We start from the raw sequence: 54,772 nt of genomic DNA, 5'->3' as shown, positions 1-54,772 counted from the left end.
AACGCATGCGCAGGGAACGACAGCGGAAAGCCCATCGTCCTCGAAGGGTTCGCCGACCTCGGGGCCCGCGGCGCGTACGCCGTGCATCCCGCCGAGGGCAGGCCGAGCACCGCCGTCTTCGAGGAGTGGGACCTGTCGAAGCTGCCCAGGGACACCGACGACGACACCGTGGAGTCCGGGGAGACGGCCGAGCCCGACGCGCCGAGCGGGCGCGGCAAACCCGACAGGTCCCGGCCCGCCGTCATCGACGTACTCCTCCTGTTCACGCCCAAGGAGGCGGCCAAGGCCCGCGGCGACCGCTCCTTCCGGAGTCTGCAGGCGACGGCGTCCTCCATCGAGACCCGGATGAACCGCGCCCTGTCGGACAGCGGGGTCATGGCGAGCATCGACGTCGTGCACGTCCAGGAGGTCACCGGCTTCAAGAACGCCCGCGCCGAGTCCGACGCGGGCGCCATGCTCGACCTCGTCTCCGACCCCGCGGACAAGAACATCGGCGCCACGGCGGCCGCCCTGCGCACACGCCACGCCGCGGACACCGTCCTCGTCCTCGCCGACAACGGAGGCAGCGGCATCGCCCACCGCCCCGACGCGCCGGGCCCCGGCACGGCGGACCAGGCCTTCGCCGTCGAGGGCCTGGAGGCCATCTTCACCGACGGCGTCAGCCACGAGATCGGCCACAACCTCGGGCTCGACCACGACCGTTGGACGCTCCGTCACGACAAGTACGGCCGGGGCGAGCCGAGTTCGACGTACCCGTACAACACCGGCTGGATCACGCCCGACCAGAAGTACTCCACGGTGATGGCGTACGAATGGAACTGCGCGGCGGGCAAGAAGTGGTGCGACCAGATCAACCAGTACGCCAACCGCGGCAACCGCTACGCGGGCCAGCCGCTCGGCGACAAGGACAACGACCAGACCCGGGTGCTCAAGCAGACCGCCTACCTGGTCGGCGACTACCGCACCCCGGCCACGCCCCGCCCCCGCCACACCCTGACCCTCGCCGCGTCCCCGACGGCAGGCGGCACCACGCGCGCCTTCGTCTGGGGCCCCTACAAGAGCGGTACGCGCGTCGTCGTACGGGCCTACCCCGCCGCCGGATACACCTTCGAGGGCTGGACCCTGGACGGCAAGCCGCACTCCAACAAGGGGCGGGACATGTCGCTCGCCATGAACGCCGGGCACCGTCTCGTCGCCCGGTTCAAGGCAGGCTGCGCGAAGCTGCCGACCGGCGGGTTCCTCAAGAAATGGACCCAACTGGGCGGCGTCAAGGGCCGGTTGAAGTGCCCCACCGGCGACCGCCGCGCCCTGCCGAACGGCGGCGGCTTCCAGCACTTCCAGGGCGGATCCCTCTACTACTCGCCGAAAACCGGCATGCACCCCGTCTGGGGCGCCTTCCGCGCCGCCTGGCAGAAGACCGGCTGGGAACGCGGCAGGCTCGGCTACCCGAGGTCGGGCGAGAAAAGGATCAACCCGGCCGGTGACGTACGCCAGTGGTTCCAGGGCGGCTCACTGACGTGGAACGCGAAGAGCAAGAAGGTCACGACCTGGTACGCGAAGTGAGGCGAGGGGCGCCCCTGCTCGGGGCGCCCCGTAACGCTCAGCAGTTCCCCCGCACCGACTTCCCCGCGAAGCGATCCGCCAGCCACTCCGCCGCGAACGGCGACTGCGTGATCACCCCACTCACATGCTCACCCACCGGTACGGTGTGCCACTCCACATTCGCCCCCTTCGCGCACCAGTCCGCACGGACCTCCTTGCCCACGCCGTACGGAATGAGCTCGTCGGCGAGCGCGTGGTAGAGGTAGACCGGCGCGTCGGGCTTGTGCGTGCCGACCCGGGACTCCCGCAGGCGCTGCTGCCAGTCGGGCTGGTCCAGGGGGTTCTTCGTGGTCATCGACGCGATCGTCTTGAAGGAGCCGAGCACCGCGCCGTCCGCCACGCAGGTGTTCTTCATGGCGCCGACGAGCGTCCTGCCCACCGGGTTCAGGTAGGAGTCGAGCTTCAGCTCGGGGAACGCCGCGTTCTGCCCGATGGCCGCCATGAAGATCAGGCCCGAGCCGTACGAACCGTCGTTGAAGGCGGCGACCTTCTCCAGGTCGCCGGGGACACCGCCGGTCGCCGTGCCCTTGACATCGAGGTCGGGGGCGTACGAGTCGTGGAGTTCGGCCGCCCACGAGGAGGCCTGGCCGCCCTGCGAGTAGCCCATGATGCCGACCGGGGTGTCCTCGCCGAGGCCCGCGTCCGGCAGCCGGATCGCGGCGCGGGCGACGTCCAGCATGGCCTGGCCCTCGGCGCGGCCCACCGTGTAGGTGTGGTCGCCGGGCGTGCCGAGCCCCTCGTAGTCGGTGACGGCCACCGCCCAGCCGCGCAGGGTGAGTTGCTGGATGAGGTTGGCCTCCATGGTGGTGCCCTTGGGGAAGCCCGCGCTGGGCGCGCAGTGGTCGCCGACGCCGACGGTCCCCACGGCGTACGTGATGAGGGGGCGCGGCCCCTTCCTGCCGTCCTGCGGCACGATGACCGTGCCGGAGACGGTGTTCGGCTCGCCCTTCGCCGTGGTCGAGCGGTAGTCGACCTTCCACGCCTTGGTGTTCGTCGGCTGGCCCGGCAGGGGGTGGAAGCTGCTCGGCTCGGAGCTCACTATGTCGCCGGGGGACAGGTTCTCGCCGGTCCCCGCGGCGGCGCCCGTGCCCGGGTCGGCGTGTGCCGCGGCGAGCGGGGTGATGGCCGAAAGGCCGAGCGCGACGGCCACGGCCAGTGCTCTGCAGCCGGTGCGGGTGTGCATGCGGCTCTCCCAACTGTCGTATGGGGCAGTGCGTTTCGCCGACGACCGTAGTGACCCATGAGTAAGTCAGGGGCTGACCGGGACGCTCACCTTCGTTGACCCCTGCTCGCAGGTATCCAGGCGGGCCACCCGGCGCTACGTTCACTGAGGGGGAGCCGCGGGCTCTGGAGCGAGTGGGGGTGTGGCGATGCTCGACGACGCCATGACAGCGCTGGCGGCAGCGGGGGGAACAGCCGTCGTGCAGGCCGCGGGCACGGATGCCTGGGCGGGCGTCCGGGCGGCCGTCGCCCGGTGGTTCGGGCGCGGCGACGCGGCGCGCGAACGGGCCGAACTGGCCCGCCTCGACCGTACGGACGCGACCCTAACGGGCGCGGACGGCGAGCTCGGCAGGCGGCTGCGGGACGACGAACGGATCTCCTGGCGCACCCGCTTCGAGATCGCCCTCGACGACCTGGACGACACCGTGCGCCAGGAACTGGGCGACGAACTGCGCCATCTGGTCGGGGAGTTGCGGCAGATCATCGCCAAGGACGCGCCCCATGTCGTCCAGGCGTCCGCGACCGGGCCCGGCGCGCAGGCCGCCGAGTACGTCGTGAACTACGGCAGCCCGGTCAACATCGACAAGATGTACGGAAACCTGGGCCTAGACCGCCCTTCGGCGCCGGATCCGACCGAGGGCTGAGCGGACCGGCGGGCCCCAGGCCGCTCACGCGGCGCAGCCCGCACATCGTCGGAGTGCTGCCCCAGGAGGCGCACTGCTTCCAGGACAGGGGCGAGGGCCGGCGCCTCGCCCGCGAGATGGCCGGCGGCGGCACCGCCGTGCTCGGCCAGGTGCTCGCGGGCACCGGCGGCGTCGGCAAGACCCAGCTCGCCGCCCGGTACGCCCGCGACCTGCTGCACCACCAGGAGATCGACCTGCTGCTGTGGATCACCGCGGTGAAGCGCAAGGCCGTCGTCGACGCGTACGCGCAGGCCGCCGAGGAGGTCCTCGGCATCGTGCACGCCGACTCCGAGCAGGCCGCCGCCCAGTTCCTCGCCTGGCTGCAGCCGCGCGGACCCGGCGCCGACGGGGAGCGGGGGCCCGGCTGGATGGTGGTGCTCGACGACCTGGCCGACCCCGTCGACCTGCTCGCCGACCCGGCCGTGCCGCACATCGGCCTGTGGCCGCCCGCCGGGCCGCACGGCAGGACCCTGGTGACCACGCGGCGCCGCGACGCCGTGCTGACCGGGCACGGGCACAACTGCATCGACGTCGGCCTGTTCGCCAGGGAGGAGTCCGTCGCATACCTCACGCAGGTGCTCGCGGGGGCGCGCCGCGGACCCGGCTGCGCGGCGCCGCGCGAGGACGACCATGACGCGTGCGTCGCCCTCCTCGCGGGGGACCTCGGGGATCTCCCGCTGGCCCTCTCGCAGGCCGCCGCCTACCTCCTGGAGACCGACTTGAGCTGCGCCGAGTACCGCGCGCTGCTCTCCGGCCGCACCCGGGCGCTCGACCGTCTCGTGCCCGACCGCGGCATGCTGCCCGACACACAGAGCGTCAGCGTGGCCGCGACCTGGTCGCTGTCCCTGGACCGCGCCGACCGGATGCGGCCGCGGGGCCTCGCGTCGCCCATGTTCGAACTCATCGCCCTGCTCGATCCCAGCGGCATCCCCGCGGCGGTCCTCACCGGAGAGGCCGCACGCTCCTATCTCGCCGGGCACCGCAGGCTCCTCGACGAGGAGCCGGGGACGGCCGGGGCCGCCGCGGCCGGCTCCGTGCACAGCCCTGTGGACGGCCGCGGCTCCGCGGTCGGCTCCGTGGTCGGCCCCGCGGATGGCTCCGTGGGCGACTCCGTGGACGAGGAGGACGCCGTCGACGCCCTGCGCGCCCTGCACCGCATGCACCTGATCGACTACACGCCCGGCGTCCCCCACCAGGCCGTCCGCGTCCACCAGCTCGTCCAGCGCAGCATCCGCGAGTCCCTCAAGCGCGACCGCCTCGAAGAGGCCGCCGACCTGGCCGCCGACGCCCTCGTGCTCGCCTGGCCCGAGGTGGAACGCGACACCGCGCTGAGCGGTGCCCTGCGCGCCAACGCCGACGCCCTGCGCCGCGTCGCCGAGCCCGTCCTGTGGGGCGAGCGGGCCCACAACGTGCTCTTCGTGACCGGCAGCAGCCTGACGGCGGCAGGCCGGTACGGCGACGCCAAGGACCACTTCCAGGCCCTCGCCGAACAGGCCGCCGAGCGTCTGGGGCCCGACCACCGCGACACCCTGGAGGCCCGGCTGCACCTGGCCGACCTGTGGGCGATGACGGGGCACCCGGGGGAGTCGCTCGTGGGGCTGCTCGCGGTGCTCGACGACTACGAACGGACCTGCGGGCCCGACGACATCGCCACGCTGCGGGCCCGCCACGAGGTCGCCCACTCGCGCGGGCTCATCGGGAACGTGTCCGGTGCCCTCGCGGACTTCGAGCGGCTCCTCGTCGACCTGCAGCGCGAGGTGGGCGACGACCAGCCGGAGACGCTCAGCGCCCGCGGCTTCCTCGCGCTGTGGTGGGGCGAGGCGGGCGACACGGCGGGAGCCATCGCCGCCCTCGAACAGCTCGTCGCCGACCGTGAGCGCGTCCTCGGCCGCGACCACCCCGAGCCGTTCCGGGCCCGCCACAACCTGGCCCGCTACCGGGGGCAGGCGGGCGACGCGCCGGGCGCCGTGGCCGCGTACGAGGAACTCCTCGCCGACCGCGAACGGGTGCTCGGGCCCGACCACACGGAGACGCTCGGCACCCGCGGCGAACTCGCCTACTGGCTGCGGGAGTCGGGCGACGGGCGGGCCTCGCTCCTGACCCTCGAAACGCTCATGGTCGACGTGGACCGGGTGCTCGGACCCGACCACATCGAGGCCCTCGCGATGCGCAGGAACCTCGCGTACGGCTGGCAGTACGTCGGCGACGAGGCGGGTGCCGTCCTCGCCTACCGGCAGCAGTACGACGACCTGCGACGCCTGTTCGGCCCGCACCACACCGAGACGGCGTCCGGTGCTGCCTATCTGGCGGCCGCACTGATCAGGCGGGGCCGGCAGTTCCTGCACGAGAGCAGGGAGCGGGCGCGCGAAGACGGAGCACGGAGCGACCACCGAAGGCCCCCGACACCCGACGCCGAACGGAGAACCGCCATGCCGGACGAGACAAGCCAGCCGCGACCCGCCTGGTTCGAGCAGGCGCTCGCCTGCTTCCACGAGGCCCGCGACCTGACCAACCCCGAGGATTCGCCGGGCGTCTACGGCGTCATCCTGCACGACATCGCGGACACCTACCGCGACGCCCGCGACCTCAAGGAGGCCGTCGAGCACTTCCGGCAGGCCGTCTCGTACAAGCGGCGCGCCGACAACCCGAGCGACCTCGCCACCACGATGACCGCGCTGGCCAACACCCTGGTCTCGATGGGCGAACCGGTCGAGGCGCGGGACGTCCTCGAACGGCTCGTCGCGCTGGCCTCCAGCATCACGGACGTGGAGCGGCGGGGCGCCGTCCTGCACAACGTGGGCCTCACCTACGAGGAGTTGGGCAACCTCGGCATCGAGGGCGCGTACGAGGAGAGCGTCGCCGCCTATCGGACCGTGCTCACCCTGATCGACGGCGAGGCCGACCCCGGCTGGTACGCCACCGTCCTCAAGGACATCGGCGACGCCTACGAGGCACAGGACCTCCTGGAGGAGGCGCACAGCTCGTACGAGGACGCCGTGCGGTACACCCGGCGCATCGAGGGCACGCCCACCTCGCTGATCACCGTGCTGATCGCGCTCGGCCGCATCAGCAGGCGGCTCGGCAAGCTGGAGGGCGAGTCGCTGGTGAACGGCGGCGCGGGCGTGGTCAACGGCGTGCGGATCGAGGACGCGAGGGCCGGAACACCCCCGGCGGACGCGGACGCACCCGTGGACTCGGTCCCGCCGTCGGCCCCGCAGGACGGCCGGGCTCAGCCGGACGCGCCATCGGACGGAATCCCACCACTGCCGGACACACCGCCGCGCGGCGAGGAGTCGTAGGGCCCCTCGGTCCGGTACGCGCCGGGGGTCGTGCCCGTCCAGCGTCGGAACGCCCGGTGGAAGGCCGTGTCCTCGGAGAAACCGAGCCGTGCCGCGAGCACGGCGATCGGCTCCCGGCCCTCCACCAGGCCCGCGATGGCCGCGTCACGCCGCACCACGTCCTTCAACTGCTGGTACGACGTGGCCTCCTGGGCCAGGCGGCGGCGCAGCGTCGCCGGGCTCACGGCGAGCCGCGCCGCGATCTCGCCGAGCGAGGGGAGGCGGGGCGAGACTCGCAGGGCACCGGCGAGCAGCCGCCCCACCTGCTCGGCGACGGTCGTGCCGTACTCGCGCCGGGTGAGCAGTTCGAAGGGCGCGCGGCGCAGCATCTCGTCGAGCGCCGCCTCGTCCCTGATCAGCGGCGCGTCCAGCCAGTGCGGCTCGAACCCGGCGCCGGTCCGCTCGGCGCCGAACCGCACCGGGCAGCCGAAGAGCAGCTCGTACTCGTCCTTGTGCGGGGGCGGCGGATGCCCGAACTCCGCCCAGCGCAGCGGGATGCGGCGGCCGATCAGCCAGCTGCACAGGCGGTGCCAGATGATGACGAGGCACTCGGCGAGGAAGTAGTCCCGTTCGAGGTCGTTGCGGACGCCGAACACCGCCTCGTCGGCGCCGCGTTCCAGGACGAGGTCGGGGCCGCCGGGGAACAGGCCGTAGAAGGTGACGCCGCGGCGCACCGCGGCATCGAGGTCACGGCAGCCGAGGGACGCCTGGCACATCATCGCGAAGGTCCCCGGCCTGCTGACCGCGGAGCCGAGGCCGAGGAACTCGTCCTGCGTCGCCCGGTACAACTCCCGGAAGAGCCGGGTGAATTGCGGGGCCGTGACCCGGGCCCTGTCGTCGCCGAGGAGCAGCGGCGGGATCTCCGCGCCCCGCAGCAGCGGCACGGTGTCCACGCCGCGCCGCTCGGCGCCGCGCAGCACGGCCCGCACATGGTGCACGGTGATCGTCCGCCTGGCCATGTCACGACGTTAGCTGAGCGCCCCGGTCAGCGGTGCTGACGTTTCCCGTCATCCCGGCGGCCCGGCGCGCTCCCTAGCGTCGTACGCATGCAGGAGACGCCCATGGGCGGCCCGCAGGGGCCGCCGCAGCCGCCCGAACTGCCCCCGAACCTCGCCCTGTTGGCGCAGTGGGCGGCCGCCCGGCACGGCGGGCTGCCCGCGCTGCGGTTCCGCGGCGGGGGGAGGCGAGAGGCGGGCGGCGGCGACGCGGCGTGGTCCGAACTCTCGTACACCGGACTGCGGGACGCCGCGCACCGCGTGGGCCGCGCCCTGATCGCGCTCGGCGTCCGCCCGGACGACCGTGTGGCGATCCTCGCCGAGACCCGCCCGGAATGGACCCGCACGCACTTCGGCATCCTCGCGGCGGGCGCGGTCGTGGTCCCCGTCTATCCGACGGCGGGCGACGAGGAGGTCGCGTGGGTCCTGTCGGACTCCGGCGCGTCGGTGGTGATCTGCGAGGACACCGCGCAGGCGGCGAAGGTCGAGCGGCTGCGGGGGCGGCTGCCGGGGGTGCGGCAGGTGGTCCTCATGGACTTCGCGGGCTCCGGGGACGTCAGGGGGGAGGGGCGGGCCGAACTCGGCCCTGAAGAAGACCTGTTGGCGCGGGCCGAACTCGGCTCCGAGGAAGACCTGTTGGCGCGGGCTGAACTCCCCTCCGAAGAAGACCTGTTGGCGCGGGCCGCAGCGCGTCGCCCCGGCGACCTGGCCACCATCATCTACACCTCCGGCACCACCGGCCTCCCCAAGGGCTGTCTGCTCACCCACGGGAATCTGCTCGCCGTGCAGCGCGCCACTCTGCCGCTCATCGACGGCGGGCCCGGCGACTCGACGTATCTCTATCTGCCGCTCGCCCATCTCCTCGCCCAGCTCATCGAGTTCACGGCGCTCATCGAGGGCGGTGTGCTCACGTTCTACGGCGGGCGCGTCGAGGACGTCGTCGCCGAACTCGCCGAGGCGCGGCCCACCCATCTGCCGTCCGTGCCCCGGCTTTTCGAGAAGGTGCGGTCCGTCGTGCTGTCCCTCGCCGAGGCGCAGGAGGGCGGCAGGGAACGGTTCGACGAGGCCGTCCGGATCGGGGTGCTGGCCGCCGACGGTGTGCTGCCGCCCGAGCTCCAGGACGCGTACGAGGCCGCCGACAAGGCCCTCTACGGCCTGGTCAGGCAGGCGCTCGGCGGCCGCGTCCGGTGGGCGCTGACCGGCGGCGCGCCCATCGCCCCCGACACCGTGGACTTCCTGCGGGCCTGCGGCATCGCGGTCTTCGAGGGGTACGGGATGACGGAGTCGGCCGGGGTCCTCACCCTCAACCACCCCGGGGCCGTGCGGTACGGCACGGTCGGCCGGCCCATCGACGGCGTCGAGCTGCGGATCGCGGACGACGGGGAGGTGCTCGCCCGGGGCGCCATGGTCTTCCCCGGCTACCACAACAACCCCGCGGCCACCCGCGACACCGTCGACGCCGACGGCTGGCTGCACACCGGCGACCTGGGGGCGCTCGACGAGGACGGCTTCCTCTCGATCACCGGCCGCAAGAAGGACCTCATCATCACGTCGGCGGGCAAGAACCTGACGCCGTCGCTGAGCGAACTCGCCCTGCAGAACTCGCGGTTCGTGTCCCGCGCGGTGCTGGTCGGGGACCGGCGCCCCTACCCGGTGGCGCTCATCACGCTGGACGACGAGGAGGTCACGGGATGGGCCGCGCGGGAGGGCGTGCCCCTGACGGCCGGGCCGCCGTCCCGCGATCCGCGTGTGCGGGCCCTGGTCCAGGAGGCCGTGGACGCCGTCAACGCCACCGTCTCGCGCCCCGCGAGGATCCGTGAATTCGCGGTGCTCGACGAGGACTTCACGGTGGCGGACGGGCTGCTCACGCCGAGCCTGAAGGTGCGCAGGAAGGCGGTGACGGAGCGGTACGCGGACGTGGTGGAGGCCCTCTACGCGCAGGGCCCCGACCCGGCTACCCGACCCCCGCGAGACGCAGCAGCGCCGTAGCCGCCGCCGCGCCCACCACGACCACCGCGAACGGCGCCCTGCGCCAGGCCAGCACCCCGCCGACGAGCACCCCGGCGGGCCTGGCCCATCCGGCGAACCCCTGCCCCTCGGTGAGCGCCCCCGTGGCGAGCAGCGCGACGAGCAGGACGGTGGCGCCCACGGTCAGCAACTCCTGGACCCGGACGGGAAGTTCGACGCGCCCGTGCAGCACGGGCCCGGCCAGACGGAAGGCATAGGTGCCCGCGGCGAGGGCGAGGACACAGGCGAGCGTGGCGTTCATGCGGCACTCCCGGAGGCGGCGGTACGGCGGGGTCGGCGGGGCCCGCGGCGCGCCACGAGCAGACCGAGCAGGGCGAGCAGCACGGGAACGCCCGCGGGCAGCAGCGGCGCCGCCACGACCGCGATCACCGCACCGGCCGCCGAGGCCCGCCGTGCCGCGCTGTCGGCGCGCAGCGCGGGAAGCACCAGGGCGAGCAGCACCGCGGGGAACGCCGCGTCGAGGCCGAACCGGTCCGTGTCGCCCAGCGCGGACCCGGCGAGCGCGCCCGCGAGCACGCTGAGGTTCCACGCCGCGAACAGGCCGATCCCGGATATCCAGAAGGCGGCCCTGCGCTGCCTGCGCCCGTTCTGGGCGAGCACGAACGCGGCCGTCTCGTCCGTGATGAGGTGCGCGCCGATCAGCCGCGCCGCCCAGGAGCGGCCGAGGTCGTCGGCGAGGGCCAGACTGAACGCCGCCGTACGGGAGTTGAGCAGCAGACCGGTCGCGGCTGCGGCCACCGGGCCGCCGCCCGCGGTGAGGATGCCGACCGCGCTGAACTGGGCGGAGCCCGCGTACACGAGCAGCGACATGAGCACGGGAACCCACAGGGGGAGCCCGCCCGCGACGGCGATCGCGCCGAAGGAGACGCCGACGACGGCGTCGGCGAGCCAGACGAGGGCGATGTCGCGCAGCACGCCGGGTGGCAGGTGGGCGATGCGGACGAGACCGGGTTCCGGCTCCCCGTCCGTTCGGCAGGATGGGCTGTCTGTTCGGTGTGGCGAACGCATGCGTCGTAGGATGGGTGGAGCGGGGCGCGTTCGTCAAGCCGAACGATCGGTCCCCTATGGCGAACGCACGGGGAGAGCTAGGAGCGAACGACGTGACGACTGACGGGCCCCGCATGCCCCGCGAGTGGGTCGCGGCGGCACTGCGCCGCGAGCGGACCAAGGCCGGGATCTCCCTCTCCGAGCTGGCCAAACGCGCCGGCATCGCGAAGTCCACGCTGTCCCAGCTGGAGGCGGCCACCGGCAACCCCGGCATCGAGACGCTGTGGTCCCTCGCCGTCGCCCTAGGCGTGCCGTTCAGCGTCCTCGTGGAATCACCCGCCCCCGCGGTGACCGTGATCCGCGCGGGCGAGGGCCCGACCATGCACGCCGAGAACTCCTCCTACGCGGGCACCCTGCTCTCCGCGGGCCCGACCGGCGTACGCCGCGACATCTACCACGGCGCGATGGACCCCGGCCCCGCCCGCGAGTCCGACCCGCACATCCCCGGCTCCGTGGAGCACCTGATCATCAGTACGGGGCGACTGCTCGCGGGCCCGCGGGGGGAGGCGGTGGAGCTGTCCCCCGGCGACTACATGTCCTACCGCGGAGACGTCCCCCACTCCTACGAGGCCCTGGAGCCGGGCACGACGTTCGTGATGGTCATGCAGCACGTCTGAGCCCGCGCCCCGTAAGGGGCGCGGGGAACTGCGCGACCAGCCCCCACTTGCCCGCAGGGACGAACCTCCCGAGCTCACCCCTTCCGAGGCCGTGAGGCCAGCAACTGCTCCCGCAACGCGGTCAGTTGATGCGAAGCGTCAACGGCCCGCGCCTCGTCCAGCGCGGTCAGCGCCAGCAGCACCGCGTCGGCGACGACCAACGCGGTGAGCGCCTCGGTCGTGATCCCGGTCGGCGTGTGCGGCGCGGTCAGCACCGCGTCCACCTGCCCCCCGTACAGCTCGGCGAGCTCGTCCGTGACGAGCACGACCCGCGCCCCCACGGAGCGCGCCCGGTCGATGAGTACGGACAGCTCGCTCAGTGCGCGCCCCGGCTGGAAGATGACCACCGCGTCGCCCTGGCGGATGCCGAGCAGCGCGTCGGCGAGCGCGAAGCCGGTCGCGCCGGCGTACCGGGCGCGGCGGCCGATCCTGCCGAGTGCCAACGCCAGGTGCCGGGCGGCGAGTTCGGAGGCGGCCACGCCGTAGCAGTGGATCTCGGCGGCCTCCGCGAGCGCCTCGACGGCCGTGCGCAGCGCGTCGTCGGGGGTGAGCCTGCGGGCGTGCTCGATGCGTTCCTGCGCCTCGTCGAAGACCTCGTCCCAGATGCCGCCGAGGTCGCGTCCGACATGCGCGATGCGCTGCTGGAGGCGGACCTCGGGCGCCACCGCGGAGGTGAATCCCGACGCCAACTCCCGCTTGAGCGCGGGCAGTCCGGCGTATCCGAGGCGCTGCAGGGCGCGCACGACCGTGGCGTTGCTGGTGCCGCTCGCCGAGCCGAGTTCCTGCGCGCTGGCGAACAGCAGGGACTCGGGCGGCGCGCTCGCCAGGTACTGGGCGACCGCCCGCTCCGACGCGGACAGGGTGTCCCACTGGTCGCGCACGGCGGAGCGCAGCCGCTCCAGGCCCTCTGTAATTTCCATTACGGCTATTGACTCTCGTGTGACGGCGGTTACTCTCCTGGGCAAAGCATTTCAAGAGGAGAGAATCTCGTAACCGACGTTACAGCACCCCTGTCGGCGCGGGACCTCTTCGCAGCTAGGAGAACCATGGCACCCCGCACCCTCCCCGTGATCGAGATCTCCGGTACGCCCGTCGACCGCGGCCGCCAGTACGGCGAGGCCGTCCGCCCCCAACTGCACGCCGCGCTCGGCTACTACGAGGAGGCGTTCGGCCGGTCCGCGGGCCTGACCTGGGACAGCGTCACCGCACGGGCCGCCCGCTGGCTCGACCCGGTCCGCGACCACGCGCCCGACCTCGTCGACGAGATGCGGGGCATAGCCGACGGCGCGGGCGTGACCCTGCTCGACGTCCTCGCGCTCAACGCCCGCGGCGAGGTCATCTACGACAAGTCGTTCGCCGAGATGGCGGCGGAATCCGGCACGGTGCCGGAAGAAGAACCCGCCGAGGGCTGCACCTCCTTCGCCGCCTACGGAGAGGCCAGCGGCGACGGCCACGTCTGGGCCGGACAGAACTGGGACTGGCGCGCCGGGGTCGCCGACACCGTCGTGATGCTGCGGATCGTGCAGCCGCCGAAACCCACCCTGATCATGCAGGTCGAGGCGGGACAGATCGGCCGCCAGGGCGCCAACTCCGCCGGGATCGCCCTCAACGCGAACGGCCTCGGCGGCCGCTTCAGCGACGCGGTCGGCCTGCCGCAGACCGTCGTACGCCGCAGTGTCCTCGATCAGCACACCATCACCGACGCCCTCGACGTGCTGTGCCGCACCCGCGCCCACATCGCCAGCAACGCCCTGCTGACCTGCCGCGAGGGCTTCGCCATCGACCTGGAGACGACACCCGCGGGGCACGGCTGGATGTACCCCACGGACGGCCTCCTCGTGCACGGCAACCACTACCAGGCGGGCATCCCCGCCGCGCTCGCCGGTACCTACCGCCCCATGTCGTCCGACTCCCTCGTCCGTGTCCCGCGCGCCGAACAGGGGCTGCGGGCCCTGCGCGACGCCACCGGACCCGATGCGTCGCGCAAGGTCATCAAGGAGGCGATGTCCGACCACCTGGGCCTGCCCGAGTCGCTGTGCACGCACCCCGACCCGCGCCGCCCCGCCGTCCGGCACTGGGCCACGCTCGTCTCCTCCTGCGTGGACCTGACCAGCGGCGACTACCACGTGACCGCGGGCACCCCGTGCGACCGCGACTACCAGCACCTGCCCTGGAACCTCTACGAAGGACCGTACGGAGACCACTCATGACCACCTCCCGGCGCGGACGGCGCGCGGTCCTGGCGGGCCTCGCCGCCACCACCCTGCTCGGCACGGCCTCGTGCAGCGGCGCCGACACGGCCGCCACCGGCGGCGCCCCCGCCGACGCCGCGAAGCTGAGGCTGACCGCCGCGACCCCGGCCGCCAAGGGGCACCAGGACAAGGCCGACTGGCTCCTCGAGGACGAGCCCGACTCGCTCGACCTCGACACCCAGGGCTCCAGCGCGGGCCGCGTCGTCCTGACCAACGTCTGCGAGCGGCTCTACCAGCTGCGGCCCGACATGACGGTGCGGCCCTTCCTCGCCGAGAAGGCCCGCACGCCCGACGACAGGACCCTCGTCCTGACCGTGCGCGACGGCGTCACCTTCCACGACGGCTCGAAGCTCACCGCCGACGACGTCCTGTGGAGCCTGCGGCGGCACGCCGACCCCGACATGGAACAGGCCGACGAGTTCGGCAACGTCCGCTCCATGAAGAAGACGGGCGCCCGCGAGATCACCATCCGCTTCAAGGCGCCCGACGCCCTGTTCACCAAGGCGCTCGCGGGCGACGCGGGCATCGTCTGGAACAAGGAGCAAGTCGTCGCGGCGGGCAAGGAGTTCGGCACCCCGGGCCAGGACGACGCCTGCTCGGGACCGTACGCCCTGCAGAGCTGGAAGTCCGGCGACTCCCTCACCATCAAGGCGTACGACACGTACTGGGGCACCAAGCCGCTCACCGACCGCGTCACCTTCCGCTGGGCCTCCGACAGCGCCCTGGTCAACGCGCTCAGGACCGGCGCGGCCGACGGCGCCTACGCCGAATCCCCCAACACCGCGTCCGCCCTGCGCGGCGCCAAGGGCCTCGACCAGTACTACGGCCCCTCCACGGCCTCCCTCGTCCTCATCCCCACCGCGCGCGGCGGCCTCGCGGAACCGCAGATCCGCCGCGCCCTCTCCCTCGCCGTGGACCGCACGGGCATCGCCAGGTCCGGCTACGGCGGCCTCGTCCAGCCCTGGGCCACACCCGTCGGATCCGGCGCGTGGGGCTACGAGAAGGGCCGATTCGCCGCCGCACAAAGGAAGTTGGACGCCGCCGCCCCTGCGTCCCCCACCGCCGACGACCTCGCCGAGGCCAAGCAGCTGGTGAAGTCCGCGGGCGCCCCGACCGACCCGATCGTCATCGGCACCGACAGCAGCCAGGGCCGCACCGTCGTCGCCAACGCCGTGCGCGCCGCCCTCCAGCGCATCGGCCTCAAGGGACAGATCAAGACCGTCCCCACCACCCAGTTCGAGGAGTTCTACAGCGACCCGCAGGCCCGCGCCGACATCGACGTCCTGGTCGGCGACTGGTACATCTCCAAGGCCGACCCCATGGGCTTCTACGACAACGGCCTCTCCGACTCCTCCAACAACTGGGTCGGCTTCAAGGACGCCACGTACGACAAGCTGGTCCGCGAGGCGCTCGGCACCCTCGACGACGCGAAGCGCGCCGCCCTCGCCGTCGACGTGCAGCGCCGCTTCTCGGACGCGGCCGTGTGGATCCCGCTCGCCCAGGTGCCCTCCGCGCTCGTCCTGAACGACCGCATGACGGGCCCGCCCGCGTCGCAGTCCTACCTCTACTACCCGTGGGCCGCCCGACTCGGCCTGAAGAAGGGCTAGGTGAGCGCCATGACGTCACTCGTCTCCCGGGTGTCCCGCCGCCTGCTCGGCCTGTTCGCCACGCTCTTCGCCGCGTCGTTCGTCATCTTCGCCGCCGTGTACGCGGCGCCCGGCGACCCCGCCGTGTTCCTCGCCGGAGGCCGCGACAAGCTGACCCCGGAACGGCTCGCCACCGTCCGCGCCCAGTACCACCTGGACGAGCCGCTGTTCGTCCAGTACGGGCGATGGCTGTGGGACTGCGTCCACCTCGACCTCGGCCGCTCCTTCAAATACAGCGACCAGGTTGCCGACCTGGTCGCGGCCCGCCTCCCGACCACGCTCCAACTCGTCGCGTACGCCACCGTGTTGTTCGTCGTCCTCGGCGTCGGCGCGGGCATCCTCGCCGCCGTGCAGCGGTCCACCTGGGTCGACTCGCTCGTCGTCGGCGGCACGACGCTCGCCGCGTCCGTGCCGTCCTTCGTCGCCGCCATCGCGCTCGTCTCGCTCTTCGGCGTCCAGCTCGGCTGGTTCCCGGTCACCGGCAGCGGCGAGGGCTTCACCGGAACGCTGCGCCATCTCACCCTGCCCGCCCTGTCGTTGGCGCTCGGCGCCCTCGCGATCATCAGCCGCGTCACCCGCCAGGCCATGGCGGACGCGGCGGCATCCGACCACGTGGAGGCCGCCCGCGCCTCCGGCGTCCCCGAGCGCGACATCATCCGCAGACACGTGCTGCGCAACGCCCTCGGACCGATCGTCACCATGTGCGGCCTGGTCATGGCGGGCATGCTCGCGGGCACCGTCGTCGTCGAGACCGCCTTCGGCATCAGCGGCATCGGCTCACTGCTCGTCGGCGCCATCAACACCCATGACTTCCCCGTCGCCCAGGCCGTCCTGCTCCTCATGGTCACCGGCTACATCGTGGTGACGACGCTGGTCGACGTGGTGCACCCGCTGCTCGACCCGCGCGTGAAGGAGGCCACCTCATGACGACGCCCGCGCTCGCCCTCGCGCCTTCGGCCGTACGCCGCCGACGCCCCGTCGGCGTCATGACCGCCGGAGGTCTCCTCGCCCTGGTGGTCATCGCCGCCGTGTGCGCCCCCCTCCTCGCGCCCTACGCCCCCGACGCCATCGACCTGTCGGCATCCCTGGTCGGCACCGGCGGCGACCACCTCCTCGGCACCGACTCCTCGGGCCAGGACCTCCTGTCCCGCGCCCTGTACGGGGCCCGCACCAGCCTGATCGCCCCGGTCCTGCTGCTCGCGGTGGCGGCGGTCCTCGGCGTCACGCTCGGCGTCCTCGCCGCCTGGCGCGGCGGCTGGGTCGACGCCCTGGTCGCACGCCTGACGGACGTGATGTACGCCTTCCCCGGCCTGCTGTTCACCGTCCTGATCATCGCCGTGTTCGGCGCGGGCATGACGACGTCCGTCCTCGCGCTCGGCCTCGCCTTCACCCCCACGATCGCCAAGTACACGCGCTCCCTGGCCCTTTCGGAGGCCCGCAAGCCGTACGTCGACGCCTACCGCGTACTCGGCATGGGCGGCGCCCGCATCTGCGCGGCCCACGTCGTACCGAACCTGGCCCGCGCCGTCCTCGGCTATCTGGTCGTCCTCTTCGGCGAGGCCCTGATGTCCCTGGCCACGCTCTCCTACCTCGGCTTCGGCGCCCAACCACCGTCCTCCGACTGGGGATTGATGGTGCAGGAGGGCCAGGCCGCCGTCGTCCAGGGCGCCCTGCTGCCCGCGATGGTCCCCGGCACGGCCATCGCCCTCGTCGTCGTGTCCTTCAACGTGGTCGGGGTCTGGGCCGCCGACCGGCTAGGGAGGCAGTGAACCCATGACGCTCCTCGACATCCAGGACCTCACCGTCCGCATCCCCGGCGCCGCGCGCCCCGTCCTCGACTCGGTCTCGCTGCACGTCGCCCCCGGCGAAGTCGTCGGCCTGGTCGGCGAATCGGGCTCCGGCAAGTCGACCACGGCCAAAGCCGCGATCGGCCTGCTCCCGCCGGGCGCGACGGCGACCGGCTCGGTCCGCTTCGCCTCCGACACCGACGTGCTCGCCCTCACCGGCGAACGCCTCCGCGCCCACCGCGCGGGCCCCGTCGCCATGGTCCACCAGGACCCGCGCGCCGCCCTCAACCCGGTCCGCCGCATCGGCGACTTCCTCAAGGAACGCGGCGCGACCCGCACCCGCGCGGCCGAACTCCTGGCAGCGGTGGGCCTGTCCTCTCCCGAACGCCGCCTGCGCCAGCGCCCGCACGAACTCTCCGGCGGCATGCTCCAACGCGTCGTCATCGCGGGCGCCCTGGCCGCCGAACCGCGCCTGCTCCTCGCCGACGAGGCCACGAGCGCCCTGGACGTCACCACCCAGGCGGAGATCCTCGCCCTCCTGCGCACCCTGCGCGCCACCCGCGACCTCGGCCTCCTCCTCATCACCCACGACCTGCACCTGGCAGCCGCGTACTGCGACCGCGTGTACGTCATGTACGCGGGCCGAGTGGTCGAATCCCGCACAGCCAGCGCCCTGTTCACGACCCCCGCCCACCCCTACACCCGCGGCCTCCTCTCCTGCTCCCCCACCCTCGGCACCTCCCGCCCCCTCCTCCCCATCCCGGGCCGCCCCCCGTCCCTGGCGGACACCTTCACGGGCTGCCCGTTCGTATCGAGGTGCGGGGAGGCGGAGGGGGCCTGCAAGACATGGACGCCGCAACGCTCGCTGCTGGAGGACGCGGGGACAGCGGAGTGCGCCGTTGTGGGCAGGCGTTCCGCACGGCCGAGTACCGCTAACGACAAGGCGAGCCACGCATGACCACAGACCTGCTGTCGGCAGAAGACCTCACCAAGACGTACCCCCTCCCCGGAGGAACCCGCCACACCGCCGCGGAGGCGGTCACCTTCACCGTCCCCCGGGGCGGAGCCCTGGGAATCGTCGGCGAATCCGGCTCGGGCAAAACCACCGTGGCAAGAATGCTCGTGGGCCTGGTCCGCCCCGACAGGGGCGAGATCCACATCGCGGGCCGCCGACGCGAAGCCCGTACGCCCAGAGGAAAGGCCGCCCGCCTGGCCCGAGCCAGGGAGATCCAGATGGTCTTCCAGGACCCGTACATCTCCCTGGACCCGAGGCTCACGGCCAGCCAGTGCGTACGCACGGCCCTGCGCCTGCACGGCAGGGAGGAGAGCCGGGCCGAGGCGCTCCTGGACCAGGTGGGCCTCGGCGCCAGGGAGGCGGGCGCCCGCCCGAGGGAACTCTCCGGCGGCCAGCGCCAACGCCTCGCGATAGCGAGATCACTCGCGGTGGACCCGCAGGTCCTCGTCCTGGACGAGGCCGTCGCCGCACTGGACGTGTCGATCCAGGCGCAGATCCTGAGGCTGCTCGACGAGATCCGCGGGGAGACCGGCGTGGCCCTGGTCTTCGTCAGCCACGACCTGGCGGTGGTGCAGCACGTCACGGACGAGGTCCTGGTGATGCGCAACGGCAGGGTGGTGGAGCAGGGCCCTACGGACGGCGTCCTGAGCGCACCGCAGGACCCGTACACGAAGCTGCTCCTCGCGTCGGTCCCCGGCGAAGGCTGGGACCCGTCAGCCGCGGCCCGGGCCCGCGCAGCGCTGACGCACTAGGCCCAGGGGCCGGAAAAGGCAGGAGCCCCGCTTCCCCCGCTCACGCGGAGGAGCAGGGCTCCTTGGGTACTGCATCCATGTCCGGATCAAGTCACCGGAGGAATCACACGCCCCACTCACGTGGGGCGTCCGATTACATCGGGGTGACGTTCTCCGCCTGCGGGCCCTTCGGACCCTGCGTCACGTCGAAGGAAACGGCCTGGTTCTCCTCAAGGGAGCGGAAGCCGTTCGCGTTGATCGCGGAGTAGTGGACGAAGACGTCCGGGCCGCCGCCTTCCTGGGCAATGAAGCCAAAGCCCTTTTCAGCGTTGAACCACTTCACGGTTCCGGTAGCCATAAGCCCTCCTTGGGCCAAAGGGTTGCCCTGCTCCAGAACCAGCGATTGTTTAAACAACTGCATAAGTCTGAAAACGACGAGAGCCCGCGGGGTCACATGCTCCGCAGGCTCTGTACTGCAAGGGAAACCAAACTGCAACTTGCGGCGAGCTTAGCACGCAGGCAGCCGAATGCAATAGGGGGCAAGATCACGTCACCCGGAGGTTTGACGAGGCTCCCGGCAGGGTTGACAGGATACTCCCGACAGGGTTGACACAGGCCTCACAGTGGGTCCTGCGGAGCGCACGAGGGCCCCGGCGCCCGCACCGTACCGCATGGGGGCTAGCCTCCCCGATGTGGACAATTCTCCCCTGGACGCCTTCGCGGGGGCAGGCGCCGAACAGCTGCCCAGTCCCCGTCGCACTTCTCGGCCGCGCGTCGGTCACATCCAGTTCCTGAACTGCCTGCCCCTGTACTGGGGCCTCGCGCGGACCGGGACGCTCCTCGACTTCGAGCTGACGAAGGACACCCCTGAGAAGCTCAGCGAGCAGCTGGTGCGGGGCGAGCTCGACATCGCGCCCGTCACGCTGGTCGAGTTCCTCAAGAACGCCGACGACCTCGTCGCCTTCCCCGATCTCGCGGTCGGCTGCGACGGGCCCGTGATGTCCTGCGTGATCGTCTCGCAGGTGCCGCTGGACCGGCTCGACGGCGCCAGGGTCGCGCTCGGCTCGACCTCCCGTACATCCGTGCGGCTCGCGCAGCTGCTGCTCGCCGAGCGGCACGGCGTACGGCCGGACTACTACACGTGCCCGCCCGACCTCGGCCTGATGATGCGCGAGGCGGACGCCGCCGTGCTGATCGGGGACGCGGCGCTGCGCGCGAACCTGATCGACGCGCCCAGGCTCGGCCTGGACGTGTACGACCTGGGCGAGATGTGGAAGGAGTGGACGGGCCTGCCGTTCGTCTTCGCCGTCTGGGCGGCCCGGCGCGACTACGTGGCGCGCGAGCCGGACGTGGTGCGCGAGGTGCACAAGGCGTTCCTGTCCTCCCGCGACCTCTCCCTGGAGGAGGTCACCAAGGTCGCCGAGCAGGCCGCGCGCTGGGAGTCCTTCGACGCCGGCGTCCTGGAGCGGTACTTCACGACGCTCGACTTCCGCTTCGGCGGCGCGCAGCTGGAGGGCGTCACCGAGTTCGCCCGCAGGGTCGGCCCGACGACGGGCTTCCCCGCGGACGTACGGGTGGAGCTGCTGGGGTCGTAGCCCTCAGTTGCTCGGGATCGGCGCCTGCATGTGCTTGCTGATCCACTGGATGGGGCCATCGGCCATGGCGGGGACGTAGCTGCGCGCGTTGTGGCCGCCGCCCTGGATGACGTTGAGTTGCGTCTTCACGGGGCCCTTGCCGTACTTCTTCATGAAGGAGCGCAGGTTCGCCTGGCCGGACTCCTCCGTGCCGATCTGGAAGGCGATGTCGACCTCGGGTCCCCTGCGGTTGATGAGGTGCCGGGCCAGCTTCTCCGGGTTGTTGGCCTGGCGCTCCTTCTCGTGTCCCGCCCAGAGCGGGGAGTCGGGGACGGTGTCGGGGCCGCTCGCGATCACCGCGCGGAACTTCTCCGGGTGCTTCAGGACCGACTTCAGGCCGACGAAGCCGCCGGACGACGAACCCATGAAGGCCCAGCCGTCACGGGACTTGAACGTACGGAAATTGGCCTTGACGAAATCGGGGACGTCGTCCGTCATCCACGTGCCCATTTTCGGCTGGCCCGGAATATCGCTGCCGTCGTAATAGTTCTTTGCGTCCGGATTGAGTACGGGCATCACCACGATGAACGGCAGGCTCTTGCCTTCCTTCGACCACTTGGTGATGGAGCTCTGCAGCTTGAGGTCGGTGCCCATCCAGTAATTGTTCGGGTAGCCGTTGCCGCCGGGCAGGGCTATCAGCACGGGGAAGCCGCTGTGGGCGTACTTCGGGTCGAAGTACTGCTTGGGGGCCCAGACCCACACCTTGCCGGTGAATCCGGACTTCTTCCCCTTGAGCGTCGTCACGCCGATCTTGGTGCCGTCGTCGAGGGTGTTTTCCGTGGTGAACTCCGACCGCGGGCCCGTGGGCAGCCGCGTCTTGTCGGCCACGGCGCCCTTCGCCTGCCGGGCGCCGTCCGACGTCTTCGGGTTGTCGAAGGTGACCGGTTCGCCCTTGTCGGAGGAGCAGGCCGAAAGGAGCAGCGCCGAGGTCAGGGCGGCGGCTGTCGCGGCGAGGACGGTGGCGGACGGGCGGCGGCGGTTCATGGGGACCTCGGAGCGGGGACGTAGAAGGGCAATGCGGTCATTTACTCCCGTGTAGAGGGGAATGCGGGCCCGGCCGTTCCCTCGACGGCCGGAAGTGCCCCCTCCTTTCCTCATTCATTGCCCGGGCCCCCACTACGCTGATCGGCAGTGGTATGGCGCGCGAGGTGTCGGACGGCGCGCCTGGGGGAGGCCAACGTCATGCATCCGCTCGAAGCCGACGAACCCACCGTGATCGGGCCCTACCGGCTGCTCGGCCGGCTCGGTTCGGGCGGGATGGGCCGGGTCTATCTGGGGCGCAGCGAGGGCGGCCGCACCGTCGCCGTCAAGGTCGTCCATCCGCACTTCGCGCTCGACGAGGAGTTCCGCGCCCGCTTCCGCCGCGAGGTCGACGCGGCCAGGCGGGTCGGCGGCGACTGGACCGCGCCGGTGCTCGACGCGGACCCGGACGCGTCCGTGCCCTGGGTGGCCACGGGGTACGCGGCCGGGCCCTCGCTCACGGAGGCGGTGCGCGATGCCGCGCCGCTGCCCGAGCACTCCGTACGCGTCCTGGGGGCGGGCCTCGCCGAGGCGCTGGCGCACGTCCACGGCCTGGGGCTCGTGCACCGCGACGTGAAGCCGTCGAACGTCCTGCTCACCCTCGACGGGCCCCGACTGATCGACTTCGGCATCGCCCGGGCCACGGACGGCACCGCCTCGCTCACCTCCACCGGCGTTTCCATCGGCTCGCCCGGCTATATGTCGCCCGAGCAGATCCTCGGCAAGGGCGTCACGGGCGCGGCGGACGTCTTCTCGCTCGGCGCCGTCCTCGTCTACGCGGCGACCGGCGCATCGCCCTTCACCGGCGACTCGTCGGCGGCGCTGCTCTACAAGGTCGTGCACGAACAGCCCGAACTGGGCGCGCTGGGCGGCGAGATGAGAGAGGTGGCCGCGGCCTGCCTCGCCAAGGACCCGGGGGAACGGCCCACCCCGCAGGAGATCGCCCGCCGGCTCGCCCCGGAGGGCGCGGCGCCGCTGGTGGCCGCCGGGTGGCTGCCGGGGCCCGTGGTGGAGCGGGTGAGCCGCAGCGCGGTGCGGATCCTGGACATGGATACGGGGGCCGGGGCGGGGGCCGCCGCCGCGGGCGCGGAGGCGCTGCGCTCGGGGCCCGTGGCGTTCAACTCGCCTTCGGTGAACGGCGTGTTCGGTCCCGCTGACCCTTCGTACGCCGAGGTGCCGCAGCGCGAGGTGCCGCATCAGCGGGACGCTCGGCCCCCGCAGCCCGCAGGGATCGAGCAGCGGCCCGCCGATGCCAAGCCCGCCAAGCCGCCCGGCAAGCTCTCCGTCTCCGTGGCCGCGACCTCCGCGCCCGAAGGGCCGAACGGGCGCGGCCGCAAGGTGAGTTGTACCGTCGCGCTCGCCGTGGCGGGCGCGCTGGCCGCCGTCACCGTCGGCTCGGTGTTCGTGTTCGGGATGCTGCCGGACGACGACAACTCCTCGAAGGACCAGGGCGCGCGGCCCCCGGCGGCCACCGGCGGGCCCAGCAGCGGGGCGGACGACGCGGACGGCGCCGTCCCCAAGGTCTACCTCGGCAAGTGGAGCGGCGAGGCCGACGCGAACGGCGGCCAGGTCCCGCTCGGCACCTTCGAGGTCACCCTGCGCCAGGCGAAGGCGGGGGAGCGGGTCGGCACCGTCGTGCAGCACGATCCGATCGGCAACACCTGCACGGACGTACTCACCCTGAAGTCGGCCTCCAAGAAGGAGCTCGTGGCGACCGGCAAGGGGGCCCAGGGCAACGGCGGGCAGTGCGCGCAGACCGCGCACACGGTCTATCTGCGCCCGGCGGGCAAGGCCCTCCAGTACACCTCGGACGACCCGGACGCGGGCGACCCGAGGGCGCGGCTGGCCAGGCTGGAGTGAGCGCGCGGGCGGCTCAGTCCGCGCGCCGCCGCCTGACGTACCGGTGGACGAGCCAGCAGCCCACCGCCGAGCCGACCAGCGCGGCGGTGCCCGGCAGGCCCAGGTAGGGGTACTGCTCGTGCACCCAGCACGGCTCGCCGTGGCTGTAGCAGTCGAAGTCCCGGTTGCGGCGGGGCCTGAACGCCCCGAGGCAGATCAGCAGGAGCAGACAGGAGAGCGCCGCACCGGGCAGCGCGGCGGCCGCGCGGGCGAGCGAACGGGCCTTGTCCGCCTTCCAGTCGATCCCCTTCAGGGGGGCGGCGATCGCGACGACGGCGGGCGGCGCGAGCAGCCCCGTGGTCACCGAGAAGCCGTAGCCGCCGCCCGGCCAGGCCGGTGCGAGGTCTCCCCACAGCGTCTCGCCCCAGGCCATGTCGGCCAGGGCGAACACGGCGACCGTGGCGAGCACGGCGAGGAAGACGAGGACGCCGAAGAGCTTGTCGTAGAGCCTCCTGCCCCACGGCTCGCGGCGCGCCTCCGCCTGCTCCCTGGTCCGCGCCCCCGGCACATGGTCGTACCGCAGCGCGGGCCCTGCGGCGCGCCGCCGGGTCCTCCTCGTCGAACCCCCCATGCTCCGCCGCCCCTACAACGGCGTGGTCAGCGTGGCGATTTCACCGGTGCCCAGGTGCAGCATGCCCTTGCCGGGCGCGACCGGGCCGCCGACCATGCTGCGCGAGATCCGCAGACCGATGAGGTCGCCGCTGGAGCTGTCCTGCGGGGAGAGCAGGATGCCGCGGCGGCCCTTCTTCGCGTCGACCTGCCAGCCCGAGAAGCCGCTGCAGACGTCCTCCTCGTCACCGGCGAGGACCAGTGCGAGGCCCAGGTCGGCGCCGCGCTGGATGATCCGCTTGAACTGGCTCGCGGCGTCGGCGTCCTCGTAGATCTCGGCGTCGTCGATCAGGACGACGACCGGGTTCTCCGGCGAGGCGTCGGCCTCGTCGATGAGCTCCTCGAACTCGTCCTCGTCGATGTCGTCCTCCATGAACACCTTCAACACGCCCTCGGTGCCCTCCAGTTGCCGCATCGGCGACTGGCGCGGCGCCGCGATCACCAGGCGTACGCCCTGGGCGCGGAAGGACCGGGCCATGTTCAGCAGGACCGTGGAACGGCCCGACTTGGCCGGGCCCGCGATGACGAACGCGGGCACGCCCTCGGCGAGGTCGGGGCCGTGGCCCATGACCTCGTCGCCGCCGATGCCCACCAGGGCCCACAGCTTGGAGCGCGAGGCGTCCGGGTCGCGCAGCTCCCACGCCTCCTCGAAGGTGATGCGGCTCGGCAGCGTGTCGACGCGGAACGGGCGCCGGGAGCGCGGCACTTCGGCGTCCCGCGCCGTGGCCGCCTCGCCGATCGCGGCGATCGCCGCGGCCTGCCCCTGACCCGTGACGTCGGCGGAGAGCAGCGCGAACTGCGTCTCCGTGCCGCTCTCGTTCTTGAACGCGCGGCCCGGGGCGATCTCCTCGGGGACCTTGCGGGCCGGGATGCCGAGCATCGAGAAGTCGGAGCGGTCCGCGAGCCGCAGGCCGTACTTGTCCTCGGTGAGGGAGGAGATGCGGCCCACCAGGATCTGCCGGTCACCCGTCATCACCATGTGGATGCCGACGCTCGCGCCCTCGCGCATCATCGTGCTGATCTCGTCGGTCAGCGAGCCGTGGTCGACCTCGCCGAGCGTGGGCAGCCAGCCCTCCCAGCGGTCGAGCAGCACGACGAGGTGCGGCAGGCGCTGGTCCTCGGGGACGTCGGCCCGCTGCTCGCCGATGTCCGCGTAGCCCTTGTCCGCCAACAGGTCCTGGCGGCGCGAGAGTTCGCCCTTGAGGCGGTTGATGAGGCGTACCACGCGCTCGGTCTGGTTGCGGCTGACGACGGCGCCGCAGTGCGGAAGCCGGGTCAGGGCGTTGAGCGCGCCGTTGCCGCAGTCGATGCCGTACATGTGGACGTCGGCGGTCGAGTGGGTGCGGGCGAGCGAACCCGCGATGGTCCGCAGGACCTGCGAGCGTCCCGAGCGCGGGGCGCCGCCGATCATCAGATGGCCGAAGTGCGCGAAGTCCACGACGACCGGGCGGCGTGCCTGGTCGGCGGGCAGGTCCTCGACGCCGTACGCGGCGGGCGCGAGGGCACCCGGGGTCGTACGGGCCGCGGGGACGGGGATCTCGTCGAGCAGCAGGGTCTCGCCGAGTGCGGGCAGCCACGGGCTGTGCTGGGCGGGGATGCCGAGGGTCTGGTTGGCCTCGATGATCGTGTCGACGAGGACCTTCAGGTCGGTGATCTCCTCCTCCTCGCGGGCCTCGGCCTTCGGCTTGGTCGCCGCGGGACGGCCCAGGGACGTCCAGTCGAGCGCGTCGACCCAGGGCGCGAGGACCGTCGGGTCGGCGGCGCCGGGCCTGCGGCCACCGACGCGTCCCGACTGGAAGGGCACGAGGGAGGCATGGCCCAGCCTGACGTACGCCCGTCCCGGGGTGTTCTTGGAGATGTGCCCGGCGTCGGGGGCGTCGATGACGTCGGAGGACTCGCCGCCGTCGGTGACGCGCAGCGCGATGCGGAGGTTGGTGTTGGCGCGGATCTCGGGGGAGACGACACCGGAGGGCCGCTGGGTGGCGAGCAGCAGGTGGATGCCCAGCGAACGACCACGCTGGGCGATGTTCACGAGACCCGTCACGAAGTCGGGCAGGTCGCGCACCATGGAGGCGAACTCGTCGATGACGATGAGGAGTCGGGGCACCGGAGCGTGCGAAGGATCGCGCCGCACCAGGTCCTGGTAGTCCTCGATGTCCTTCGCGTCGGCGTCGGCGAGGATGTGCTCGCGCCGCTTCAGCTCGGCGCCGAGCGATTCGAGGGCGCGCTCCACGAGGTGCGCGTCGAGGTCGGTGACCATGCCGACGGTGTGCGGCAGCTTCACACAGTCCTTGAAGGCGGATCCACCCTTGTAGTCGACGAGGACGAACGTCATGTTCTCAGGGGTGTTGGCCACCGCGAGCGCGGCCACGATCGTCTGCAGGAGCTCCGACTTACCGGAACCGGTGGTACCCGCGATCAGACCGTGCGGCCCGTCCTTGCGCATGTCGAGGCCGAAAGGACCGTCGTACGACTCACCGATGACGGCCATCGTCGACTGGCCGCCCGCCTGCCAGCGCGCGGTGATCGCACCGGACGTCGGCGGCTCCAGCTGCAGCACGTCGAGGAGCCGGCTGGAGCCGGGCAGCGCCGAGTCCTCGGTCTCGCCGCTGATGTCGCGCAACGGCGAGACGGAGCGGGCGAGGCGCAGGCACCAGGCGGGGGTCACGAAGTCGGGGCGTACGTCCTTCAGGCGCTCGGCACCCGTCATCTCCACGCGGAGCCGCAGCTCCTGCGGGGCGCTGGCCTGCCGCGTCTCGGGCGCGGTGGTGTGCCACGCCTGGAAGGAGGGGAAGCCGCCGGGCGCCTGCTGCGGCTGGGCGGGCAGCTGCTGGCCGGCCGCGGCGGTCTCGTGCTCGCGGGGCTTGGGCTCGGCGACCACGAACGCCTGGCACTCGCCGGGCAGGAACCGTTCCTCGGTGTCGAGGCAGAGCGCGTACATGCGCACGGCGGGGCCCTCGCGCAGCAGCCGTACGACGCCGGGCAGCGACCGCAGGCGGCGCGAGCCGTCCCAGACGACGACGATGTCCGGCTCGCTGAAGTTGGCGCCCTGGCTCTTGTTCTCCTCCAGGATCTTCGCGCGCGCGTCGAGGACCTGGGTCAGTTCGCCGATGCGGGCGCCGACCGTCTCGGAGTCGGTGCCGATCAGTACGTTGATGTCCTGGCCGCCCGACGGCCTGGCGTGCGGCAGCCAGCGCACCCAGTCCCAGGACTCCTGCGAGGTGTTCTCGGTCAGGATGTAGAACTGGACGTCCATCGGGCTGTGCAGCGTCGCGGTCTGCGCCACCGCCCAGCGGCCCAGCGCGGTCGCCGAGTCGCCCGGGCCCGCGATGCCGATGACGCCGAGCCCCTTCAGCGGCAGCGCGACGGGCGCGTCCTCGATCTTCCAGGTGACCTGGCGCCGGTGCTCGTCCTTCTCCGGGTCGTCGAGGACGACCTCGGAGGGCAGCTGCCCGGTGCCGAACCGCAGCAGCAGATGGTCGGCGTCGGTGCGCCGCCGCTCCCACAGCCGGGTGCGGGGCCCGGTGCTCAGGGCGAGGACGGCGGCCGGGTCGGGAACGGCGTTGCGCCGGTCGAGCCGCTCGGCGACCAGCGCGTCCTGCGCGTCCTTCTCGATCCGCGCCTTGGTCTCCTTGTACTCCTTGACCTGCTTCGCATGGGACTTGCGCCCGTGCTTCTTGTCCATGAAGTAGTTGCCGAAGAGCATGATGGGACTGAGGCCCGCCATGATCAGGTAGTACCAGCGATTGAAGATCATCGCGGCGACGACGGCACCGACCAGCGGGAAGAGCGCCATCAGCCAGGGCAGCGGCCGCGCCTCGAACTCCCGCGGCGGGGAGGGCAGCCGGAAGGTGGTCTGCCGCTCGGGCGGACGCAGACGAGGGGGCCGGTTGTAGTCGAGCCCGGCACCGTCCTCGGACCACTTCAGCGCGGCGTTCGGCGGGGTGTAGCGGACGAGTTCGAGAAGGGTGTTGCCGAGGGCGATCTGGGCACCGAGGGGCCAGGCAACGGTGTCACGCGGCCCTGCCGCCCGCGCCTTGGCCCGGGCCTCCTTCCGCTCCTTCCACTCCTTCCGCGCCTGCTTCTCCCGCTGCTCCCGAGCCTTTCTGTCCTTCTTGGACTCCCCCTCGGGCACGACCTCCGTGGTCGGCTCGTCCTCTTCCTTCTCCTCGCCGAACGGGGCGCCGTCGAGGGTCACGCCCTCCTTGTCCTTGCCGCTCCCGTGGAGCGTGACCTGGCAGGTGCCGTCGGTTGCAACGGACAACGTGAGGGCGCGCGCCGCCATCTCCGGATCGTCGATACGGATGTACGAGGCGGGCCCGCTGCCGATGTCGTACCGCCCGATGCCGAGCCGGTGCACGGCCCCCGCGGCCGTCCCGCTCGCCACCCGCAGCTCGACCAGACCCGAGGGCTCCCCGGGCAGACACCCCGCAGGATCGTTCAGACTCACCACGGCGCCCTCGCGCAGCGGCGAGGTCACGACGGTCGCCGAAGGATCGACGGCATACCCGTCCACATAGATCATCGGCGCGCCCGCCGCCGGAGCCTGGTGCTGCCCGATCGGAATGACCTGGGCCCCGCTGTGCCCGACCTGCCGGGCCAGCTCCACCGCTATGTCCTGCACGGTGGACTCGGGATCGGCGTCGAGGACCACATCGGCGGTGCCCCCGCCGAACGGATCGACGACGGTCAGAGTCAGGCGCACGATCGTCCTCCCCGGAATGAACAATGGCTGAGACGATATCCGCTCCCCCCTTCCCACAGGCAACGGCCTGTGCGCCGGTACCCCGCACCACCCCGTTCTCGTTGTCCCCCGCGGTGGCCGGAAATCACGACGTGGCGGAGGGGCGCCCTGTGGGCGAGCACACGAGGATCGACGACCTGAACACGATCCGGGAAATGGGTGTCGGACTTGCCCGGATCAAGGACGCTTTCGACGGTCTCGACAAGCTGACCGGACAGTACGAGGACGCCTTCGGCGAGCACCACCTCTCCTGGCGGTTCGGGGACTTCGCCCAGAACTGGGAGAGCCGCCGCGAGGAACTCGGCGACGAGATCAAACGCCTCGCCGAGCTCGCGAAGGCCACCGCGAAGACATACGAGAGGGCCGACGGCGAACTGGCCAGAGCGCTGCGCGAGTCCGCGAGGGTGCCGCGCGAATCCGCGAGGGCGCTGCGCGAATCCGCGAGGGCGCCGCACGAGTCCGCGAGGGCGCCGCACGAATCCGGAAGGCCGAGCCGGAGGGCACATCCCTGATGCCCGCCGCCCGCACCCGGCACCGCCAGGACTGGCAGCCCCTCACCGACCACGACCCGGTCCCCGGCGACCCCGACCGCCTGGAACAACTCGGCCGCACACTCCGCAGGACGGCCGACGAACTGGAGCGACAGGTACGCCACCTCAAGGCGGCCTCCGAGGTGGACTCCTGGGACAGCGACGCGGGCAAGGAATTCCGCGACAAGGCCAAGAAATGCCGGGGCCGTCTGGAAGCCGCACACAAACGCTACGAGGCGGCGGCCGACGCGATCGGCGACCACGTCGTCGACCACGGACCCGACTACGAGTCGAACGCCACCGCCCCGCCCGGCAATTACGCCACCGAACTCCACCGGGCCCAGCGAATCGCCGAGATCGCACGACGGGAGGCGGGCTCCGCACAGGAGATGGTGGACGGCCAGAAAGAGGAGGTGGTGGACGGCCAGAAACAGGAAGACCGCGCCCAGGCCGCCCGGAATTCCCTAGAAGCAGCCAGGGAAAAGCTGCGCCGAGCCCAGCACATCCGCGACACCGCCGCCCGCACGGCATGCGAGGCCCTCGACGTGGTCATCTCCGGCGACGCCCTCAAGGACAGCCTCCGCGACGACTTCGCGGATTTCGTGGAATGGACGGCCGACCGGACCGAACCCATCGCCAAATGGGCCGGAATCGCGGCCCTCGCCGTCGGCTGGATCCCCATCGTGGGCCAGGGCCTCGCGGGCCTCCTGGGCGCCGTCTCCATAGTGGCCACGCTCGTCAACATCGCCTGCACGGCCATCCAGGTCGCCATGGGCGACAAGTCCTGGACCGCGCTCGCCACGGCGGCGGTGGGGCTGCTGCTGATGGGGGCGGGCAAGGCTGTGTCGAAGGTGAGTGGGAGGTATGCGGTGGGGGTGTTGGGGAGGATGCGGTTGGCCCGAGGGGGCCGTCAGACGGCGAGGCAGGGCAAGCGGAACAGGCACAAGTTCAACCGCGATGTCGCACACGTCAGGGGACTTCAGAAGGGCGACATCTCGGAATCGATCCGTGAGCCGGTCACCGAAATCTTCAAGGGCGCCACCTGGTCGGATGCCTTCAAGGGCGGATATCGCGAGTCGGTACGGGTATTGAGGGAACGCGGGAACGGGAGCCTGCTCAAGGGGGCGGGGAGTTCGGTGTCCCTTGCGGATGCCTCTGTTGCGTCGGACCTCAAGGAATTGAAACACCTGGGCAAGAGCCTGGGTGACGGGTACGCGGTGAACAAGTTGTCCAGTCGGGCGACGGTGCTGAATGCGGCCGGTAGCGGAATCACAGCCGGTGGCCTTCTCCTTGATGAGGTGAGCTGATGGAACGAGAGCAGAGGGAAACCGCGGGCATTTCTCCCGGCCCCGAGGACGGCTATCTCGTCGACTTCGATTTCGACGACGGCTGGCTGCCCCTGACGCTGCACGAGGGCACACGGGCAGAGGCCCGGAAGATGGCCGCAGACCTTGTGGAGCAGTTCAATCCACTGCAACTCGGCGTCAGCAAGTCCGTGTTGCGGGAGGAACTGGAGCGCCTTGCCCTGACGGCGTTCGAGTCCGGTCCGGTCCTGACGACCGTCGCGTACACGGAGGGCGGGAGCTTGCTGGCAGACCTCTCGGTCTTCGTCTACGGAGAGGACGACGTCGTGCGTCCCTCGCCGCAGGAGTATCTGTCCCGGCTGGTGAAGTGGTCCTACGCCGAGGTGAAGGGTGAGCCGCAGGTCTCCGACGTCCAGCTGCCGCTCGGGCCCGCCGTCCGCGTGCAGGCGGTGCTCGCCGAGAAGCGACGCCTCGGCTGGGGCAAGAAGCTCAGCGAAGCCCTCCGGTACGGAGTCTGGCCCAACAACCAAGAAGAAATCCTGGTCGTCGAGGCGAGATGGCTCAACTTCGAACGCACGGACGAGCTGACGCACCTCGTGGACCGCCTCATGCCCACCATGCGTCTCCTGCCCGCACCGGACCCCACCGGCGGCGAGCGCTGACGTGCCTCTCCGTGCCGAATGGGACACCGCGCCCAGCGACTACGCGATCCTCGTCCCCGCGGGCTGGTTCCAGTTGCACCTCGACCCCGAGGAACGCGACCGCGGCATCGTCGCGCTGGCCGACCGGCAGTTCGCGGGCGTCGACAACGCCCCCGTACTCAAGGAACGCCTGATGCGGGACCTGCAGAAGCAGGCGAAGGCGGCCCACCGCGAGGGTGGTGTCGAGCTGTACGTCTCGCTGCTGACCGTCGGAGGCCTGCCGCTGGCGTCGTCGCTGCTGGTGAGCCTGCTGCCGGACGGCTGGCCCGGCTGCCATACCGCACATGACCTGGCCCGCGGCCTCGCGGAGACGGGGCGGCCCGCCGAGGTGCGGAGGCTGGACGCCGCGGGTGACGCCGTGCGGACGGAGCGGACCGAAGCCCCTGACCCCGCACGGCAGTTGGGCAACACGCTGGCGACGACCACCGTGACGTACCACGTCCCTGTCCCCGCGAGCAGGCAGTGGCTGACGCTCACCTTCTCCACGCCGATGGAGGGTCTGGCAGCAAAGATGGTGGAGCTCTTCGACACGGTGGCCGGAACACTGCACTGGGAGTAGGCCCTGTCGTAGGCCCTGTCGCGACCCCCTCCCACCCTTCTTCACCTTTCTTCACCGTTTCCACAGGCAACGTCCTGTGCGTCGGCGCACGGCTGTGCTCATAGCAGAGCTGTGACTGAACCGGGGTGTGATCCCATCGGCCCCACCCGTAAGCTGCTGGCGCAAGAGCGGACGATCGCATCATCCGTTCTAACGGGAGCCACGGGGGTTGGCCCTGCGGCGAGTTGATGAGGAGGGTCAATGGCTAACAAGGACCTTGATGTCACATATCAGGACATGCGTGACGCGGCGAAGCACGTCGTCAAGGAGAAGGACAAGCTGAAGGAGAAGCTCGACGGTCTGCGGAAGTACATCGCGAACCTGGTCGAGTCCGGCTTCGTCACCAAGAGCGCCTCGAAGGCGTTCGACGAGAGCTTTGACGAGTTCGTCAAGGGCGCGAAGGACACCATCGACGGTCTCGACGGCATGGGCGACTACCTGACCAACGCCGCGGACAAGTTCGAGCAGATCGATGACGAGCTGGGCAAGGCCGCCAAGAAGTAGGGGCGGCAAGGCGCGCCCGGTGCGACTGTGTGGTGCACCGGGCGACGGTGCCCCACCGGCTCTCGCGCGTGGCTGGATCGGCCTTCGGCGGGAGGCTGGCCGGCTGCTGGCGAGTGGCTGGATCAGCCTTCGGCGAGCGGCTGGCGGAGCAGGTGCATGTGGAGACCGCTGCGGTAGGTCTCCGTCTCGACCCGCAGCCATGATCCGTCGCGGAAGCGCAGCAGGAGCAGGTCGGTCTCGAACTCGCCGTTGAACGGGTCGACGAGGGCGGCTTCGTGGGCGGGCACGCGGGCGACGATCTCCATGTGCTTCTCGCGTCCTGTCGCGACCCGTCGGGGCGGGGCCGCGAGGACGAGCTCTCCCCGGGAGATGACGGCGAGCCGCTGGTGGTGGCTGGAGTGCGTGTACCACCGCAACAGGAACTGTCCGGCGGCGCCCTGCCAGTTGCCGTCGAAGGTCCTGTCGTAGCCCTGCGCGGCGATCGCGTCGTCGCGCCGTCGTGCGTCCTCGCGCCTCCGTGCCCGCTGACTGCTGCTGCTGGACAAGAACCGGTCGAAAGCACCTTCCAGGACCGACAGGAAGCCGAACAACATGACGATTGGCATGAACGGTGCAGAAAGCACTGTGCCGAGCATGGCCAAGGGAGGCTTCGTCCCGGGGCGGAGCCGCGGTGAGCCTGCCGCCCGGAGCACCTCGGCCGGAGGCTCGGGGATCTTGCCGATCGTGCACCATTCCGAGGCGTCGACCTGGATGCCGAGGCGCTCGGACTGCGTGCCGAGGCGCTCGGCTATCGCACGTTGGTTGGCCCTGGATGTCACGTCAAGACACTCCTCGTCGGCACGGAACAGACTTGCTGCAAACGTGAGGGTATCGGGTGCCGGGCGGCACCCGGGAGGAAGAAATCGGTTGGTGAGACCGGTGTTGTCAGGTGCTTAGCCGGAATCAGCCAGAAGGGGGGTGGTCCTCGTGGGGGACCACATCAAGGCGGATCTAGCCGCCATCAAGAAGTGCTCGCGAGATCTCGGCAAGATCCACGACGAGTTCGAGCGCAACGGAAATCCCGCCGACGAGTACGGGAACGCGGTGGGGCATGGTGGCCTCAAAGATGCCTTTTCGGATTTTGGGGACACCTGGAAGAAAACCAGGAAGAAGCTCATGAAGGAACTCGAGAAGCTGGCCGAGTTCACTTCTACCGCCGCCAAGACGTACGACAAGATCGATCATGAGCTGGCCAAGGCGATCAGGGACGCCAAGTCGCAGAGCAAGGGGAAGAAATGAGCAGGACGGACAGCGACTGGCCGCCACTGTGGCATGACGACCCCACTCCGGGTGACCCGGAGGAAGTGGCCGAACTCGGTCGGAAACTGCGCAAGATGGCCGACATGATCGACGAGCAGTCCCGGGTCATCAAGGCCCTCTCCTCGGTGGAGGGCTGGGACAGCGAAGCGGGCAAGGGCTTCCACGAAATGGCGGGCGGCACCGCCGACAAGCTCAAGAAGTCGTACGAGCGTTACGACGAGGCCGCCAAGGCCGTCGGTGAGCAGGTGCGCGAGGGCAGCTCGGACGAGTTCGCCAGCGAGATGCGCAGGGCGCAGCGCAAGGCGGACAAGGCGCTCAGCGATTATCGCGAGGCCAAGGCGGACCATGACATCGCCGAACGCGAGGTCAAGAAGTTCACCGACAAGTACCCGATGAACAACATTCCCGCGAAGGACAAGGACGAGTACGACCGCTGGGTCAAGAAGGAAGCCGATTCCCTTCATCGCATCGGCGGCGCGCGGGTCCTGGTGAGCGAGGCCAGGGAGATCTACGACGACGCGGGGGACAAGGCCGCCAAGCACATCAAGAATGTCGTGCACCACGACGACGTGCGCGATCCCGGCGGATTCATGAACTTCCTCGCGGACTGGGCCGACGCGCTGTCGAACATCTCGGCTGTTCTGTCCGTGCTCGCCGTGATCTGTGCGTTCGTCCCGCCGCTGCAGTTCCTCGTGCCGATCTTCGCGACCCTGGCCGTGCTGACCAGTGCCGCCGCGCTGGCGGGCCATGCCTACGACATGGTCGCGCGCGGCGGGAAGCTCGACTTCATGAAGCTGGGCACCGACCTCCTGGGAGTGCTGCCAGGACTCGGCGCCCTGAAGGGCTTCAAGCTGGTCAAGGGCCTCAAAGGACTGTCCAAGCTGAAGGCCGTCCGGTTCAGCGGTCTGCGCGCCCTGGACGGCGTCGGGCACAACTTCCTGAACGGCATCGCGGTCAAGGGGGCCAACAAGCTTCTCGGGCGTACGGCGCGCAAGGACCTCCTCGACGGCAAGAAGCTCACGGCGGCCATCAAGGGAGGGGGCCTGGCGAGCGCCCTGAACCGCATGCTGCACGGCGAGAACGGTGAGCGCACCGGCTACCAGGAGCCCGCCAAGAAGCCGGCCCCCACTCCCACGCCGTCCCCCTCGCCCAGGCCCTCGCCGAAGCCGTTCAACGCGGCGCTGGCCGCCTGACGGGCAGGAGGAGCGACCAATGGACGACGAGCGGTTCGAGAATGAAGGTTGCCATGGCCACTGACATGGTCGAAGAGGACCAGCACAGCCTCGCCGGGGGCGAGGGCATCGAGGTCCGCTGGGTCATGCCCGAGGGATTCCTCGAGCTGCCCTTCGAAGCCGATGACCTGGACGATCTGGCCGACCAGCTCATGGAGTTCGCCGCCGCATCGCTGCCCGGCGCCGATGAGGAAGTGCAGATTCAGTGGGCCGTCATGTGCGTGCTGAACTACGACGACTTCATCGACGCGGGCGTTCAGTACGCCGGGTTCGTCACGACCGAGGTCGAAGGGGTCCGCTGCACCGCCACGGTCAACGTCAGCATGACCGACCTGGACGAGCGGGCAGGGCGCAACCCCGCCGGTTTCATCGCCACCACGATGCGGCACCTCGACATCGGCGAGGTGACCGAGGTGATGCTGCCGTGCGGCCCCGCGGTGACGTGTGTCGGCAGCCGTACGGCGATGGTGGACGCCGCCCTCACCCAGACCGGGCAGTCCGAGCCCATCACCACCTCCTTCATCCAGGTGCAGATTCCCGTGAACAACGGGACCGCCGTGGTGCTGGAGATGGGCACCCCGACCGCGGAAGGGTGGGACACCTTCTCCGCCATGTTCGCCGGAATCGTGAAGAGTGTCCGCTTCTTCGACGATCACGGAGGCCCTTTGGTGATGCCGGGGTGAGCGAGGCAACGGAGACAGTGCAGGCCCCGGAGACCCCGGAGACGGCCGTTCCGAGGGACTACCAACTGCTCGTCCCCCGCGAGTGGTTCCGCATCGATCTCACCCAGGACCGGTGGCGGAGCCAGCTCAAGACGTTCGTGGACCGGCAGGCGGAGGGCCGGGCCGTCTCCGCGGACCTCACGCGGAAGGTCTGGGTCAGCCTGCGCAACACGGCGGAGACGGGCCGGGCCCGCGGCGCCATGGAGTTCTACCTCCTGGCGACCTCGCGGGACGGCCGCATGCCCGCCTCGCTCCTGGTGTCCATGGTGCCGCTGGGCAGGACCCCGGCGGACCCGCACGAGTACGCGGCATGGCTCGAACTGAGGGAGCCGGGGGAGGGCGGCCCGCGCCGGGAGATCTCGGTGGTGGACCTCCCTGCGGGCCCCGCCGTCCGCGTCCTCGGCCCCGCGTCCCTGGACATCCACGTCCATATGCCGCGCGGCACGGGCTACTTGACGCTCTCCTTCGCGGCGCCGCTCACCGGGATGGCGGGCCCGATGGAGCGGCTGTGCGATGCGATGGCGGGGTCGCTGCGGTGGGTGGAGTGAACCCGGATCCGCGGCGACCCGGCCGCCTCATCGGTTGATCGACTGGATCTCCTTGACGGCGACGTCCTGCTCGAACGTCGACAGACCGTCGGGGAGGCCGGGCTGCTGCGGGGGCCCGTCGGGGTTCGCGGAGTTGGTCCAGGTCACCTTCCAGGTGACGCGGGCCTGCAGCGGGTACGCCCCGTCCCGCGACGACTTCCGGTAGGTGATGTTGCAGCCGTCCTTGGACGTGTCGAGCTGATACCTGGACTTCGACTTCGTCAGGTCGTACGTGCAGGCCTGCGGGTCGGCGAACTCGGTGCCCGCCTCCACCCGCAGGGCGACGGGCTTGGCCACCGTGGTGGCGGCGATGTCGACGCCGAGGTGGTTGAAGCTCGCCGTCACCCAGACCGGATCGATCGGGGCCTCGAACTTCACGTGCGTGGCCAGGTTCACGACCTGTCCGTCCGCGGCAGGGCGCAGCGTGACCGGGGGCGCGGGGAGCTTGGTCTCGGCGTATGCGAGTCCGGCCAGCGCGAGCGGCGAGATGGCGTCCTTGGGCGGGTCGCCCGCCTCCACCCACTGGATGCCGGGGATCGGGGTGCACTTCGCCAGGTCACCGGGCTTGACGTTGCCCGACTTCAGCTGGTCCACGGCGTACGTGCGGTACCACCAGGCACCCTTGTCCTTCTCGTGGAAGTCCTTCCCCTTGTCCCAACCGGGCAGCGTCTTACCGGTGTTCGGGTCGATGGGAGCGGTCTTGCCCTGCTCCTCCTTGTACTGCTTGCCCGTGAACTTCGGCTGGGTCCAGCACAGCGGAGGATCCCAGGTGCCGCCTTCGCTCTGGGCTATGGGGCTGGCGCCCTTTCCGCCCTTGAAGTTGGTCTTGTACTGGACCTGCGCCCCGATGGAGCCGCTTCCGGAGGAGCCCTCGCCGCCGCCCGAACCGGCCGGCGGCCCTCCGCCGGTCCCGCTGCCGTCGCCCGCCGCCGCCGAACCCACGGGGCAGAGCAGAAGGAGCGCCGCGAGACCCGAGCCGGCCGCGGCGCGCGTCAGGTTCTTCACATTCCTCGCCTTTCTCACTGGCACTCCTTCGCCGATGTCTTCCCGCGGAAGGACTGCACGAGCCAGGTGCCGTATTCGGTCTTCCTGAGTGTGGCCGTGTTCTTGATGAAGTCCTCGGGGCTCGGCTCCGTCTTGCGCGTCTTGCCCGACTTGATGTCCTTGGCGTACGCCTTGGAGCGGTCCTCGCAATAGGTGACGATCGCGCGGTCGTCGTTGCTGTCCACGATCTTCCGGTCGTAGTAGCGGTAGTGCCCCGTGATGGTGCGGCCTTCGGCCTTCGCCTTCTTGATCTCCGCGACGTAGTAGGCGCGCGCCTCGCCGTCGTAATAGCGCGTCAGATAACGGGAATTGGGATCCAGGTCCACATAGATGCGCTGCCGGGCCATCAGGCCTTCGGCCTGTTCCTGGAGGATCCGGTCCTTTGCCTTGTCGCCCGTCGCGCCCGATTCGATGTCGACCGTCACGTCATCGGGCAGACCGAAGTCCGGGAGCTTCGCCGGCTTGGTCGGCGAAGTCGTCGGGCTCTTCGACGCCGTGCTGGTGTCCCCGCCCGCCCCCTCGATCTTGTCGCTCGACTCGGATCCGCTGCTGCAGGCGGTCAGGATCAGGGCCGAGGCCGCGGCGAGCGCGGCAACGGTGGGCATGGTGCGGCGATTCACGGTCGGCTCCCGGTGGGCGAAGATATCTCCATCCGACCGACGGTATCGGTGGGGTTGTTGGCTACGCCAGCGAAGAAAGTGGGGTAACTCGCGCTATACGGACGCCGTGCCGTGCCGTGCGTGTGGAGTTGGACACGGCGCATTGCGGACGTGTTCCTCAGAACCTGTTTCGCCCGGGCAGATCGAGTTCGTCCGCCTCCGGGTGGAAATTGGCCGCGAAGGGATACGGGCCGTAATGCGGGTAGAAGGTCGGGACGTCGGCGCCGTTCTCGGCGGCGATGTGCGCGATCTTCCGATAGGCGGCCGCCCGGGCCCTGACTTTCTGGCGCGGACGGTTTCCCCACTGCCGGATCAACGTGACGACGAAGTACAGGACGCTTGCCGCGAGTACGGCACCGGCTCCCGCGTAGTAGAGCGTCTTGTTCCGGTCCGATTCCCAGTACTGGACGTACGCGCCCCAGTAGGCGAAGACCCCGAAGAGAATCAGCGCCAAGGGGAAGCCCGCCTTCATCCCCGCTCTGGTCAGCTGCGTGTCATCGATGTGGCGCAGCCGCAGCATCTTCAGGACCGCTTCGTCGTCGAAGAAGTCGAACTGCACCCTGCGGCCCTCGACTTCGGCGGCCCGCCTGGCGGCCGGTACCGCGGCGATGACCTCGCCCGGAATCATCTTCCTGATGATTCCTTCGCGCGCCCGGTACTCCCACGGTCCGGGTTCACGGTCTTCGTCGTCCCGCTCGTCCCGTTCGTCCTGCATGGGAGACGTACTCCTTCGTCGGTGGGTGTGGCGTCGTCCTGTCGGTCAGATCCACCGTAGTGACTCGGCGATGGCCGTACACAGGTTTCCCATGGGCCCCTCTGTTCCACTCAGCGGCAGGGCGAAGGCCAGCAGGAGATAGCCGACGCCGCCCGGCATGCGGATATGGAAGTCCAGTGTGGCGTCCGTGGCGGCGCGGACCGTGTCACCGGCCCCGAGCGCGACCGTCGTGATCTCCGAGGCCGGGCCGCGGCGCCCGGCGAGCGTCGCAGCGAGGTCCGCGGTCTCCGGCGCGAGGCCGCGCGGGGTGGGCAGCAGGGAGACCATGAGGGAGGCGGGGAGCCCGGTGTGTCCCGTCTCGTGCGGCTCGGTCTTGAGGAAGAACTCCAGGGCGCCCCGCGCCACACCGCCCTCCGCGGTGTTGCGCAGCGTCGTCCAGACCTCGCGCCGGGCCTGCGCGGGCGCGCTGCCCGCGGCGGACTCCCGGTCCACGAACGTCTTCAACTGGCCGCGCCAGCGCTCGTGCGTCAGATCCACGCGGAACCAGTCGCGGGGCACGAGAAGGCGGTAGTCCGAGGGCGGTCCGGCCATGCTCACGCGTCCGTGTCCCGGTCCGGGACGATCAGCGGGGCGCCGTCCGAGGTGAACAGGCGGATGCTGCTCACGACGTTCCCGAAAATCGTGGAGAACGTGTCCCAGCCGACCGGCGTGGGCGTGCTCATCTCCATCACGACCGTGGTCAGGTTGGGCAGCGGCAGGTAGACGCGGATGAACGACGTCGGGAGCGTGAGGCCGTCCGGCGATTCGGTCAGATCGCTGCTGACCTTGTCCTCGCGGGAGCCGACGCACGACACGGCGGGCCCGCACGGGAGTTGGATCTCGGCGACCTCGCCGAGGCCCTCCCTGCGCAGGCTGGACGAGATCGCCGCGATGACGTCGTCGTCCTCCGCGTCCGGGCTGTCGACGAGGGTCGTGAAGACGGTCGCGGTGCACGGGTCGGCGCCGACGGCTCCCACACAGAGGGCCGCGTACTCGGCCCGTCCCGCCAGCAGGTCGTCGATGCCGAGCGCGACGAAGATCGCCAGCTTCAGCTGGTCCTCGGGCTCCGCCCCGGGCAACGCCCGCTGGGCCAGCTCCTCCAGGAGCCGGACCGTCTCGTCCTCGTCCTCCTCGTGCAGCGGGATGTCCTGGAAGATCTCCGGCATCACCCAGCGGATGTGGATGGTGTCGGAGCGGACCGTGGCCTCGGCGTCGACGGGGGCGGCCTGCATGGGGATGAACTCGAGGCGGGTCGGCAGCTCGGTGGGGGTGCTCACTTGGGGCCGTTGCCTTCCGGGAGGACCGGGACGGGGTGCTCGGGGGCCTCGGGGAAGAACTTCCGCGAGGTGGCGTACATGCCGTAGTGCGGGTAGAGGGTCGGAACGTCGGCACCCCCGTTGCGCGCGAGGACGACGATCTTGCGGTAGAGCCGGGCCCGGCACCGCATGTTGCGGTTCGTCTCGTCCAGCAGGCTGCGCCGCCTCAGCAGGTACAGCGAGACGAGCAGCCCGCAGACGATCACGGCGTCGGCGGCGATGAACCCGATCTGGAACGGCCGCGGCTTCTCCGAGGCGACCAGGTCCCAGAAGGGCCAGGCGCCCGCCGTGAAGACGAACAGGGGCAGGGTGAAGAGGCAGCCGAGCACGCCCGCCTTCCCCGTGTCCCGACGGCGGTGGTACAGCATCCGGAGTACGGCCTGGTCGTCGAGGAAGTCGAACCGCACCTCGCGCCCGTACCGTTCGGCGGCCTCCCTGGCGGCTGGGACGGCGGCGATGACGCTGCCAGGGACCAGGTCATGGGGCTCGCCACCGTCGTCGGTGAACTGGCCGTTCTGCAGTGCGTCGTACTCACTCATCGGCATGGGGTCCTCCTTACCCTGCGGGTGCCAGCGCGCCATGGAACGGCGCGGACGTCGGACTCGGCCGCGGGGAGGGGGACGGGGTGCCGGGCGCCGACGGCGGCGCGCTGGGGCCCGGGGTCGGGTGCGGCCGCGCACCGGGACCGGCGTCCGGGGTGACGTGCTTGGGTGCCTGGTCGTCCCCGCCGTCCAGGATCCGGTTCAGCTTGATCGCCGACTGCACACCGAGGTTGGTGAGCGCGGCGCCCTTGATGACACGCGTCACGTTCTCCGGCAGGAAACCGGCGCCGGGGACCTTCGAGCCGATCGTGGTCAGTCCCGGTACCTTCGCGGCGAGCTTCCCGGTCAGCAGCTTGGACGTGAGGCTCACGCCCTTGTTGATGCTCTTCACCGCGATGCCGTTGGTGAACATGCGCCAGGCGGTCGCCTGGGCGGCGCCGAGCCGGGTGAGGCCCTTGGCGCCCACCGCGAGGCCCTTCAGCGCGCCGACGCCGGGGATGATGCCGAGCACATCGATGGTGATCTTCACCCAGTCGAACTTCCCGCCGCGCGCGAACACGTCGTACAACCGGCCTGCCAGCGCCGTGGCGCTCAGCGCGGCGGCGAGTCCGACGATGATCGCGGCGATACCGCCCGTGAGCACCACCGCCGCCACGAGGGCCACCACCGCGAGCACGGTGGCCGCCGCGGAGAACCAATCGGCGTGATCCGCCAGCCAGTTCATGAATCCACCGGGGTCCCGGACCCCGTCGTGGTGGATGATCCGCTTGATCTTCTTGGCCGCCGCGCTCGCCGCGTCGTCGCGGATCTCCACGGCGTTCATGATCGTCTGACGGTGCTTGGCCATCACGGACGTGGCGTCGTCGAGCTTCTTCTGCTGCTTCGTACGATCGACGCTGTCCTCCTGCGAGGAAGGCACCGTCCCCTTGGTCTTGTCCAACGCGGCGCGCGCGGCCTTCTGTTCGGGTTCCACGGCACGGAACTCCTCCAGCGCCTTGTCCGCCATGCGCTGCGCGCGGTGCAGCTCGCTCGCGTACTCGTTCGACTTGCCGCCGCCCTCGTCGACCTTGGTGCCGAGCGCTTCGGCCGCCTCGTCGTAACGGTCGTACGCGTCCTTCAGGCGCTTGGACGTGTCGCCCGCCGTCTCGTGGAAGGCGCGCCCGGCCTCGCTGTCCCAGTGCTCGACGGACGCCAGCGCCTTGATGTTCCTGGCCTGCTTGTCGATCTCGTCGGCCATCCCGCGCAACTTCTTGCCGAGCCTGGCCACTTCGTAGGGATCACCGGGTACCGGATCCGAGTCGTACAGGGGAGTCCAGTCGGTCGGCCGCGCGGTCACCTCTTGTCCCCCTTGGCGTTCTTCTTCGCGTCCCGCAGGGCTTCGGCCAGGGCGTGGTCCACCTCGTCATACGTCTTGGCCGCCTCCGCCGTGTACTTGGCGAGGTTCTCGATGTCCTTCATGAGCTTCTTGCGCGTCTTCTTCCACGTGCCGGAGAAGTCGTCGAAGATCTCGCGGAGTTTGTCGCTGCCGAGGGCCGTCTCGTAGCCGTCGGAGGGATCTCCGTGCTCTTTGAACTCACGATGGATGCGGTACAGCGAATCCGAACAGTCCTTGATGAGGTCCAGATCCGCCCTGAGTCTGTCGCCCATGCCTGCTTCCCCCGCTTCGACTCGGACCAGGTTGAAAGTAGCCGTGAGACCAAGGTGGCGCCAGTGACGATAGTGGGGGCGCGGCCATACTTTCGGCGGATTCCGCCGCATCGACGCGCCCCGGCCGGTCCGTCAACCGGCCTTCTTCTCCTACCTGTTGATGGACTGCACTTCCTCGACCACCACATCCTGTACGACCTCGATCGTCCCGTCGGGCATCCCCACCGGCGCCGCCTGGCCGGTGCCCGTCCAGGTGATCTGCCAGGTGAGGGCCGCCTTGAGGGGGAACGTGGCGCCGCCGGACGAGCGGCCGTAGACGATGCCGCAGGGCGGGGTCTCCTTGGACCTGCCCTTGGCGTACGGCTCGCCGATCCTGCCGTCGACGATGGGGCACTCGCCGTTCGCGGGGATCAGGGTCGCGTCGCCGGTGCCGGGCTTCAGGGTGAGGGCCTTGGGGGTCGCGGTCGTCGTCGCCTCGTAGTGGAAGCCTGGGGCGTCGACCGCGGCCGTCGCCTTCACGTCGTCGAAGACGGCCTTGTCGAGCCAGGCCCAGGTGGGCAGGTTGACCTTGGTGGTGCCGTCGGGGGCGAGGGACACCTTGGTGTCGGGCAGCCGCATGTGCCGGTAGGCGAGGGCGGCGAGCTTCTCGGGGTCGATCGCCTCCTCGTACTGCGGCGGCGGGGCCTCGCCGTTGTCGACCCAGAAGGGCAGGTCGGTGCAGGAGTTGCGCTTGAGGTAGTCGGGCTCGTCGGGGTTCGGGACCCCGGCCCAGAACATCCCCTCGCCGTCCTTGTCGACGTTGTAGTCCTTGTAGCCGGGGGTGTCGGCCCAGCCGTAGTCGTCCTCGTAGTGCCGCTGCGTCTCGGCGAGCGCGGCGCCGGCGTGGCCGGTCATGCCGGGCTTGCCCATGGCGTCCTTGAGGTCGCCGGACATCTTCTTCTTGAAGTCCTTGGCGCCGAGGTACGGGGCGTACCAGCAGGGCGGCGGGTTCCAGGTGACGTCGGACGAGGTGATGTTGCCGGTGCCGCCGTTCTTGGCCACGGCGCCGGAGTAGGTGACCCGGGCCGCGGCGTAGATGCCGGTGCCGCCGTCCTTCTCCTGGGTGCTGCCGCCCTTGCCGTTGCCTATCTCCTCGTCGGCGTGGGCGACTTGGCCGATCGTGAGGGTGCCGACGGCGACCGAGAGGGCGAGGAAGGCGGTCGCGGTCCTGCGGGTCACGCGCATTGTCTTGCCTTCTCCGTCACGAACACGAGCGATGCGCGCCACAGGTCGTCCTTCCCCGGGAACTTGTTCATCACGATCTTGAAGTGGTCGTACGAGGCGGGCCCTGCGGAGTTCCCCTTGCGGATCTTCTCCGACTTCACTTCCTTCGAGAAGAACTTGCTGGAGTCCACGCAGAACGACACCTCGATCGCGTTGCCGTTCGGGGACTTGCGCGTCTGCTCCTGGTAGTGGCGGCGCGTGCCCGTCGAGGTGAGCCCGGCGTCGACGCGGCTCTGGATCTGGGTGCGCGCGTAGCTGAGCCCCTCGCCGGTCGCGTACGCGGCCACGGCCGGGTCCTTCGCCGACTGCTCGGCGACACCCTTGTAGATGGACTGCACGTAGTGCCGGGCGTCGTCCAGCGCCGCGGCCTCGTCCTTGCCCTTCGGCCTGTCCCAGTCGAAGACCAGCTTCAGGTCCGCGGGCAGGGCGAGGTCGACGCCGTCCGGCTTCTCCTCGTTCGCGGTGTCCGCGGGGTCCTTCGACTTCTCCGGCTTCTCCGAGCCCTGCCCGGCTCCGGCGATCTTGTCGCTGTCCTCGGACTTGTCGCCGTCGCCGCCGCACGCCGTCAGGAGCAGGGCTGCGGTCGCGGCGAGCGCGGCGGCGACAGGCATGGTGCGCGTGGTGCGGCGGTTCACGGTCGGCTCCCGGTGGGGCTAGGGGTGTCTCCAACGGGCCGACGGTAACCGGGGGTTGTGGGGGACCGCCAGGAACGATGTCCTGAAAAGTCGCCTCATCTCGGCGGACTGTCATCGTGTCGTGACGCGGGAGCGCAGGGGGACGTATGGGGGGCTGTCCGCGTTCGGGGGCGATGATAGCTTCGATCTACACAGGTGTAGTAGAGCAACGCGGGGCCGCCGATGGCCTTTTGGCCAGGAGCGGAAGGGGGGCTGTCATGGGTGATCAGGAAGCGGACATCGACCGGATCAAGGAATGCGCCGGGGCCCTGAAGCGCATCCATGACACGTTCGAGAAGCGGGCCAATCCCGCCGACGGGTACGGCATGGCCGAGCTCGGCTCGCAGCGGCTCCTGGACACGTTCTCCACGTTCGGCAGCAACTGGAAGATCCACCGCAAGAAGCTGACCGAAGAGCTGCAGTCCCTGCACGGGATCACCAAGGCCGCGGCGGAGGCGTACGAGACCCTCGACCACGAGCTGGCCGAGGCGCTGCGCCGCAGCGACAAGCAAGGTTCCGGGAAGCCGGGTTCCGGGGGGAATCCGGGTTCCGGGAAGAAGGCCGGCGCATGACCGCCCGCCGCCCCGCCGCGCACCGCTGGAGCGTCCTCGACGAGTCGTCCGACCCGATCCCGGGCGACCCCGAGGAGGTCGCGAGGCTCGGTCGCGAGCTGCGCAGGACTGCCGAGGCGATCGACAAGGAAGCCCGCGAGATCAAGGCGCTGGCCTCCGTCGAGAACTGGAAGGGCAAGGCAGCCACCGAGTTCCGTACGTCGGCGGAGGGCGCGGGCGACAAGCTGCGCAAGGCCTTCAAGCGGTACGACGAAGCAGCCGACGCCCTCGGCACGAAGGTCGTCGACGGGGCGTGCAGCAACGAGTTCGCCTCGGAGCTGCACCGCGCCCAGCAGATGGCCGACAAGGCGCTCGCCGACGCGGAGGCCGCCCACGACGACGCCTCCGCAGCCAAGCGTTCCCTCGACGGGCAGCCGGACGACACGCCCAAGGACGATCCGGACACCCGGAAGTTCGAGAAGCAGAAGGAGCGGGCCTCGTCGGCGCTCGGCGACGCCAAGGAGGCGCTGAGCGCGGCCAAGGGGATCCGCGACCGGGCCGAGAAGCTGGCGGCCGAGGCGATCCACGACGTCATCGAGGGCGACGGGCTCAAGGACGGCTGGAAGGACAAGTTCAAGAACTGGGTCAAGGAGAACTCCGGCTGGCTCACGCAGATCTCCAAATGGGCGGGGCGCATCGCCCTGTGGGCGGGGGTGGCCGCACTGGCCCTGGGGTGGATCCCCGTGATCGGCCAGGCCATCGCGGCCGTCGCCAACGTGATCGCCCTGGCGGCGAGCATCGTCGCCCTCGCCACCGACCTCGTGCTCGCGCTCGGCGGTGAGGGCAGCTGGAAATCGGTGTTCCTCGACGCGGTGGGCGTGGCCACCTTCGGGCTCGGGCGCGCCGCCATGGCCGGGGCCAAGGGCGCGGCCGCGGGCACCAAGGCGGTGGCGCGCAGCTCCCTCGCCAGGAAGGCGCTGGCGTCCGGCATGAAGCCGAACAAAGCCTGGAACCTCGCCAACCGGGGCAGCCAGGGGGCGCTGCGCGGCAAGTCCGCGGCGGAGGCCATGGCGAAGATGCCCAAGGGGAAGCTGCCGAACTGGAACAACATCAAGGAGGGGTTCAGCCCTTCGGCCATGGCCCGGGACACCGTCGACGGCGTCAAGTCGGTCAGGAACGCCTTCTCCGGACAGGCGTGGCGCGACGGGCTCAAGGGCATGGCGGCGCCGCGCTCCGCGGGCACGCTCGACCCCGATCTGGCCAGGGCCGCGTCGGACCTCCGCGGCATCTCCCCGGCGGCGACGGGCATGCCGAACGTCAGCAACGCGCTCGGCAACTTCTCCGGCCAGACCAACGTCTGGGCGGGGGCCACGGCCACCGGCGTCGTCGCGGGCGCCGAGGGTGCGTACGGTTCTGTCACGACGCTCACCGACAAGGTCACGGGGTGAACCGGGCCTGCCCGCCCCGATCGACATGCGCACCACATCCCACATGAACGACGACGCCCGCCGCCCCGCCGCTCCCGGGGAACCCGCCCCGCAGGAACCCGCCCTGCGCCCGAGGGCCGACCGGGGCCCCGGCGTGGAGCTGAGCCGCCGGGCCCGGCTCTTCGTCGAGGGCGACGAGCTGGTGCTGCGGGGACGCTCCGGCACGCGGCGACGGCTGCGGATCGGCGGCAAGGGCAGCAGCGATACCAGTGACGGCGGCGCAATCAGCCGCGCCGTCTTCATCGACGTGCCGCGCCCCGACGCCGAACGCATGGGCCCACCCGTCCGCGGCTCCTGGGGCGAGCTCCAACTCCAGAACGGCGAGGGCGAGTTGATCGCCGCCCTCGACCTCGACGACTGGCTGCCCGAGTCCGGTGAGCTGCCGAAGCGCTACGTCCAGGGGGAGCAGCTCCTCGCCCGCACCGGCGCGGCGGGCCTGCTTGCCGCCGCGGGCATCCCGCTGCACACCGTGCGGGACGAGAACGACCCGCTCGTGGACCGGCGGACCCGCGCCCCCCGGCTGACGCCCGGCAGCACGTTCCCCGTCTGGTACTGGACGGTGCGCGGCGCCGCCGCGTTCGTCTGGTTCGCCGCCTTCACCGTGCTGGTCTTCTCCGGCGCGGACACGCCGTGGCTCGTCCTGGTCTCGGCGGCCGCCGCACTGACCGCACCGGTGGCCCGCCTCGCCCTGCGCGCCTGGACCCGGCTGCGGCTGAGGCGCGGCGTGCCCGCCGTGGTGGCCCGGATCGTCCCGTGCCCGGCGCCCGGGGCGGGCGCCACCGTCAGGTTCCGCCGCGCCACCGAGCTGCGGGTGCAGGACCGCGACCTGGTCCTCAAGGACCTTGCCGGGCAGGAGCACTGGCTGGCCCGCAGGGGTCCGCATGCCGTGACCTCACTCGTTCTCGTACGGGACAGGGCGGGTGCGCCCGTGGGGGTCGAACTGCGCGGTCCCGACCGGCAGATCCGGGCGGTCCTTCCCTGGGACCAGTGGTTCGGCGGCGACAGCGCAGGTCGCGACGGCTGGGCGGCGCTCCAGCGCGCCATGGGCCTCACCGCCACCGAGCGCAGGCTCACGGGGCGCGCCGACTGGCCCAAGGGCCCGGCCCTCGGGCTCCGCATGCTCCCCGCGTCCGCGCGCGAGGCCCGGGCGATGTCCCGCTTCCCCGGCACCCTCGTGGGCGTCTCCTCCACGGCCGTCATGGCCGTCGGGGCCTTCTTCTCCGTGGCGCAGGGCACCCGGCTCATCGACGCGCACCCCGCCGCGGCGTGGGCGGCGATGGCCATGGGCGGCGCCGCGGGCCTCCTCCAAGCACTTCCGTACGCGATCCATCAGGTACGCAGCCGTTGCCGGCTCGACCGGCAGGCCCGACAGCAGGAGACGTCGTCGTGACGAACCCGGACAAGGCCGCGCGGCAGCCGCAGGCGGACGCCCCGCCGAGCGACTACCGGCTCCTGCTCCCCGACGGATGGTTCCGGATCCTGCTCGATCCGGACGAGCGGGAGAAGTCGGTCGCCGCCCTCGTGGAGCGCCAGTTCCAGGGCATCGACAACGCGCCCCACCTCAAGGAGGGGCTGCGCAAGGACCTGCGGAACCGGGCGGCCAAGGCGCACCGCAGCGGTGGCATCGAGCTCTATCTGAGCCTTCAGGAGGTGGGCCCCTTCACCATCCCCGCCTCCCTCCTGGTCACGCTCGCGCCCCTCCGGCACGCCGAGGAACTGCCGCTCGACGCGCTGGCGCGGGCCCTGGCCGACGGGGGCCCCGCGGGGCAGGAAGTGAGCGTCGAGGAGCTGACGTCGGGCGCCGCGGTGCGGGTCAGGAAGCAGGTGGCGCAGCCCGCGGACGACGCGACGGACCGTGCGTACGCCTCCACGTCCGTGGAGTACCACGTGCCGGTCCCCGGTACGACGGCCTTCCTGCTGCTCTCCTTCTCGACGCCGCTCGAACCGCTCGCCGACGCGATGGCGGGCCTGTTCGACGCCGTGGCCGACTCGCTGACCTGGACGGAGTGACCCTCATGACCGATCTGACGAACATCGGGATCGAGTGTTCGGAGGACTGGGTGCCCTTCCCCGTCACGGACACCCTCGACCTCGACTACTGGGCGGAGCAGCAGGGCCACGAACTCGTCGCACGCTATGAGCGGGACGGCGAGCGGGGTGACGCGCGGCGGCTGAGCCGGGACCTGAAGCGCGCCGCGTCCGACAGCCGTACGCGCGAACCGCTGGCCGCCTTCGGCTGGTACCTGAGCGGCCACCCCACCGTGGCCGCGATCCTCGAACTCGACGCCGTCCTGCCCGACGACACCGTCCCGGTGATCACGCTGCCGTGGCTGACGGAGCACTTGAGTGCGAGTGACTTCGGGGAACCGGACGTCCGTGACGTACGACTGCCGCTGGGCGAGGCCGTCCGCATCCGGCAGAACCTCATCGGCGGGAAGAAGCGGCTCCTCGGCCCCCGCCCGGTCATCCGCACCCTCATCCACGGCATCCGCCCCACCGGGGCCGACGGCGCCCTCACGATGTACGTGTCCTGGACGGAGCCGGTGCTCGACGAGACGCTGGAACAGATCGTCGACGGCATGGCGCAGACGCTGTCGCTGTGAGCGGCCCCCAGGCCTCAAGAGCCTCAAGGCGGGCGGCGCCGCTCACGCAGTGGGCACTGCCGGGGCTCAGAGCTTCGCGCTCTGCGCGTCCACGACGGCGGTGGCGACCTTCGCGTCGCCGGGCCGGGACTGGGTGAACGCAAGGCCGTCGACCGCGAAGTAGAGCGCGAGGGTCTCGCCGTGGCGCACGGCCTGGCCGCGCACGGTGTGCGTGAGGTCCTGGTACTCCGTGGTGGCCTTGAAGGCGACGGACTCGTCGGCACCGGCAGGCTTGGCCGCGGACTCCGCGGTGACGGAGGTGTACGTACTGGTGTTGCCGCCCGCCTTGGCCGTGAAGCCGCCGCCGCAGGAGCCGACGGCCTTGGAGAACTCGGCCAGGGCGGTCTTCGCCCCGCCCTTCGCGTACGTGGCGAGCGTGACGTAGGTGAACGCGCCGGGCCCCTTCGCGCCCGTGGCGACGCGCGTCAGGTCGGACTCCGGGCTGCCCAGGGGGAATTGGTTCGTCGCGTACGCGAGCGGGGCGCAGCCCGCCTTGCCGACCTTGATCTCGTCCCTGGACTTGGCGAACGCGTACTCCTGGTCAGGCTTCTTGACCGTGAATCCCTTGACCTCGTCCTTGGCCAGGGCGACGTCGTCGAGCTTGGCCGCGGGCTCCACGGCCTCCGGGGCGGACGCCTTGGGCTTGTTGCCGGCGGAGTCGTCCGACGAACCGGAGTCCGAGTCGGAGCCCCCGCAGCCGCTGAGGGCCGCGGCGGCGAGGAGGGCGAGAAGGGGCACGGCCACAGCGGTCCGATTCCGCTTCTGCTTCTGCTTCTTCATGAGGGCTCCTGATCTGTCGCCCCTGCGCGCCCCGGTCGGTCATGGGCCTGCAGGATGTCGTTCCTGTGACGGGTGGGACCGTGCGTCCGCGGCACTCTACTGTGCGGTCCGGACTGTCTGTTGTGCAGTCCGGACTGTCTGTTGTGCGGTCCGACCGACCGGCACGGGCGCATCGGACGGCCCGACGCACCGCCGAGGGCGCCTTCCAGAGATGCGCCAACCACCCGCCCGCCTAGGGTGTATCGCCATGTACATCTCCCCCCGCGCCCTGGACGGCAGCCGTCGGCACCGGCTCGTCGTCGGGACGATGCTGTTCCTAGGGACGGGCGGCATCGGCACCGGCCTGCTGATCGCCATGTTCGCCGCCGGTACCGGCATGCCGGCCCGTACCGGGCTCGGAGCGGGAGCCGTCGCCTTCCTCACCGTCGCCTGGTGGTGCGCCCGTTACTGGTACGCCGCCTTCTGCACCGGCCGCCGCGAGCCCCCGGTCCCCGAGCCCAACCCCTGGCCCTGGACCCTCCCTTGGGCGGTCGCCACCGTGGCCCTCCTCGTCACCGGCGTCCGCCAGGTCGCCGCGGGCGAGAGTTCCGGCTGGTTCGCCCTCGGCTTCGGCGGTCTCCTCGGGCTGCCCATCACGGTTCTGTCCCTGCTCACGCTGTACTTCACGGCGACGGAATCACGCCGTACGGAACGGGCGACCGCCCGACGGCCCGCACCGGAACCGCCGCGTCCACGGCGGGACTGGGGACCGATCGGCTGAGCACGCGGAGCACGCCGAGCACGCGGAGCACGCCGAGCACGGGACCGGAGGCGCCCCCGCCCCCCTCAACTCCCCCCGACCACCACCCCGGAGAGAAATTCCGAGCAGCCCTCGACCGGGCGTCGGCATGATGGCCCGATGCCCGACGACACGCTCCCTCACGCGCCCGCCCGCCCCAGGAACGAACCCCCACGTGCCGGGGCCGGTGAGCGGGCCTCGCTCACCGCTTTCCTCCAGTACCAGCGCGAAACCCTCGCGATGAAGTGCGCGGGCCTGACCGCCGACCAGTTGCGGGAGCGGGCCGTGCCGCCCTCGGAGATGTCGCTGCTCGGGCTGGTCCGGCACCTCGCGGAGGTGGAGCGGAGCTGGTTCAGGAATGTGCTGAACGGCGAGGGGCTGCGGGCCCGTTGGCAGAGCGGGGTGCCCGGCGCGTACGCCGACTTCGACGTGGCGGACGCCGACCCCGACGAGGCGTTCGAGGTCTGGCACGCGGAGTGCGCGCGCTCCCGCGCCCTGGTGGACGCCGCCGACTCGCTCGACACCACGGTTCGCTTCCGCGACGAGACGTATTCCCTCCGCTACATCCTCACCCACATGATCGAGGAGTACGCCCGCCACAACGGCCACGCGGACTTCCTCAGGGAGCGCATCGACGGAGCGACGGGGGAGTAGGCGAAGCAGGGGAGAGGGGCGGCGGCCCGGAGCCGTGGAAGTGCACCACCACCCCGGGCCGCCTCAATTCCCGGAGGATCAGCGGCGGTTCAACGCCCGCTTCACCTTCTTGCCCGAAGGCGACTCGTCGAGCGTCTTCCACAGCTTGGCCGAGCTGAGGGACGTGTAGACGCCGGGGGCGCCCTGCGCGCCGCAGCCGTCGCCGTAGGAGACGACGCCGATCAGGATGGGGGCCCTGCGGCCGGGGACGTTGCGGAAGATGGGGCCGCCGCTGTCACCCTGGCAGGAGTCCTTGCCCTCCACGCCCGCGCAGAAGTTGACCTTCGAGTCGTACTCCTTGTAGCTCGTGCCGCACTCGGCGTGCGAGATGATCGGGACCTTGACCTGGCGCAGCCGGTCGGGGGTGTAGGTCATCTCGGTGTCCGTGTTGCCCCAGCCCGCGACCGTGGCCTTCTGGCCGGGGCGGATCAGGGCGTCGGTGCCCTGCGTGGGGAGCGCGACCGGGGCGATGCCCGTGACCGGCTTCTCCAGCTGCAGGAACGCCACGTCGTACGCTTCCTTGCCCTTGAGGTAGCGCGGGTGCACGACCACGCCGCCCTTGGCGATGTTGCGTATCTGGCCCTGCTTGGCGGAGAGCACGGTGCGCCCGACGGCCACCTGGAGGGACTTCGGCTTGACCGGCTTGCCCGCTTCGTCGACGAGGCAGTGCGCGGCCGTCGCGACGGTGTCCGGCGTGACGAGGCTGCCGCCGCAGAACTGGCGGTCGAGCGGGCTGCCGGAGCCCTTTTCGAGGAGCGCCACCATGAACGGGTAGGCGTCATTGGAGACTTCGGTGCCGCCGACGATGGCGTGCGCGGCGGGCGCGGTGGTGGCGACCATCGCCAGAGCGGCGGCGGACGCGGCGATCCCGGCGGCCGTTCTCGTGAGGGTTGTCGTGGGGGTTGTCGTGGGGGTTGTCGTGGGGGTTCTCATGGGGGGTTGGTTTCTCTTTCGTGCGACAGGAATTGCGGTCATTGCTCGATGCACGCGAAAGGTCCGGACCAAAGAACTGTCAACTGCCGTGAAATGAACGACGTTTGGTCTGTCGTTCAACAACTCTTCTCGAATCCCCTCGCGCCGGAATGTGAGAGGGGAATGGAGGGGGTCCGGTTCATTCGGCTTGGGGTGGGGCCGAGTTGCGTGGGTTGTGAGGAGGAGTGGCGCGCGTTCCGTGACGGCACTCCCGGGGGAGGTGTGCGTCGCCGAGCGGGGAGCGCCAGGTGGGAACCGGTCGGGGTCTCCCGTGCGTCCCTCTCATGGCCGACAAGTGCCCTGTCGTGCAAAGCGTCTCAATTCGCGTACGCACATCAATCCGACCCCCGCCGGATCGCGGAACGGCGTCGGAACCAGGGAGTGCGGATTGCGCGTGGGTAACGATGAGGGGCCTGCGCTTCACGATCCTTAACGCGCCTTGAGGGGCTTATGTGCTGCTGATACGGTGCGATGACTTGACACTGAGCCTGGGGCCGAATAGCCCGCCCGAGGTGGAGCGTAGAGAGTCGCGAGTGTCGCGAATGATGGAAATTGACCGAATCTTCTTGGGCGTGCGGGGAGCAGTTGCGTGAAGATCCAGGAGCGTACGGGGGCGGGCAACAACCGTTCCGCCGCGCCGGTTCAGCCAGGCGTCGGTGAGCGCCTTCCCGCGCCGCCTCGCGAGCGCAAACCGGCACTCGCCGCACTGGCCGTCCTGCTCATCCTCGTCGGCGCGCTCGGCGCCACGGTCCTCGTGCTGCGGGCCGGTGACCGGATCGAGGTGGTGCGGGTGACCGCGCCCATCGCCGCGGGCGAGTCCCCTGCCGAGGGCAAGAACATCGACTCCGTGCTCGTCGCCGACGACGGCGGCATCAACTACGTGAAGTGGGAGCAGCGCGGCGCCCTCACCAAGCTGAAGGCGAAGAGCGCCATTCCCGCGGGTGCCGTGGCCGTCGGCGAGATGTTCGCCAAGAGCTCGGGCCTGCCCGCGGGCAAGGCATCCGTCGGCCTCTCCCTCAAGGAGGGCCAGTACCCGGCCGACCTGAAGGCCGGTGACACCGTCGCCGCGTACCCGGTCGTATCGGGCACCTCCACCGGCAAGGGCTCGGCGAGCGGCAGCGGTGCCGCGGCCGGTGAGCCGCTGGTGTCCTCGGCCCGCGTGAACACCATCGCGGCCAAGAGCGACGCCACCGTGAGCACGGGCAACCTGAACATCACCCTGCTCGTACCGCAGGAGGATGTCGCGGGTCTTGCCAGCTCCGCGTCCGACGGCAAGGTCGTCATCGTCCGCGTCACCGACAACAGCAACTAGAGGCGAGTAGAAGAGACATGGCGCTCATCGCTCTCGCCGCGGACAAGGGGTCCCCCGGCGTCACCACCGCCGCCGTCGCGCTCGCAGCCGTCTGGCCGCGCCGCGTGCTCGTCGCGGAGACCGACCCGGCCGGCGGCGACCTGGTCTACCGCAGTGCCGCCGCGCACGGCGGCCCGCTCAACCCCAACACCGGCATGCTGAGCATCGCCGCCACCGCCCGGCGCGGCCTCGTGCCCGACCAACTCTGGGACCACACCCAGCCGTTGTCGGGCGGCCTCGAAGTGCTCGTCGGACTCGGCATCGCCGAGCAGGCCGCCGGGCTCGCGGGCCTGTGGCCGACGCTCGGCCGCGCGTTCTCGCAGCTCGCCGACTCGCCGCACGCGCCCGCCGACGTCATCGCGGACTGCGGGCGGATCAGCGGCGACACCCCGGCCGTCGAACTCTTCCCGCAGGCGGCGCTCGTCCTGCTCGTCTCGCGCACCGAGCCCGAGGCCATCGCGCGCGTGCGCGACCGGGCCGCGGCCCTGGCCGCCAAGCTGCACGGCGGACCGCGCGGCGCGGCGACGCTCGCCCAGCCGCTCATCGGTGTCCTCCTGATCGCCGACCCCTCGACATCCGCGAAGCTCGTCCACCAGGTCAACGACATGCTGGTGGCCGCGCAGACCGGCGCCCGGGTCGTGGGCACCCTCGCCGACGACCCGGCGGGCGCCGAGCAGCTGGCCGGGCGCAGGCGCGGCCGGCTCGACAAGTCGATGCTCATCCGGTCGGCCCGCAAGGTGACCGTCGACCTGTACCAGCAGTACGGGGCGGCCTGGGCCAACCCGACCGCCGGGGCGGGCCGATGAGCGCACCCGTCGACCACCAGCTGGTCAAGCGGTTCCGGCAGGACGCCGGTGACCGCATCGCCGAGCAGCGCCGCCTCGACCAGGTCTCCGGCGTCACCCCGATGTCGGGCGAGGACGAGCGGCACTACGCCCGCGCCGTCATCGCGCAGATCCTCGAGGAGTACGCGCGCGCGGAGATCAACGCCGGGCGCACCCCGCTCGACGCCGAGACCGAGGAGCAGTACGCGGCCGCCGTGCACGCCGCGCTCTTCGGCGTCGGACGGCTGCAGCCGCTGCTCGACAACCCCGAGGTCGAGAACATCGACATCAACGGCTGCGACCAGGTGTTCGTCGGATTCGCCGACGGCCGCGAGGTCAAGGCCGACCCGGTCGCGGAGACCGACGAGGAACTCGTCGAGCTCATCCAGGTGCTCGGCGCCTACTCGGGCC

The 54,772-nt window shown here is 71.0% G+C and carries 54 protein-coding genes (2 of these 54 only partly in view); 32 read left to right on the top strand and 22 right to left on the bottom strand.

The genetic code is table 11. The annotated features are described in order from the left end of the window. On the top strand, positions 1-1,563 hold the 3' portion of the coding sequence (locus tag ACFWZ2_RS23655; protein ID WP_384548700.1) for a zinc-dependent metalloprotease family protein. It extends 351 nt beyond the left edge of the window; only the last 1,563 of its 1,914 coding nucleotides appear in the window; its start codon lies off the left edge, out of view; its stop codon occupies positions 1,561-1,563. Positions 1,564-1,600: 37 nt separating this feature from the next. Here ACFWZ2_RS23655 and ACFWZ2_RS23650 read toward each other — a convergent pair whose 3' ends face one another. Next, complete coding sequence (locus tag ACFWZ2_RS23650; RefSeq protein WP_384548698.1) at positions 1,601-2,785, bottom strand: lipase family protein; 1,185 nt, start codon at positions 2,783-2,785, stop codon at positions 1,601-1,603. A 187-nt stretch (positions 2,786-2,972) separates the two neighbouring features. Between ACFWZ2_RS23650 and ACFWZ2_RS23645 the strand changes: the two genes are divergently transcribed. Then, positions 2,973-3,467 (top strand): hypothetical protein, encoded by a 495-nt coding sequence (locus ACFWZ2_RS23645; RefSeq protein ID WP_384548696.1) that lies wholly within the window; start codon positions 2,973-2,975, stop codon positions 3,465-3,467. Between the two features lie 53 nt (positions 3,468-3,520). Continuing rightward, positions 3,521-6,805, top strand: a complete 3,285-nt coding sequence (locus tag ACFWZ2_RS23640) for a tetratricopeptide repeat protein (protein ID WP_384548694.1) — start codon at positions 3,521-3,523, stop codon at positions 6,803-6,805. Here the strand turns inward: ACFWZ2_RS23640 and ACFWZ2_RS23635 are convergent. Then, positions 6,736-7,803: an AraC family transcriptional regulator gene (locus ACFWZ2_RS23635; RefSeq protein WP_384548692.1), complete on the bottom strand. Its 1,068-nt coding sequence runs from the start codon at positions 7,801-7,803 to the stop codon at positions 6,736-6,738. The genes ACFWZ2_RS23640 and ACFWZ2_RS23635 overlap by 70 nt on opposite strands. Positions 7,804-7,890: 87 nt before the next feature. Between ACFWZ2_RS23635 and ACFWZ2_RS23630 the strand changes: the two genes are divergently transcribed. Further along, complete coding sequence (locus tag ACFWZ2_RS23630) at positions 7,891-9,828, top strand: AMP-dependent synthetase/ligase (RefSeq protein ID WP_384548690.1); 1,938 nt, start codon at positions 7,891-7,893, stop codon at positions 9,826-9,828. Here the strand turns inward: ACFWZ2_RS23630 and ACFWZ2_RS23625 are convergent. Together ACFWZ2_RS23625 and ACFWZ2_RS23620 are read right to left on the bottom strand one after the other, a co-directional pair. Beyond that, positions 9,794-10,108, bottom strand: coding sequence for an AzlD domain-containing protein (locus tag ACFWZ2_RS23625; protein WP_384548688.1), 315 nt, complete (start codon positions 10,106-10,108; stop codon positions 9,794-9,796). The genes ACFWZ2_RS23630 and ACFWZ2_RS23625 overlap by 35 nt on opposite strands. Beyond that, the gene (locus tag ACFWZ2_RS23620) at positions 10,105-10,875 is read right to left on the bottom strand and encodes an AzlC family ABC transporter permease (RefSeq protein ID WP_384548686.1); all 771 of its coding nucleotides are present in this window, start codon (positions 10,873-10,875) and stop codon (positions 10,105-10,107) included. Before ACFWZ2_RS23620 ends, ACFWZ2_RS23625 begins: the two co-directional genes overlap by 4 nt. A 113-nt stretch (positions 10,876-10,988) precedes the next feature. Between ACFWZ2_RS23620 and ACFWZ2_RS23615 the strand changes: the two genes are divergently transcribed. Continuing rightward, positions 10,989-11,531, top strand: coding sequence for a helix-turn-helix domain-containing protein (locus tag ACFWZ2_RS23615; protein WP_384548724.1), 543 nt, complete (start codon positions 10,989-10,991; stop codon positions 11,529-11,531). A gap of 74 nt (positions 11,532-11,605) precedes the next feature. Here the strand turns inward: ACFWZ2_RS23615 and ACFWZ2_RS23610 are convergent, their stop codons facing one another. Next, positions 11,606-12,490 carry a MurR/RpiR family transcriptional regulator gene (locus tag ACFWZ2_RS23610; protein WP_384548684.1) on the bottom strand — a complete coding sequence of 295 codons (885 nt, stop codon included), beginning with the start codon at positions 12,488-12,490 and terminating at the stop codon, positions 11,606-11,608. Positions 12,491-12,616: 126 nt separating this feature from the next. Here ACFWZ2_RS23610 and ACFWZ2_RS23605 point away from each other — a divergent pair, with 126 nt between their 5' ends. Genes ACFWZ2_RS23605 through ACFWZ2_RS23580 form a run of 6 tightly spaced genes read left to right on the top strand, consistent with a single transcriptional unit; the run spans position 12,617 to position 19,022 of the window. Beyond that, the gene (locus tag ACFWZ2_RS23605) at positions 12,617-13,780 is read left to right on the top strand and encodes a C45 family autoproteolytic acyltransferase/hydolase (RefSeq protein WP_384548682.1); all 1,164 of its coding nucleotides are present in this window, start codon (positions 12,617-12,619) and stop codon (positions 13,778-13,780) included. Beyond that, positions 13,777-15,429: an ABC transporter substrate-binding protein gene (locus ACFWZ2_RS23600; protein WP_384548680.1), complete on the top strand. Its 1,653-nt coding sequence runs from the start codon at positions 13,777-13,779 to the stop codon at positions 15,427-15,429. Before ACFWZ2_RS23605 ends, ACFWZ2_RS23600 begins: the two co-directional genes overlap by 4 nt. A 9-nt stretch (positions 15,430-15,438) precedes the next feature. After that, positions 15,439-16,395: an ABC transporter permease gene (locus ACFWZ2_RS23595; protein WP_384548678.1), complete on the top strand. Its 957-nt coding sequence runs from the start codon at positions 15,439-15,441 to the stop codon at positions 16,393-16,395. After that, positions 16,392-17,237: an ABC transporter permease gene (locus tag ACFWZ2_RS23590; protein ID WP_384548676.1), complete on the top strand. Its 846-nt coding sequence runs from the start codon at positions 16,392-16,394 to the stop codon at positions 17,235-17,237. The genes ACFWZ2_RS23595 and ACFWZ2_RS23590 overlap by 4 nt, the downstream gene beginning before the upstream one ends. A 4-nt stretch (positions 17,238-17,241) precedes the next feature. After that, positions 17,242-18,213: an ABC transporter ATP-binding protein gene (locus tag ACFWZ2_RS23585; protein WP_384548674.1), complete on the top strand. Its 972-nt coding sequence runs from the start codon at positions 17,242-17,244 to the stop codon at positions 18,211-18,213. Next, positions 18,210-19,022: an ABC transporter ATP-binding protein gene (locus ACFWZ2_RS23580; protein ID WP_384548672.1), complete on the top strand. Its 813-nt coding sequence runs from the start codon at positions 18,210-18,212 to the stop codon at positions 19,020-19,022. Before ACFWZ2_RS23585 ends, ACFWZ2_RS23580 begins: the two co-directional genes overlap by 4 nt. A gap of 133 nt (positions 19,023-19,155) precedes the next feature. Here ACFWZ2_RS23580 and ACFWZ2_RS23575 read toward each other — a convergent pair whose 3' ends face one another. Then, positions 19,156-19,359, bottom strand: a complete 204-nt coding sequence (locus ACFWZ2_RS23575) for a cold-shock protein (RefSeq protein ID WP_006138897.1) — start codon at positions 19,357-19,359, stop codon at positions 19,156-19,158. Positions 19,360-19,693: 334 nt separating this feature from the next. On the opposite strand from ACFWZ2_RS23575, the gene ACFWZ2_RS23570 reads away from it, so the two are divergent. Further along, positions 19,694-20,596 carry a menaquinone biosynthetic enzyme MqnA/MqnD family protein gene (locus ACFWZ2_RS23570; RefSeq protein WP_384548670.1) on the top strand — a complete coding sequence of 301 codons (903 nt, stop codon included), beginning with the start codon at positions 19,694-19,696 and terminating at the stop codon, positions 20,594-20,596. A gap of 3 nt (positions 20,597-20,599) precedes the next feature. On the opposite strand, the gene ACFWZ2_RS23565 is transcribed toward ACFWZ2_RS23570, so the two are convergent. Then, positions 20,600-21,619 carry an alpha/beta hydrolase gene (locus tag ACFWZ2_RS23565; protein ID WP_384548668.1) on the bottom strand — a complete coding sequence of 340 codons (1,020 nt, stop codon included), beginning with the start codon at positions 21,617-21,619 and terminating at the stop codon, positions 20,600-20,602. A 198-nt stretch (positions 21,620-21,817) separates the two neighbouring features. Between ACFWZ2_RS23565 and ACFWZ2_RS23560 the strand changes: the two genes are divergently transcribed. Continuing rightward, positions 21,818-23,515 carry a serine/threonine-protein kinase gene (locus ACFWZ2_RS23560; RefSeq protein ID WP_384548666.1) on the top strand — a complete coding sequence of 566 codons (1,698 nt, stop codon included), beginning with the start codon at positions 21,818-21,820 and terminating at the stop codon, positions 23,513-23,515. Positions 23,516-23,528: 13 nt separating this feature from the next. Here ACFWZ2_RS23560 and ACFWZ2_RS23555 read toward each other — a convergent pair whose 3' ends face one another. Next, positions 23,529-24,125 (bottom strand): hypothetical protein, encoded by a 597-nt coding sequence (locus ACFWZ2_RS23555; RefSeq protein ID WP_384548664.1) that lies wholly within the window; start codon positions 24,123-24,125, stop codon positions 23,529-23,531. 12 nt (positions 24,126-24,137) lie between these two features. After that, complete coding sequence (locus tag ACFWZ2_RS23550; protein ID WP_384548662.1) at positions 24,138-28,868, bottom strand: FtsK/SpoIIIE domain-containing protein; 4,731 nt, start codon at positions 28,866-28,868, stop codon at positions 24,138-24,140. A 149-nt stretch (positions 28,869-29,017) separates the two neighbouring features. On the opposite strand from ACFWZ2_RS23550, the gene ACFWZ2_RS23545 reads away from it, so the two are divergent. The 5 genes from ACFWZ2_RS23545 (at position 29,018) to ACFWZ2_RS23525 (ending at position 32,544) form a co-directional block, all read left to right on the top strand. Then, the gene (locus tag ACFWZ2_RS23545) at positions 29,018-29,419 is read left to right on the top strand and encodes a hypothetical protein (RefSeq protein WP_384548660.1); all 402 of its coding nucleotides are present in this window, start codon (positions 29,018-29,020) and stop codon (positions 29,417-29,419) included. Next, positions 29,419-30,744, top strand: coding sequence for a hypothetical protein (locus tag ACFWZ2_RS23540; protein ID WP_384548658.1), 1,326 nt, complete (start codon positions 29,419-29,421; stop codon positions 30,742-30,744). Before ACFWZ2_RS23545 ends, ACFWZ2_RS23540 begins: the two co-directional genes overlap by 1 nt. Next, positions 30,744-31,403 (top strand): hypothetical protein, encoded by a 660-nt coding sequence (locus ACFWZ2_RS23535; protein ID WP_384548656.1) that lies wholly within the window; start codon positions 30,744-30,746, stop codon positions 31,401-31,403. Before ACFWZ2_RS23540 ends, ACFWZ2_RS23535 begins: the two co-directional genes overlap by 1 nt. A 1-nt stretch (position 31,404) precedes the next feature. Next, positions 31,405-32,001, top strand: coding sequence for a hypothetical protein (locus ACFWZ2_RS23530; RefSeq protein WP_384548654.1), 597 nt, complete (start codon positions 31,405-31,407; stop codon positions 31,999-32,001). 240 nt (positions 32,002-32,241) lie between these two features. Next, positions 32,242-32,544 (top strand): WXG100 family type VII secretion target, encoded by a 303-nt coding sequence (locus ACFWZ2_RS23525; protein ID WP_384548653.1) that lies wholly within the window; start codon positions 32,242-32,244, stop codon positions 32,542-32,544. 122 nt (positions 32,545-32,666) lie between these two features. Here the strand turns inward: ACFWZ2_RS23525 and ACFWZ2_RS23520 are convergent, their stop codons facing one another. Beyond that, positions 32,667-33,089: a hypothetical protein gene (locus ACFWZ2_RS23520; RefSeq protein ID WP_384548651.1), complete on the bottom strand. Its 423-nt coding sequence runs from the start codon at positions 33,087-33,089 to the stop codon at positions 32,667-32,669. A gap of 421 nt (positions 33,090-33,510) precedes the next feature. Between ACFWZ2_RS23520 and ACFWZ2_RS23515 the strand changes: the two genes are divergently transcribed. Genes ACFWZ2_RS23515 through ACFWZ2_RS23500 form a run of 4 tightly spaced genes read left to right on the top strand, consistent with a single transcriptional unit; the run spans position 33,511 to position 36,345 of the window. Then, positions 33,511-33,822 (top strand): hypothetical protein, encoded by a 312-nt coding sequence (locus ACFWZ2_RS23515; RefSeq protein WP_384548650.1) that lies wholly within the window; start codon positions 33,511-33,513, stop codon positions 33,820-33,822. Next, positions 33,819-35,036, top strand: coding sequence for a putative T7SS-secreted protein (locus tag ACFWZ2_RS23510; protein WP_384548648.1), 1,218 nt, complete (start codon positions 33,819-33,821; stop codon positions 35,034-35,036). Before ACFWZ2_RS23515 ends, ACFWZ2_RS23510 begins: the two co-directional genes overlap by 4 nt. 53 nt (positions 35,037-35,089) lie before the next feature. Then, on the top strand, positions 35,090-35,758 hold the full coding sequence (locus ACFWZ2_RS23505; protein WP_384548647.1) for a hypothetical protein: 669 nt from the start codon (positions 35,090-35,092) through the stop codon (positions 35,756-35,758). Next, positions 35,755-36,345, top strand: a complete 591-nt coding sequence (locus ACFWZ2_RS23500; protein ID WP_384548645.1) for a hypothetical protein — start codon at positions 35,755-35,757, stop codon at positions 36,343-36,345. Before ACFWZ2_RS23505 ends, ACFWZ2_RS23500 begins: the two co-directional genes overlap by 4 nt. Positions 36,346-36,372: 27 nt before the next feature. On the opposite strand, the gene ACFWZ2_RS23495 is transcribed toward ACFWZ2_RS23500, so the two are convergent. The 10 genes from ACFWZ2_RS23495 to ACFWZ2_RS23450 form a co-directional block, all read right to left on the bottom strand. Beyond that, positions 36,373-37,389, bottom strand: coding sequence for a hypothetical protein (locus tag ACFWZ2_RS23495; protein WP_384548643.1), 1,017 nt, complete (start codon positions 37,387-37,389; stop codon positions 36,373-36,375). A gap of 14 nt (positions 37,390-37,403) precedes the next feature. Then, complete coding sequence (locus ACFWZ2_RS23490; RefSeq protein ID WP_384548641.1) at positions 37,404-38,048, bottom strand: hypothetical protein; 645 nt, start codon at positions 38,046-38,048, stop codon at positions 37,404-37,406. Between the two features lie 157 nt (positions 38,049-38,205). Then, a complete protein-coding gene (locus ACFWZ2_RS23485; RefSeq protein WP_384548639.1) occupies positions 38,206-38,802 on the bottom strand; it encodes a hypothetical protein in 597 nt (198 codons plus the stop codon). Positions 38,803-38,847: 45 nt separating this feature from the next. After that, positions 38,848-39,393: a hypothetical protein gene (locus ACFWZ2_RS23480; RefSeq protein WP_384548637.1), complete on the bottom strand. Its 546-nt coding sequence runs from the start codon at positions 39,391-39,393 to the stop codon at positions 38,848-38,850. Positions 39,394-39,395: 2 nt separating this feature from the next. Beyond that, positions 39,396-40,118 (bottom strand): hypothetical protein, encoded by a 723-nt coding sequence (locus ACFWZ2_RS23475; protein ID WP_384548635.1) that lies wholly within the window; start codon positions 40,116-40,118, stop codon positions 39,396-39,398. After that, a complete protein-coding gene (locus tag ACFWZ2_RS23470) occupies positions 40,115-40,702 on the bottom strand; it encodes a hypothetical protein (RefSeq protein WP_384548633.1) in 588 nt (195 codons plus the stop codon). The genes ACFWZ2_RS23475 and ACFWZ2_RS23470 overlap by 4 nt, the downstream gene beginning before the upstream one ends. A 10-nt stretch (positions 40,703-40,712) precedes the next feature. Then, on the bottom strand, positions 40,713-42,035 hold the full coding sequence (locus ACFWZ2_RS23465) for a putative T7SS-secreted protein (protein WP_384548631.1): 1,323 nt from the start codon (positions 42,033-42,035) through the stop codon (positions 40,713-40,715). After that, the gene (locus ACFWZ2_RS23460; RefSeq protein WP_384548629.1) at positions 42,032-42,346 is read right to left on the bottom strand and encodes a hypothetical protein; all 315 of its coding nucleotides are present in this window, start codon (positions 42,344-42,346) and stop codon (positions 42,032-42,034) included. The genes ACFWZ2_RS23465 and ACFWZ2_RS23460 overlap by 4 nt, the downstream gene beginning before the upstream one ends. Before the next feature lie 150 nt (positions 42,347-42,496). Next, positions 42,497-43,570, bottom strand: coding sequence for a hypothetical protein (locus tag ACFWZ2_RS23455; RefSeq protein ID WP_384548627.1), 1,074 nt, complete (start codon positions 43,568-43,570; stop codon positions 42,497-42,499). Then, complete coding sequence (locus ACFWZ2_RS23450) at positions 43,561-44,244, bottom strand: hypothetical protein (protein ID WP_384548624.1); 684 nt, start codon at positions 44,242-44,244, stop codon at positions 43,561-43,563. Before ACFWZ2_RS23450 ends, ACFWZ2_RS23455 begins: the two co-directional genes overlap by 10 nt. Before the next feature lie 257 nt (positions 44,245-44,501). Between ACFWZ2_RS23450 and ACFWZ2_RS23445 the strand changes: the two genes are divergently transcribed. From ACFWZ2_RS23445 to ACFWZ2_RS23425, 5 genes are read left to right on the top strand one after another with little or no spacing between them, the layout of a single operon-like run. Then, positions 44,502-44,855: a hypothetical protein gene (locus tag ACFWZ2_RS23445; RefSeq protein ID WP_384548622.1), complete on the top strand. Its 354-nt coding sequence runs from the start codon at positions 44,502-44,504 to the stop codon at positions 44,853-44,855. Beyond that, on the top strand, positions 44,852-46,282 hold the full coding sequence (locus ACFWZ2_RS23440) for a hypothetical protein (RefSeq protein WP_384548621.1): 1,431 nt from the start codon (positions 44,852-44,854) through the stop codon (positions 46,280-46,282). The genes ACFWZ2_RS23445 and ACFWZ2_RS23440 overlap by 4 nt, the downstream gene beginning before the upstream one ends. Before the next feature lie 43 nt (positions 46,283-46,325). After that, complete coding sequence (locus tag ACFWZ2_RS23435) at positions 46,326-47,711, top strand: hypothetical protein (protein ID WP_384548619.1); 1,386 nt, start codon at positions 46,326-46,328, stop codon at positions 47,709-47,711. Beyond that, positions 47,708-48,331 (top strand): hypothetical protein, encoded by a 624-nt coding sequence (locus ACFWZ2_RS23430; RefSeq protein ID WP_384548618.1) that lies wholly within the window; start codon positions 47,708-47,710, stop codon positions 48,329-48,331. Before ACFWZ2_RS23435 ends, ACFWZ2_RS23430 begins: the two co-directional genes overlap by 4 nt. Positions 48,332-48,336: 5 nt before the next feature. Further along, positions 48,337-48,924 (top strand): hypothetical protein, encoded by a 588-nt coding sequence (locus ACFWZ2_RS23425; protein ID WP_384548616.1) that lies wholly within the window; start codon positions 48,337-48,339, stop codon positions 48,922-48,924. Between the two features lie 66 nt (positions 48,925-48,990). Here the strand turns inward: ACFWZ2_RS23425 and ACFWZ2_RS23420 are convergent, their stop codons facing one another. After that, positions 48,991-49,743: a hypothetical protein gene (locus ACFWZ2_RS23420; protein WP_384548614.1), complete on the bottom strand. Its 753-nt coding sequence runs from the start codon at positions 49,741-49,743 to the stop codon at positions 48,991-48,993. A 247-nt stretch (positions 49,744-49,990) separates the two neighbouring features. Here ACFWZ2_RS23420 and ACFWZ2_RS23415 point away from each other — a divergent pair, with 247 nt between their 5' ends. Both ACFWZ2_RS23415 and ACFWZ2_RS23410 read left to right on the top strand, forming a co-directional pair. Continuing rightward, positions 49,991-50,503, top strand: a complete 513-nt coding sequence (locus ACFWZ2_RS23415) for a hypothetical protein (RefSeq protein ID WP_384548612.1) — start codon at positions 49,991-49,993, stop codon at positions 50,501-50,503. 138 nt (positions 50,504-50,641) lie between these two features. Continuing rightward, positions 50,642-51,175, top strand: a complete 534-nt coding sequence (locus ACFWZ2_RS23410) for a DinB family protein (RefSeq protein ID WP_384548610.1) — start codon at positions 50,642-50,644, stop codon at positions 51,173-51,175. Positions 51,176-51,253: 78 nt separating this feature from the next. On the opposite strand, the gene ACFWZ2_RS23405 is transcribed toward ACFWZ2_RS23410, so the two are convergent. Next, positions 51,254-52,147, bottom strand: coding sequence for a S1 family peptidase (locus ACFWZ2_RS23405; protein WP_384548608.1), 894 nt, complete (start codon positions 52,145-52,147; stop codon positions 51,254-51,256). 628 nt (positions 52,148-52,775) lie between these two features. Here ACFWZ2_RS23405 and ACFWZ2_RS23400 point away from each other — a divergent pair. The 3 genes in view from ACFWZ2_RS23400 to ACFWZ2_RS23390 are tightly spaced (at most 17 nt apart) and all read left to right on the top strand, a layout consistent with a single transcriptional unit that may run on beyond the window. Then, the gene (locus ACFWZ2_RS23400) at positions 52,776-53,498 is read left to right on the top strand and encodes a hypothetical protein (RefSeq protein ID WP_384548606.1); all 723 of its coding nucleotides are present in this window, start codon (positions 52,776-52,778) and stop codon (positions 53,496-53,498) included. Positions 53,499-53,515: 17 nt separating this feature from the next. Further along, a complete protein-coding gene (locus ACFWZ2_RS23395; protein ID WP_384548604.1) occupies positions 53,516-54,343 on the top strand; it encodes a hypothetical protein in 828 nt (275 codons plus the stop codon). Then, on the top strand, positions 54,340-54,772 hold the start of the coding sequence (locus ACFWZ2_RS23390; RefSeq protein ID WP_384548602.1) for a CpaF family protein. 878 nt of this gene lie beyond the right edge of the window; 433 of the gene's 1,311 nt are visible here — the first part of the coding sequence; the start codon lies at positions 54,340-54,342; its stop codon lies beyond the right edge, outside the window. The genes ACFWZ2_RS23395 and ACFWZ2_RS23390 overlap by 4 nt, the downstream gene beginning before the upstream one ends.

Origin of the sequence: Streptomyces sp. NPDC059002, from assembly GCF_042740435.1 — a bacterium.
Lineage (GTDB): Bacteria > Actinomycetota > Actinomycetes > Streptomycetales > Streptomycetaceae > Streptomyces.
The sequence above is the reverse complement of the archived record's forward strand: the minus strand, read 5'-3'. Positions and strand labels throughout refer to the sequence as shown.

Excerpts from the sequence above, each read along its gene's own strand:
- ACFWZ2_RS23560 (WP_384548666.1), top strand. The coding sequence starts at position 21,818 with ATGCATCCGCTCGAAGCCGACGAACCCACCGTGATCGGGCCCTACCGG.
- ACFWZ2_RS23535 (WP_384548656.1), top strand. The coding sequence starts at position 30,744 with ATGGAACGAGAGCAGAGGGAAACCGCGGGCATTTCTCCCGGCCCCGAG.
- ACFWZ2_RS23615 (WP_384548724.1), top strand. The coding sequence starts at position 10,989 with ATGCCCCGCGAGTGGGTCGCGGCGGCACTGCGCCGCGAGCGGACCAAG.
- ACFWZ2_RS23580 (WP_384548672.1), top strand. The coding sequence starts at position 18,210 with ATGACCACAGACCTGCTGTCGGCAGAAGACCTCACCAAGACGTACCCC.
- ACFWZ2_RS23625 (WP_384548688.1), bottom strand. The coding sequence starts at position 10,108 with ATGAACGCCACGCTCGCCTGTGTCCTCGCCCTCGCCGCGGGCACCTAT.
- ACFWZ2_RS23595 (WP_384548678.1), top strand. The coding sequence starts at position 15,439 with ATGACGTCACTCGTCTCCCGGGTGTCCCGCCGCCTGCTCGGCCTGTTC.
- ACFWZ2_RS23470 (WP_384548633.1), bottom strand. The coding sequence starts at position 40,702 with ATGCCGATGAGTGAGTACGACGCACTGCAGAACGGCCAGTTCACCGAC.
- ACFWZ2_RS23415 (WP_384548612.1), top strand. The coding sequence starts at position 49,991 with ATGTACATCTCCCCCCGCGCCCTGGACGGCAGCCGTCGGCACCGGCTC.
- ACFWZ2_RS23480 (WP_384548637.1), bottom strand. The coding sequence starts at position 39,393 with ATGGCCGGACCGCCCTCGGACTACCGCCTTCTCGTGCCCCGCGACTGG.
- ACFWZ2_RS23405 (WP_384548608.1), bottom strand. The coding sequence starts at position 52,147 with ATGAGAACCCCCACGACAACCCCCACGACAACCCCCACGACAACCCTC.
- ACFWZ2_RS23540 (WP_384548658.1), top strand. The coding sequence starts at position 29,419 with ATGCCCGCCGCCCGCACCCGGCACCGCCAGGACTGGCAGCCCCTCACC.
- ACFWZ2_RS23635 (WP_384548692.1), bottom strand. The coding sequence starts at position 7,803 with ATGGCCAGGCGGACGATCACCGTGCACCATGTGCGGGCCGTGCTGCGC.
- ACFWZ2_RS23590 (WP_384548676.1), top strand. The coding sequence starts at position 16,392 with ATGACGACGCCCGCGCTCGCCCTCGCGCCTTCGGCCGTACGCCGCCGA.
- ACFWZ2_RS23395 (WP_384548604.1), top strand. The coding sequence starts at position 53,516 with ATGGCGCTCATCGCTCTCGCCGCGGACAAGGGGTCCCCCGGCGTCACC.
- ACFWZ2_RS23525 (WP_384548653.1), top strand. The coding sequence starts at position 32,242 with ATGGCTAACAAGGACCTTGATGTCACATATCAGGACATGCGTGACGCG.
- ACFWZ2_RS23440 (WP_384548621.1), top strand. The coding sequence starts at position 44,852 with ATGACCGCCCGCCGCCCCGCCGCGCACCGCTGGAGCGTCCTCGACGAG.
- ACFWZ2_RS23455 (WP_384548627.1), bottom strand. The coding sequence starts at position 43,570 with ATGCGCGTGACCCGCAGGACCGCGACCGCCTTCCTCGCCCTCTCGGTC.
- ACFWZ2_RS23505 (WP_384548647.1), top strand. The coding sequence starts at position 35,090 with ATGGCCACTGACATGGTCGAAGAGGACCAGCACAGCCTCGCCGGGGGC.
- ACFWZ2_RS23435 (WP_384548619.1), top strand. The coding sequence starts at position 46,326 with ATGAACGACGACGCCCGCCGCCCCGCCGCTCCCGGGGAACCCGCCCCG.
- ACFWZ2_RS23600 (WP_384548680.1), top strand. The coding sequence starts at position 13,777 with ATGACCACCTCCCGGCGCGGACGGCGCGCGGTCCTGGCGGGCCTCGCC.
- ACFWZ2_RS23445 (WP_384548622.1), top strand. The coding sequence starts at position 44,502 with ATGGGTGATCAGGAAGCGGACATCGACCGGATCAAGGAATGCGCCGGG.
- ACFWZ2_RS23425 (WP_384548616.1), top strand. The coding sequence starts at position 48,337 with ATGACCGATCTGACGAACATCGGGATCGAGTGTTCGGAGGACTGGGTG.
- ACFWZ2_RS23585 (WP_384548674.1), top strand. The coding sequence starts at position 17,242 with ATGACGCTCCTCGACATCCAGGACCTCACCGTCCGCATCCCCGGCGCC.
- ACFWZ2_RS23605 (WP_384548682.1), top strand. The coding sequence starts at position 12,617 with ATGGCACCCCGCACCCTCCCCGTGATCGAGATCTCCGGTACGCCCGTC.
- ACFWZ2_RS23650 (WP_384548698.1), bottom strand. The coding sequence starts at position 2,785 with ATGCACACCCGCACCGGCTGCAGAGCACTGGCCGTGGCCGTCGCGCTC.
- ACFWZ2_RS23410 (WP_384548610.1), top strand. The coding sequence starts at position 50,642 with ATGCCCGACGACACGCTCCCTCACGCGCCCGCCCGCCCCAGGAACGAA.
- ACFWZ2_RS23620 (WP_384548686.1), bottom strand. The coding sequence starts at position 10,875 with ATGCGTTCGCCACACCGAACAGACAGCCCATCCTGCCGAACGGACGGG.
- ACFWZ2_RS23555 (WP_384548664.1), bottom strand. The coding sequence starts at position 24,125 with ATGGGGGGTTCGACGAGGAGGACCCGGCGGCGCGCCGCAGGGCCCGCG.
- ACFWZ2_RS23630 (WP_384548690.1), top strand. The coding sequence starts at position 7,891 with ATGCAGGAGACGCCCATGGGCGGCCCGCAGGGGCCGCCGCAGCCGCCC.
- ACFWZ2_RS23645 (WP_384548696.1), top strand. The coding sequence starts at position 2,973 with ATGCTCGACGACGCCATGACAGCGCTGGCGGCAGCGGGGGGAACAGCC.
- ACFWZ2_RS23485 (WP_384548639.1), bottom strand. The coding sequence starts at position 38,802 with ATGCAGGACGAACGGGACGAGCGGGACGACGAAGACCGTGAACCCGGA.
- ACFWZ2_RS23610 (WP_384548684.1), bottom strand. The coding sequence starts at position 12,490 with ATGGAAATTACAGAGGGCCTGGAGCGGCTGCGCTCCGCCGTGCGCGAC.
- ACFWZ2_RS23565 (WP_384548668.1), bottom strand. The coding sequence starts at position 21,619 with ATGAACCGCCGCCGCCCGTCCGCCACCGTCCTCGCCGCGACAGCCGCC.
- ACFWZ2_RS23575 (WP_006138897.1), bottom strand. The coding sequence starts at position 19,359 with ATGGCTACCGGAACCGTGAAGTGGTTCAACGCTGAAAAGGGCTTTGGC.
- ACFWZ2_RS23460 (WP_384548629.1), bottom strand. The coding sequence starts at position 42,346 with ATGGGCGACAGACTCAGGGCGGATCTGGACCTCATCAAGGACTGTTCG.
- ACFWZ2_RS23510 (WP_384548648.1), top strand. The coding sequence starts at position 33,819 with ATGAGCAGGACGGACAGCGACTGGCCGCCACTGTGGCATGACGACCCC.
- ACFWZ2_RS23420 (WP_384548614.1), bottom strand. The coding sequence starts at position 49,743 with ATGAAGAAGCAGAAGCAGAAGCGGAATCGGACCGCTGTGGCCGTGCCC.